This is a genomic window from Bacillus mycoides (assembly GCF_001757995.1).
Taxonomy (GTDB): Bacteria; Bacillota; Bacilli; order Bacillales; family Bacillaceae_G; genus Bacillus_A; species Bacillus_A mycoides_B.
In genome coordinates this window covers 57,672-115,342 of sequence record NZ_LXLV01000045.1, presented here as the reverse complement: position 1 = coordinate 115,342, position 57,671 = coordinate 57,672, and the positions used below count along the sequence as shown (strand labels likewise).

Genomic DNA, 57,671 nt, shown 5'->3' with positions numbered 1-57,671 from the left:
TTATTAAAATTCAAAGAAGGAATGCCTGGCTTCAATCCAAATTTGGGTAAAAATGTGGTACAATCGCTTAAGGAAAATAATCTATTAAAAAACTTAAAAATACAAGGCTGGAAAACCGTAGATAAGATTAATGATGCGGACTACTTCATTAAAGGTCTAGTAGCAAAAGGTGCGGACTCCGTATCCCCAATCTTTAAAGGTGTAGAAATAATGCCAGATGGAAGTGTCGCTAGAACTGGAACGAACTATAGCGGGAAATTCCAAGAAGCCCATGATGCCTCAAAGGCGAGTATTCAGAGTAGGATCTCGAATTTGGAGAGTGGTGGGGTTAAGGGTACGGGTGAAACGGTTAAGAAGATAGGTGATATTAATGATCCTATTAGAACATATCGTGGTGCTGATTTAGGTAAGCTAGAGGCTAAATATACTGCGGATCCTCGGTTAACTGTTGAGATGCCCTATGTTGGTAAAGGGCAAAAAAACACCAATGCAGAGGGTTGGTTACGCGATAAAGATTTTTATTGGAAAGAGATGTTAGAGAATTACCCAGAAGCGTTTAATAGGTCAAATAGACAAAAAATAGAATTAGGATTCGCACCTATAAACAATCCAACGTTTAGAAAACATTTTCCCCAATATGATTTAAAAGAATTATATAATGACACTTTAATACATCATCACATTGGTGGTGGAGGTCAAGCTGTGGCTGTACCCTCAAAGCTACATCCAGGTTTAGGAGGGATTCATAATGCTGAGAAAAGCGCAGGAGTTTGGGGAAATGACCAAAAATATGCTGAACTATTAGAAAAATTCTTAGAAAAGTAAGGGTGATTATTTTGGTAATGAAGGATGCTATGAGCAAATATTTTAATTTAAGAAAAGAATATTTTGATAAAGGGTTAGATTTTTTATTTAAAACGCCATATAACGAAGAAGTTGATTCATTTATATATCAGGGTGAAATGGATGATGAAGAAGAAATTTCATGGAAACCTATTGAAAAAAATAATAAGAATGATTTAACGAAGATTGAGGAAAGATTTGAAATTAAACTGCACACTTCAATTGATGATTATTTTAATTCTTATTGGTTTGCTGATTTAGATGGATTTATTGGTAATCATTATATTAGGCTAGAACCTGTATTACCAAATATTGAATTGGATTCCTTCGAAAGTAATTTAGAAGGGTATAAAAACAATCATAATAAGGTTGATAAGACTCCAATAGGTGTAGAGGGGAACGGTTTGATAGTTGTTTTAGATAATGTAAGTGGTAAGGTTGAATTGGAGGATTTTGAACGAGGTTCGTTTGAAGAGATTTCGGATAGTTTAGATGAGTTAATTGCTAGTTTAAAGTTACAAAAATAATATACTAAGAACATTTATATGAAAAAATGTCTGATATGAAGTGTAGCCCGAGTGTTAGATACAATTGGACTGCAGTTTTTTATAGAAAGATGTAATATAAAATCAAGCTAAGACCTACAAAATTTATGCTACTAAAAAAACATATGAACTTAAAGCACTTGATTGTTTACTAAAGGCAACGAGTGCTTTTTTAATCGTATGGGGAGGCCGTAATTAGATGAGAAAAGATTTAACATGGCCAGTACCAGATGAGCCGGTTTCAGCAGAATATATATATGAAGTGGGTAAGCAGATGGATTTTATATTTCCAAGTGATTATGTAGAGTGTGCTACTACTAATAATGGTTCAGCGGTATTACCATATAAGTTTGAGGTGGATGGAGTAACAAGAGTGTTTGGGACATTGCTCTCTTATGATACGGATAGTAGCGAATATATTGTTAAAGTATATCGTACTTATGCCCTTACTATACCTAAAGAGTTAGTTCCTTTTGCTTTTGACCCAGCAGGAAATTTAATATGTTTTGACTATAAAAATGACAAAAATAACCCTGTTATGGTATTTTGGGAACATGAGAATGATGGCGAAAAAGAAATGTTAATGCGTCAAGAAGGTTTAACAGAAGCACAAGTAGAAGAACTGGCAAGAGAAAATGTATTTTACATTGCAGATACATTTACTGATTTTTTAAGTAAATTACACGATTAAAAAATATAATGATGAATGAAAAATAAAGTTTATGTGAAGTGGATAGAAAAAATAATAGGGTGTTTGAAAATAGATACTCCATGATGGTTGTACCATCATGGAGTACTGTGTGCAATGATAGAATAGAAAACGAAGTACGAGCTTAGGCGAGATGACATTTTACATGGCGATGAATATAAACACATGGAATGGACATAAAACTAACGAACTCGTAAGTTTTAACGTATTGTTTGTCACGATATATAAAAGGTGTCAAACTGTTACTACAAAACTTACAAATTTATGCTACTTAAAAACATATGAACTTAAAGCACTTGATTGTCTATGAAAGGCAACAAGTGCGTTTTTGCGTTTTAGCGTAGAAATTTAACAGAGCACTATAATTTTATTATGTAAACTTTTTTTGTTTTTTCACATAGTGTATACAACTAACAAGGAGGGAAATGTTCACTATTATTTTCATTTCTATTATAACGAATTCTACAATAGAAGACAGAACGTATATTTGGTATAATTGAAACATACTATATGGAATTACGGACATGAGTTTGAAATTCATGTAATAAGGTAAGTACTACATAACAATAAATAATATTTAAAGTTCCAGTACATATAGGATTCAGTTCATGTTATATAAATCAATTGTGAGAAAGGAAAAGATGTAATGAATCAAATTTCATTTGAAGATTTATTTGAAGAAGAAAAAGAAAAGGTGGAGGTAGCTGAGGTATCTAAGATACCAGCTCCTTTATCGCCATTACAAAAAGATATTTTGGAATTAATTGATTCTGAAGAAATAAGTGCACTTGAGCTATGCGAACGATTGATACGATCTGGTAAAATACCCGATGAAAGATTCACTACGAATAAGCCGAAAGCATATGGGCAAGTATGCTTAATATTAGAAGGTTTTGTTAAAGAAGGAAAGCTTATTTTTATCAAAAATGATGAGAAAAGAGATAGAGTATATAAATTGAAAGAAGAAGTTTTAGATGTATAGAGGGAAATGAATGATTGGTTCCCTTTAACTTTGAGTCTCATTAATCTAGTGATGTTCATAAAAAAAGGTGTCAATCTCACTTAGATTGACACCTTCATACTTTTAACACCTTACATATTTACGTTTGAAACCAAGTCTTCCTCTATCAACTTCTTTCTGAATGCTTTCGGAAGCATTTAACAAGCTGCTTTTTTTATTATCACGTTTTACTTCAACTATACCAACTTCTTTTGCAGTCTCGACTGCTTTTTCATGTAGTGGTTCATATGAAATTGCCACGGTGTTTAGGAAATTATTCATAGCGGATTTTGTTCGTTCTGGCGAATCATGAATTGTATTTTTCACCATTTCAAGCATATCGGAAATTTTGCTTTCGGAAAATTCATTGTCTTTGCGATTTCCTAAAAGCCAACAGTAGCAACTCCAGCCTGCAGACATTTTAAGCTCGTCTCCACTTGCAATTCATTTATCAGCAACGTCTTGTGCAATATCTGACTCCGATAAAGTTAATGCTACTACATAATCAGATAGCATATAAAAATACGCCCCGTCCATCCAGCGATCAAAATCAGACTCGCTCATAGCTTTTGGATCGGCAATAATCCCTGCAAAGTACATAGCATCGTAGTTACCTGTGGAATAAAGTTCCTCAGCTAACTCTTGATTTGATTTAATTTTATTTTCTTAGCGATTGGTTTCAGAGCGCCCGTAGCTACGCCGAAAACTGGCTCGTGCGCACCATTAGATATGTATATTTTTTTCGTTCGTTCTTTACCGAGGGCTTCAAGCTCTTACATAACTGTTTTAAAATCCATAGCTGTGCACTTCCTTCCTTAATATAAAGACAATTTTAATTGTAATCATCTAGTTTGTATTTTGTATTAAGTCTTCCATACTTCTCAAATTTAATAATAATTGTATTCAAGAGGCATGTTTACTTTCTATAGTTTCTCGACATTCGGTCTGATTTTTGAATGAAATGAAGCCAGAGCTAATCGGGAGAATGGTATAATATAGAAAAACTGGACGGGAAAAATTACATAGGGGGAATTTAATTGGAAAAAGAGCTGAATAGGTTATATAGAGAGGTAGCGGAAACGGTTAATGAAATGATTCCAGAAGAGTGGGAGAAATTTTATTTTTATGCTCAAATATCAGAAACTGGAGGGGGAACATACTTTTTCTATAACAACCTCAGAAGTAAAGAAAAATATAAATATAGTGTGGGAATTCCTTTTAAATACGAAGTTGATGAAGAGGAATTTGAAAGGAAAGAAGACTCTTTATATAAATTGAGTAAGGAATTAAGAAATGTTTTCAAAGATAATCAGCAAAAAACTTTGGTACTCCTTTACGATGTCTCTTGAACATAGTGGGAAATTTAACATGCATTTTGATTATACAAATTGGTTCGATACAGAATATAGTTTTAGTAATCAAATGATTATTTGGAAACATAAATACTTAGGCGAAGTACCAATTGATGAAAATGCTAAAGCGCTAATTAATAAGTATGATAATGAATTTCCGAATAATCCTATTTAACTGAATAGAAAGAAGAAATGGTTTTTATAAAAATCACGAGTTTTAAAGTAGTTGATAAGTTATAGAGTTAATTCTACAAGATAAGAATTAAAGGAGAAATACAATGGATAAGATTCAAATTGCGAAAAGAATTAGAGAGTCTATAAAGAGTGGTCAATTAAACACGTTAAGAGATTTACTTGAGAGAGAGCCGAAGATGTTGGAATATGTGATGCCATTTGGTACGTGGTTACATGTAGCGACAGCGCATGGACAGTTAGAAATGATAGAGTACTTAATCAATTTAGGGATCAATATTCATGCAAAGGGTGGGACTTTTTCTACAAATGCCCTTGAAAGAGCGGCTACAAAAGGATATTTACATATTGCAGAGTACCTCATTAAACATCAAGTTGAAATGGATACTAGTGAGCCGGATCGAAATCCTCTGTTTGCTGCAATATATAGTGGTCATTTTGAAATTGTTAAATTGCTAGTTATGAATGGTATAGATATAACGATAAAATACTCCGGTAATAATATGAAAGATATGGATGCTTATACATTTGCTGTTGAAAGAGGAGAAATGAAAATTGCCGATTATTTAAAGCGTAAGTTGAATGAGAAAGTATAATATTTTAATAATGGAGGACACCATTGATGGAAGTACATGGAATGGTTTCAATTTGGTTAGGTAATATGAAAACGCAAGATCAGTTAGATACATATATGGATGTTACGTATGATGAAGAAGGAGACTCTATAGCAGCAAGGTTTTTTATTGATTTTAATATTGATATGATTGATGTAGATGAGGACTTTATTGAAAAGGAAGTGTTAGAAGAAGCGAGTGATGATATCTCTGTGTTATTAGCGGGATGTTCATATGATGATAAAATAATTTCTAGAATTAAGGAAGAAGTTAAATTAAAGAAATCCTATAATTCTATCGTTTTAATTTATAATTTTCAGTATGATAATTCGGTTAGTTATTTTGAAGGCTTTGATTTTGTAACTGCTACAAGCTATCTATAGTTGTGAGAAGGTCACAAATAAGGTAAGGAAGCTGTCGGAATTTATTTACACCTTAATAAACGTTTAGAAAATATAATCCCAAACAATCAGTTAGCATATAAAGTTCAAGATTAGGATGGAAAGAACTTGTATTTATTTAATGAGTTATCATTTAATACAAATAAGTATGTGAGGTTGGTTACAAATGATAAAGAAATTTACTAGAGTAGTATTAACGGCGGTTATGCCAATCGGTCTTATTGCGGGGTGTGTAACTGCTGAAAAAACTGAAGCAAAAGAGCCGAAAGCGGTACAAGCGGAGAAAAAGGATTATACGGATTACTCATATGGTAGCAAAGGTATATTAGTAAGCGGCAAAGAGAAAGAACGTCTACAATACGAGGTTGGGTATATGGATGATAACAAGTTAATTGGGATTGATGAAAATATTGAGGACTGTATTATTTTAGATAATAAAGATGAAGCAGGTTACATTTGGAAACAAATAGAGCGCGGATCTATTATTGAAGTGCAATATGGTAAGGACCGCAAAGACATCGTAGGGGTACAATTAGTAGGAGATCGTAAGCCATACGAAATTAGTGATAAGTTTGATCGAAATACGATAAATGAGATTGTTGGACAAGTTAAAGGTAATTTGTAATAGATGTATTTCGCTAGTATATGATCTATTATCATGAAATGGCGAATCGCATACATAAAAGTTTGGAATCAACGGCATTTTTAATATGAAAATGCCGTTGATTTATTTTGAAAAGTAAATGCTATTCTATAGTCTTGTAGAAAAACACGTATTAAAAAATACACAAATGAATTATTCTTCTTTTAGTTGTGATGATCGCCGTAAGGTTATTACCCAAAATAAAAGAGCGCAAGCACTAACGGATGCACCTAATATACAAACTCCATTCCATCCGTAGCTTGCATAAATGTTTGTGGAAAGAATTGCACCTGTAGCACTGCCGATAGAATAGAAAACCATATAACTAGCAGTGAGCCGACTTCTCGCTTCAGGACGCACTGTGAAAAGTATACTTTGGTTCGTGACATGTACAGCTTGCACAGCTAAATCTAAAAGGATAACACCGGTAACTAGTAGGAATAGAGAATGGTTCATTAATTTAATGAGGAGCCATGAAAGTAATAATAAGGATAAGGCTATGCCAGTAGTTCTTTCTCCCAATCCGCGATCAGCGAGTTGTCCGGCCTTAGTGGCAGCTAATGCACCAGCAACTCCAGCAAGACCAAATGCTCCGATAGCTGTATGTGATAGATTATATGGTGCGGCACTTAGAGGTAAAACTAATGAAGTCCATAAAATACTGAAGGAAGTAAAAATAAGCAATGCTAATATTCCGCGAATACGTAAGATCTTTTCTTCTACAAATAATAAGAGAACAGAACGTAATAATTTACGATAGGTCATAGCTGTTTTTTTATGTTCAAGATTAGGTAAATTACGATATAACAAACCGATTACGAAGAGCATAAGTACAGCAGAGGTAAGATAAACGGAACGCCATCCCGCTAGATCTGTTAATGTTCCGGCAAATGTACGTGCAAGTAGAATTCCTATTACGACACCACTTGTAACGAAACCTACTATTCGCCCACGGTCTTTTGGGTTAGCTAAAATGGATGCGTATGCGACGAGTGTCTGCGTAACAGTCGCAAGAATTCCGACTAAGGCCATACCTATAAAAAGTACGGTACTTGAAGGAGCGACTCCGACCACAATTAAAGCGAAAACGGATAAAAGCATTTGAACAATAATAAGTCTTTTTTGGTTTAATAAGTCACCAAGTGGAACTAATAAAAGTAATCCGAGTGCATAACAAACTTGAGTAATCGTAATAACGACACCAATAGTTGAATGGTTGATCTTAAACTCGTTTGATAAAGAATCAAGTAGAGGATGAGCGAAGTATATATTCGCCACAGTCATACCACAAGCTATTGAAAATAATAGAGTTATATAGCGGGGCATGATTGTATTGATAGGTAATTGGAACGGATCATTATTCTGAGTAAGAGTAGTTGTTGTTTCTTTAACATCCATAATATCATCTCCTTTTATTTTTAAAATAATGTACCGAACGGTATGTTATTTCTTAAGTAAAATATAATCAGGGATAAGTTAATATGTCAAGTGAATTGTAAGGTGATTTCAGTTTATTTTGACATATCATTCATAATTTAATACGATATATAACATACTGATTAGTACATAAAATCGTGATTTATAATTTAGAAAACAGTTGAAGAAAGAGGAGAGGTTAAATGGCTCGACTACGCGAATTTGATGAAGAAAAAGCTTTGGATGCTGCTATGCAACTTTTTTGGGAGAAAGGATACGCTACTACTTCATTAAGTGATCTAACTGCTAAAATGGAAATACAAAGACCGAGTTTATATGCGGCATTTGGTGATAAAGAAGGGCTGTTTGAAGCTGCATTACGGAGATACACGAATATACACGCAGCTAGCATTCGAACAAAACTTCAAAAAGAACAATCTGTAAAAGAGGCCATTCGTACATTTTTTGAAAATATGGTGGAAGAGGAATATAAAAAAGAATCAAATAAAGGCTGTTTTTGTATTAACACAATGGTGGAACTTGCTCCTCATAATGAAAAATTTGAAGTGTTGACTAGAGAACATCAAATGTATCTTTCAGTTATATTTCAAGAATTAATCGCCAAAGGTATTCAGTCTGGAGAACTGCAAAGTGATGTGAATGCTAAAGCATTGGCACAAACGCTAGTCACTTCATTAATTGGATTAACAGTGTTAATGAAATCTAGTCCAGAACGTTCAGTTATAGATAATTCGGTATCTATCATATTATCGTTACTAAAATAAATGTAACAGAATTGTATTTCAATCAACTATGTCGATTATAGACACTTTTATTTATAAACTTTCAACCCTAAAGCACTGAATTGTCTACGAAGGCAACAAGTGCTTTTTGTTTCCGGGTAAATATAAGCAGGTGAATCATAATGGTTGTCTGCTATGTATGAAGATTGTTGGAGACATTTGTAATTAGATATTAGATAAGAGGGGAATGAAAACACTATATAAGCCCCTTCCAAGCCCCTCATAAGCACCTACCAAGTAATAAATCACTAAGAAAAAACAAAACAAAAACAACTACAAGAACAAAAAAAGCGCGAAAAAATAAAATCGTAGTAGTAGTAAAAAAAATTGAATTTCAAATGCCAAAACCATTCCCGCATTCCTATATTTATATTGAAGGAGTGAATTTTTTCCTTGTACTAGTAAGTAGCGGGAGGGAAACATATGGCGGTATACCGTAATGTACAGGTGAACTTTTGGCAAGATGAATTCATATTAGATTTAACGCCAGAGGAGCGTTATTTTTACATATATTTGTTAACTGGTACGAAAACGAAGCAATGTGGTATTTACATATTGCCAAAGCGTTTAGCAGAGCTTGAAACTGGTTACAGTATGGAGACTGTTGAGAAGTTATTGAACCGGTTTGTGGAATACGGGAAGATTTTATATGATGCAGAAACGAAAGAGTTATTCATTATAAATTGGTTACACTATAATCCTATTTTAAATACGAATGTAGAAAAGTGCGTGTTACGTGAGTTAAAGACTGTGAAGAACAAAGAGTTTATACATATGTTTTTACGTAAATGTCTGGAAGAAGAACATAAGATCCCATTATTGTTGCAGCATTTTGGTATGCCACCAGAAGAGAGTAGTAGTTCAGAAGCAGTTATTGAAGAAGATGTGGAAGTGGTAGAAACGGTAGAAGAGACTACTTTGCATAGTGAAGTTTATAAGTTTTACGAACAAAATATTAGCAGTCTATCTCCATATATTGTGAAGGAATTGAAAGATTGGATACAAAGGGTTCCAGGAGAGACAGTATTAGATGCACTTAAAATTGCGTGTGAAAATAATAAGCGAACCTTTGCTTATGTGAAGGGGATTTTGAGGAATTGGTGTAGCGAAAAGTTAGAGAATTTTAGTGGAGAGAAGTGTGTAATGGGAAGTTTAGCGCGAAGGAGAAGTATTTTGAGTAGTGTATTTTAATTTACATTAACTTAATATAGAATGTATGTTCGTTTTGGTGAGTTTTATGCTATACTACCATTAAATAAGGGTATTTTTATAATAAAAAGATGCGGGGGAACAAGGCTTGACTACTGGTACATCTCAGTTGTTTCAATATATTAATATAACAAAAGAGCAGGAGCAATTATCACTGCGATATTTACAGACAAAAGAAGAAGAGATTTTAAGAGGTATTCAAATAACGACAATTCGTGATCAAAAAAGAAGTGATTTTGCGGAGCGATTTATAAACGATTTTAGGAAATTACATAAACAAGATCCGGATTTCTTTCGGTTATTTTATCATATACTCGAGGAGCAATTATTAAATGTTCTTGTAGTACGTTTTGCACATGTAAGTTTTCCTAAAATGAAGGTTTATTTAGAAAAAAGTGCACTTCCTTTGGACAAACTTGTAGCAATTGCATGTAAATATTTATCCAGTATTTCAAGTTATGTGAATGAAGCAGATGTTTTTCTTAGAGAGTTAACAAAAGAGAACCCGAACTATATAGAGGAACAATTACATACTTTACCAACTCAGCAGCAATTTACATTACTTCTCGTAATGTTTGATGTAGATTATGAAAAGTTTCATACATATAGTTCTTTATTGAATGAGAGATTAGAAGAACATGCAGAATTTATATTGAGACTACCAGGAGAAAAGGAAAAGGTTGAAGCGGTTAAACGATATATGAAAGGTAAAGATGATAGTGAAGTATTTATAGGTGGGAATTTATCAGAACATATTTGGCGATTATTATTTAGTGTTCATAAGTATTCAAATGTTGCGAGGCGATATGTTGAGATATTAGCGAAGAAAAATGTGTGGAGTTTTATAAACTATGCAACACGTTATATGTGTCACACTCTCGGCCAGCCTCAAAACTACAAAAGAACAGGTAGTGTAAATAAGAAAACATATGAAGAGATTCAAATGTTTTGTAAACAGTTTTGGGTTTCTGAGGAGAGATTTTTTGCACACCGTCTGAGGCAACATGATTTGAATAGTGAAGATTTTTGTAAGACGTATGAATATGAATTGCTATGCTTTATGTTGGAAGAAAATCCTGAATTTATTCAGCGTACTTTGCAATATGTAAGTAAAATGAATTATCTCATCATCGCACGAACGTTAGCTGAAAAAGGACATGAGCTAAATAGAGGGAAAATACGAGAAGAATTTTTTGTCGCTGCGTTGCAAATTAAATTGTCTACAGTGAGAGATACATATCGTGATTATTTACTAGGGAAATTGTCACTTGAGGATATGAAGCAAATACTTAAAAATCCGAAATATAGAAGTATGTATTGGGGTATGCCGGTGTTAGAGGTTGTACTCCTTTGGGATGTAGATGAAGTAGCGAAGAGGGAAGCTGTACTTACACTACAATTCGGAGAGGATGATAGTGTTAATTTATATGAACTTCTTTACGAATGTTCTGTCAGAGGGATAGAACCGAAACAAGTATTAGAAGATTTGCTTTCGTATGGGTTAAGTAAGGACAAGCTTATCACTTATGCAGTTGAACAAGCTGCATGCTACAGTGAAGAGAGAAATAAGGCGAAGGAAGCGCTTGTTCATGTCATTGTAAAAGAACAAGCATACATAATTGAACGGTTTGATGAGTATTCTGCTTTGGCAAAAGTATATATTTTAGAAGAGTTAGCAAGGGGAAATATGGTTAAAATGCGTCCTATTTTAATCAAAAGCTTAGGAGATTCGTCTAAAAAGATGCGTGAGTCTGTAGTTAAACTTCTTTCAAAAGATGTAGAAGCTGCAAAGGATGTAGCGCTGGAACTTCATAATAAAAAGAAAATTGTTCGTGAAAATGTGATGAAACTACTTATAGAATATAAGATTGAAAAATATATGCAACTTGTACAGGAAGCTTTGCAAGAAAAAAAGAATGCTTCTTTTGTTGAGAAATTTGTTCCATTACTTGAACTGGGAAAAGTAGGAGGAGATGCAGAAAATATAGAAGAACTTTGCAGTCGTATAGTAACAGAACAAACAAGACATTCACTTCTGCAATTGTTTGTGAATGAACCACAAATCCGTCTTCGTGAATCAAATGAAATTGCTGATGTTACAATTCCATTAGCCTATGTCCAACAGTATATTTCAGATCCTGTCATTGAGAAGAAAGAAGTTGCTGAAGGAATTGGTAGTACGTTACATGCACAAGACTTGAAGGAATATGTACAAGCAATCTATCAAATATGGATTTCTGAAGATGCAGATGTGAAGAAACGTGGCATTCTTTCGTTATACGGAATATATAGTGATAACAACATGGTCGGCATACTGAAAAAGCAAATTGATGAATGGGTGCTTCATATGAGAGGAAAGATAGCTGCGGATGCCGTTCGTGCTTTAGGTTTGTCTTCATCTAAGCTTGCACTCATGTCTATTCATGAAATGGCATTTAAATATAAACATAAGTTAGTGCGTAATGCAGCAAAAGAAGCACTCAGTCTTGCTGCGCAAACACGCGGCATAACGGAAGAAGAGCTGGAAGATCAACTGGTACCGGATCTTGGTTTTACTATACGTGGTGAAAAGCCGATTGATTTTGGGAATCGAAGTTTTACTGCTATTTTAACTTCAGATTCGAAAATTGAATTAGAGACAGAAGAAGGAAAACGTATGAAGTCACTTCCAAAGCCGAATGCAAAAGATGATGTAGTAAAAGCTGAGGAGGCTAAAAAAGAGTTATCCTCTTTAAAGAAGGAACTCCGAAGTGCTCTTTCTATGCAGAAACAACGCTTGGAAGCGGCACTATCACGAAAGCGCTATTGGTCATACGATACGTGGAAGTCTGTATTTATGGATAATCCAATTATGAAGCGATTTTCTACTTCGCTTATTTGGGGTGAGTATAAGGAAGGCAAGTTGCTGAAGGCATTCCGTTATACGGAAGGTGGCGTGCTCTATGCAATTGACGGGAAGACTCATGAACTTTCGTCTGGAACTGCTATCGGTTTTATTCATCCGTTCGAGTTGTCTAGGGAGGAAAAAGCGTTATGGAAGGAGCAACTGACAATTGCGGGAATTGTTCAGCCGTTTGTACAAATTGAACGTCCAGTGTTTGTAGTAGAAGAGAATGATGAGATTGCTATTGAGAGATTTGGCGGTATTTTATTAAATGGTCGCTCGTTATTCGGTAAGATGACGAAGCTTGGATGGACTCGCGGATCAGTTCAAGATGGCGGTGTGTATTATACGTTTTACAAAGAAGATACTCGCACTGGATTAGGAGTGCAGCTGTCATTTAGTGGAGCGCCGATTGGTTATGAAGATGAAGAAGATGTATGTGTATTTGACATTCAATTTTACAAAGCAGGTACAGTGAACCGTGGTTCATATGAATATGACGAAATTGATGATGAAAGACGCATTGTACCAAAAGAAGTAGATAAACGCTTCTTTAGTGAAATGTTATATGATGTGCAAGTAGCGACCGAGTCAAATCTTGGTCATAATGAAAGCTGGCGTAACAAACGATAAAAATTCCCCCTTCATTTGTAGGAAAATGAAGGGGTTTTTCAAGTTTTTTAAAAGGTTCTTCCTTAAATAGAAGCGAATAGTTTCAGAAAGGAGGGGGTTATATGGAAGTCGTCATAAAAAAGAAACGAACTAGTGGAAAAAGAATTTTTATTTGGTCTAGTAGTATCGTTCTTTTGTTAGTTATTTCTGCTGCGATTTTTTTGAATGTATATACGCTGAGATCTATGCCGAAGATAGATGGAACGATAAAGCTAGAAGATATACAACGTGCTGTTACGGTAAAGCGAGATAGTAAAGGGGTACCGTATATTAAAGCGGAAAATGCACATGATTTATATTTTTCGCAAGGGTATGTACAAGCGCAAGATCGTTTGTTTCAAATGGATTTAAGTAGAAGGCAAGCTTCTGGAATGTTAAGTGAAGTTGTTGGAGAAGCAGCTGTTGAGAGAGATAAGTTGTTTCGGACTCTCGGTTTGCGGCGAGCAGCAGAAGCGTCTGTTAGTCAATACGATGGGGAAGCGAAATTTGCTCTACAGTCATTTGCTGATGGGGTGAACGCTTTTATACGCGAGGCGAAAGAGGAAAAGAGATTGCCGGTTGAGTTTACGTTATTAGGTTATGAACCTGCTGAATGGTCAATTGTGGACTCTTTAACGATCGGAAAGTATATGGCGTTTGACTTAGGCGGACATTGGCACGGACAGGCGTTTCGATATTGGGCGCTGAAAAATTTACCGAAAGAGCAAGCAAATGAGCTATTTCCTACATATCCGAAAGATGCACCTAGATTGCTAGCTGAATTAAAAAATACAAATGTGAATGTAGCGCAAAGTTTTTCAAAGACGATCATTCCACCAGAATTTAATGGGAGTAATAACTGGGTTGTGAGCGGTGAGAAGAGTGCGTCTGGTAAGCCGATTTTAGCGGACGACCCTCATTTATCTCTTGCGACACCTTCTATATGGTATCAAACAAAGTTAGAAACGAAAGATGTAAATGTGAGTGGAGTTATTTTTGCGGGTGTTCCTGGTGTTATGCTAGGGCATAATAAAGAGATTGCATGGGGTGTTACGAATACAGGTCCTGATGTACAAGATTTATATATTGAAAAGAGAAATCCTAATAATGAAAATGAATTTTTGTATAACGATAAATGGGAGAAAGCTACTGTTGTGGATGAATCTATTAAAGTAAAAAATGGGAAAACAATTCCTTATAACGTTACAATTACAAGGCATGGTCCAGTTATTTCAGAATTTGCGGATAAGGGGAAGGAGAAAACGAAAACAGTATTTGCTTTAAAGTGGACTGCTTTGGAGCCTTCCGCTGAATTAAAGGCTGTATTAAATATGAATAAAGCAAAAGACTGGAATGAGTTTGAAACTGCTCTTCAAGATTTTCATACACCAACTCAAAACTTTGTGTTTGCATCAAACGATGGCACTATTGCTTATAAAGCGAATGGAAATATACCAGTGCGTAAAAAAGGTGATGGTAGTTTGCCCGTTCCAGGGTGGACGGATGAATATGAATGGGAAGGGTATATTCCGTTTGATAAGCTTCCGAAAGTAATAAATCCAAAACAAGGGTTTATTTCAACTGCGAATAATAAAATTGTTGATGACGCTTATCCATACCATATTAGTAATACGTGGGCGCAACCGTACAGGCAAATGCGTATTCAAGAGTTTTTGCAAGAGAAGGATAAGTATACGGTGAAAGATTTAGAAGAGTTACAGATGGATCAAAAAAATTTATATGGGAAAGAGTTCACCCCTGTATTTTTAAAGGAGTTAAATAAGACATCTTTATCAGATGTAGAGAAAGAGGGAGTAAAAGAATTATCGAAGTGGAATTTTTACGATAGTAAGGATGAAGCAGCACCATTAATTTTTCACTTAGTAATGAAAGAGATTTCTAATACAGTATTTTCAAAAGAAATTCCAAAAGATGTGATGGAGTTATTTGAAGGTAAGCAACAAGTTGTGGATGAATTGATTCGTAAACAAGTAAATGGTGAAAATAGCAATTGGTTTTCAAAGTATGGTGGCTTCACGGAAGTTGTACATACGTCGTATACAAATGTAATGAAGAAATTGCAGAAGGAGTATGGATCCGATGTTGGAGAATGGAAGTGGGGCGATTACCATCAACTTGCTTTTACACATCCAATTTCGAGATCATCTAGTATATTAGCACTACTCGCATTTAATCGTGAGAAACCAGTTCCAATTGGAGGAAGTCAAGTTACCGTTCAAGCAGCGAATTACGGAGATAACGGTATTGTGAATCATGGAGCTTCTTGGAGATTTGTCATTGATACGAAAGATATGTCAAACGGTTATCATATAGTAGGGCCGGGACAGTCAGGACATTTTAGAAGCGATTGGTATCATGATCAAATAGATGATTGGGTGAATGGAGAGTATCATACGACTACTTTGAATACAGACGGAATTGAAGGGAAAGTATTAACTTTACAGCCGCGATAATGTTAGAAGAGATTCTTACTATATGTAAGGGTCTCTTATTTATAATGGTGACAAAATTTGACCCAACTAAGTTACCAGAAAGAAGACAATGATTTCAGTCGTGAGAAGATAAGAAAAAAGAGCGGAAAGCCGCTCTTTTTTTATTTATCTTACTATTTTCAGGAGAATTATAGGAATAACACTTTTATTAATGAAAATTTCATTTAATTTTTTTCTGGAATATATGTGAAACGTTGTATAAAATAATCAGGAAAGCCAAAAATTATAGGAGGGAAGTTTTGAAAAAAAATAAGAGTTTAGTAAGTTTTTTAGGAGTGTGTATCATGTTGTTTTCTTTTTGTTTTCAAGGAAATGTACAGGCAGATGTAAATACTGTTCAATCTGGAAAAATAAAATCAGGAAACGTAACGGTATGGGAAGTAGGAAATGTAGCGAAAGTGTTAGCTGATGTAGAACGTTTGAATTTAAATACGGTGAATGTACCGATTCAAGTTGATATTCCGAATGTGAATTCTGCTAATATGGTAATTAATCAGGCGCAAAAGAAACAAGCTATTATTTTAATTCAAGAATTATTAAAGCGTAATATACAAGTTATAGTGGAGCCATTCCCGTTTATTCAGCAAGGAAATATTGGAGAAACAGAGTGGAACCCGAGTAATATTAACGATTTCTTCTGGAATTGGAAAACGGTTGTTTTACAAGATATTTTTAATTCCATTACAAGTAAGTACAATATTTATGGGCTGAAGATCGCTTCTAATTTCGTGAATATGGAATATGCAGAAGGATATTGGAATGATACGATTAATTTTGTTCGCCAGCAGTATAAAGGAAATGTTTTGTATCAAATGAACTGGTGGTTAACTGCAAGTTGGGATCCTTCTTTTGAGGCGAATTTTAAAGAGAAAATAAATCGCCCGTATTTAAAAAAGGTGGACATCGTAAGTATTGATAGTTGGTTTGAAGTTTCAGGAAAAAGAAATCCATCATACGAAGAAGTAAAGCAAAGTTTATTTGCGACGACAGTATACAATCGTGGCCAAAATGTCGTTCAGCAACTTGAACAATTACATAAAGCAACAGGAAAGCCAGTTTATTTTGGTGGATTTAACGTACCAGCGCGTGAACTTGGGTTACAAAATCCGTGGAATCCAGATGTTTCAAATGAATTTTCAAAAGACGTACAATTAAATGGATGGCGTGCTTACCGAGATGTATTAGAACCGAAGCCGTATTTTAAAGGTTTTTCAATTTGGTTTATCGGCTCAAATGATAGTAATCATTCATATCAAATACATAGTAAAGAAGCAGAGGCAGTTATTAATGGCTGGTACCGAAAATAAATTTTATAAAATAGGTAAGTTTTAGAATCCATTACATATATTTTAGTGAAAGGCCTTTCACCATCTTATCACCTAGGGGGCAATCATAATGAAATTTTTGTCATACCTTACAGTAATTTTGGTGATTCTTGGCGGTTTGAATTGGTTGTTTGTAGCGTTAGATTATAATGTAGTTGAGGAATGGTTTGGTTCTATGCCGGCGCTTGTGGATACCATTTATTGGCTCTTTGGTCTTTCAGCTATTTATCAAATTTTTGATCGGTTCTTTACGAGTAAGTAGCTATTATACTTTATTACTAGAGTGTTAAGTACGATTATGTACTTAACACTTTTTTGTATGCTTATAAAGTAAGCGTCAAATATTCCCCACCTATAATTTGCAAATAACTCATGAGATAATCTCCGTACATACTACATGTGGAGTTTTTTTAGGGATTTACAGTTATAACATCTTATATTTTGTTTATAATTGTAAATAGTTATTGAAATGTATAAGTGTTATTTCTTTTTTAATAAATAAAAAATATAAAAAGGAAAAATAATGCAACTTTTTAACGCGCTTATTCGTGTTATATATGAAAGGAGGAGGGGGATGGAAATTGAAGAAATATATAAGGTTTATATAAACGATGTGTACCGGTATTTATTTTCCCTTTCTCGTAGCCATCACGTAGCGGAGGACTTGATGCAGGAGACTTTTTATCGGGCGTATCTTTATCTAGAAGACTATGAAAACCAAAAGGTAAAATCATGGCTTTTTAAAGTGGCATATCATACGTTTATTGATTTTGTTAGGAAAGAGAAAAAAGTAGCTTTTGTAGGAACGGAGGAATTAGAGACAATACAAGCAGGTGAATCTACAGAAGAGTATGTAGTCGCAAAAAATAGTTACGAAAAATTAATTCAGATTATTCACACTTTACCCGTGGTAGAGGCACAAGCTATTTTATTATATGACGTACATCAATTAACGTACGAAGAGGGTGCTTCTGTATTAGATTTAAAGTTAAACACGTTTAAAAGTCACATATTTCGCGGGAGAAAGAGATTAAAAGAATTGTTAAAGGAGGAAAAGAGTCAAAATGACCAATGATAAACCTCGTTCTGAACAAGAAGGTTATAAAGAATTGTTACAAGAAGCTCTTCATCAAAGGCCGGATTCACTTCCTAATGGAAAACAGGAGCAAGTGTTGAAAATAGGAAAAAAAAGAGCGCGTATTACGAATGTATTGATTGTATTTACTTTTTTATTACTTATTCAACCTATTTTATATATATCTACACTCGCATACTATATATTTGCACCTACAAACGCAATGGAGATACGGAATGTAGTAAACCAAACGTTAAGTGTAACGGAACCAAATGTATTTATGAAAGAAAGAGACATGGAGCAAACAGTGTTGCCGCTTAGTTTACAATTGCATTTCGATTTGTATAAAAGGGTAGGAAAGAAAGATATTCGAATAGGCGAAGAGAAAACATATTATTTATTAAGTAAAGCAGCGAAAGTAAGCCGTGAATATACAACAGATGAAAAAATTCCAGAAATCCCATATATAGATAACGAGGTATTGTCTCATCCTAATAATTATAATACGTCCTATAATAGTAGCGAAGAAGCACAGGTATTAAAGGGTCTTCCGCAAGAATCTGTTGTAGAAGCATTTGTATCTTTTAGAGAATTATTAAGTGTACAAGAGGTAGAGAACATGTTTCCAACTATTGATATTGTTTGGTACGCCGTGAATACAGGATTAGAGGAGAAGCAAAAGAATGATGAGGGTATGTATGTTGCTCCGATTGGTTTTCCGGCAGATATGATTTCAAGTCTAAGTGGTCCTTTTGTAAGTGATTCACCTCATGAGGAACAATTTATTGGTGTGTTAAAGTCATTACAGAAGCATGAAAATTTAGCGGTGAAGCTATCTAGATCGAAAACATTAGAGTTGTCAAAGCGTATTTCTTTTCTTGAAAAAAATGGGGTAAAAACATACGGGGCAGTTGTAACTGGACCTAAAGGAGAAGTTGAAAAATTGATGGGCCATGAAAAGGTTAGAAAATTGAAAGTAGGTGAAGCGAGGTTATGGAATTGGCATTCTTAAAAAAAAGAAAGAGTCATATTTATAAACAGGAATCGTGGATGGGGATTATTTCATTAATTATTGCCTTTCTAGCGTTATTGTATTTGAACATTACATTGCTTATTCAAGAAACATTTATAGGCGAAGGTTTTCGGCAAATAGTTGGAGTTGGATTATTGTGTTCAGTCGTAGGCATGATCACAAAAAGAAAAAGTCGAAAATATGCATTGTGGGCATGTAGTTTATTTGTTTTTATGCTACTGTTTACTGTATTTGGATTTATGTTAGGTTGGATGATAAGCTTTGCGCCGTAAATATGTGGGAAAGAGCGAATGTATATTCGCTCTTTTTCTAATGTATAAAAAGTAAAATAGATAAGAGAAGAACCTATCAAATTTGAAAGGAGAGCATGATGCATCTAAGCTGTGGTTTTGTTGATATGTTTTCTGCTCACTTTATAAAAAAAATTGCACTTGCAAGCGATTCCATCGCGTCTTGCGCCGTAATAATAGAAAAGAAATTGACCGTGTATTGGATTTCGGGGTATAATTCAGAAAGTTTAAAAAATAACGAGAATGAGAAATAGGGAGGTTACTTGGATGATGGAGAGAGTATACAATTTTTCAGCAGGACCATCAATACTCCCTTTGCCAGTTTTAGAGAAAGTGCAAAAGGAGCTTGTAAATTATAACGGGACAGGCATGTCTATTATGGAAATGAGTCATCGATCTTCTTATTTTCAAAATATTATTGATGAAGCGAGCAGCTTACTTCGTGAATTAATGAACATTCCTGATGAGTATGACGTATTATTTTTACAAGGCGGTGCGTCATTACAATTCTCTATGATACCGTTAAATTTAATGAGTACTTATAAAAGAGCTGGGTACGTACTGACTGGCTCATGGTCTAAAAAGGCATTGCAAGAAGCCGAAAAAGTAGGGGAAGTGCAAGTGATTGCTTCTTCTGAAAAAGAGAAGTTTACTTCGATTCCTAAAATGGATGATTTACCAAATGATGATGAACTAGATTATGTACATATTACAACGAATAATACAATTGAGGGGACAAAATATGTGGATATTCCACATTTAGAAAGAGTGCCGCTTGTTGCGGATATGTCCTCAAATATTTTATCAGAACAATATGATGTTACGAAGTTTGGTCTCATATATGCGGGTGCGCAAAAGAATTTAGGGCCAGCGGGTTTAACGATTGTAATTATAAAAAGAGATTTAATTGGCAGTGCAAATAGTGCTTGTCCTACGATGTTAAACTATGAAACTTACAGTAAAAATAACTCCTTATATAATACACCGCCAACCTTTAGTATTTACGTAACGAAACTTGTACTAGAGTGGTTGAAAGAACAAGGCGGGGTATCTGCGATTGAAGAACAAAATAGAATGAAATCTTCACTTCTTTACAATTTTTTAGATGAATCTAAATTGTTTACTTCACCAGTTGATCCTACGTATCGATCACTTATGAACATTCCGTTTACAACACCGTCAGAAGAGCTTAATAATCAGTTTTTACAAAAAGCGAAAGAACGCGATTTCGTTACGCTAAAGGGACATCGTTCAGTCGGCGGTATGCGTGCAAGTATTTACAATGCGATGCCGGTGGAAGGTGTTGGGCAATTAGTAGCTTATATGAAGGAATTTGAGCTTGAAAATAGATAGGGAGATGGGGATATGTTTCGTGTTCAGACGTTAAATCAAATTGCCGAAAAGGGTTTGCAAATTTTTGATGGGAATCGCTATGAAATTGGAGACAAAGTAGGTCATCCAGATGGTATTTTACTTCGCAGCTATTCTTTACATCAAGAAGAGTTTTCAGAAGATTTAAAGGCAATTGCAAGAGCTGGTGCCGGTGTAAATAATATTCCTGTTGAGCGTTGTACGGAAAAAGGGATTGTAGTGTTTAACACGCCAGGGGCTAATGCGAATGCAGTGAAGGAACTTATTATCGCAAGCCTTATTATGTCTTCCCGTAATATTATAAACGGAGTGAGCTGGACGAAAGAGTTGGATGGAGAAGAAGTACCACAGCTTGTTGAAGCTGGGAAGAAGCAATTCGTTGGATCAGAAATTGCGGGGAAGCGTTTAGGTGTTATCGGTCTTGGCGCAATTGGTGCTTTAGTTGCGAACGATGCGTTATCTTTAGGGATGGACGTTGTCGGATACGATCCATATATATCTGTTGAAACAGCATGGCGTCTTTCTACGCAAGTACAAAGAGCGTTTAGCCTAGATGAAATCTTTGCAACATGTGATTATATTACACTGCATATTCCTCTTACGAATCAAACGAAGGGGATTGTTGGTGAACACGCTATAGAGACGATGAAAAAAGGGATGCGTCTATTCAATTTCTCAAGAGGGGAACTTGTAGATGAAACAGCTCTTCAAAAAGCGTTAGAAGAAGATATTATTACACATTACGTAACGGATTTTCCGAATGAAAATGTTATAAAGATGAAAAATGTAACAGCAACTCCTCACCTTGGTGCATCTACGTCTGAATCTGAAGAAAATTGTGCAGTAATGGCAGCTCGTCAATTACGTGAATATTTAGAGACAGGTAATATTCGTAATTCAGTAAACTATCCAAACGTAGAGCTTCCGTACATTGGAAAGAAACGTATTACAATTATGCATCAAAACGTTCCGAACATGGTAGGACAAATTACAGGATGTTTAGCAGAACATCATATTAATATTGCGGATATGATTAATCGTAGTAAACATTCTTGGGCGTACACAATGATTGATATTGATAATGGTATTGATGATATAATTAAAGAGAATATTGTGGAAAATATAAGCAAAATTACAGGTGTTGTAGCCGTTCGAATGATTGTGTAAAGGGGAGAGGGAAAATTGGCAAATATCCGACCGTTTCGGGCCATCCGTCCAGTAGAAGAAAAAGCTGTGCAAGTTGCAGCTTTACCGTATGACGTATTAAATAGTGAAGAGGCAAGAGAAGTTGTAAAAGGGAATCCATATTCTTTCTTACACGTTGATAAAGCAGAAATTGATTTAGACCCGGCACTTTCACCGTACGATGATCGCGTATATGAAAAAGCGGGTGAAAATTTAAAGCAATTTATACAAGAAGAAGTGTTCGTTCAAGATGAAGAGCCAGCGCTTTACATTTATGAACTGACGATGCAAGGAAGAACGCAGTCAGGCCTTGTCGTTTGTACATCGATTGACGAGTATGAAGATGATACAATTAAAAAACATGAAAGAACGCGTCACGAAAAAGAACTAGATCGCATTCGTCACGTAGATGTGTGTGACGCAAATACGGGTCCTATCTTTTTAACGTACCGTACAAAAGAAGAAGTGAAACGTTTAATTGCAAGCTGGAAAGAAGAACATGCGCCCATTTATAAATTTACGGCAGAAGACGGTGTCGAGCATGTTGCGTGGAAGATTGCAGATGAAGAAGTAATTACGACTTTAGTAAATGCATTTGAAGATATCCCTAACTTGTACATTGCAGATGGACATCACCGCTCTGCATCAGCTGCAAAAGTAGGAGTTATGCGAAGAGAGCAATATCCGAATTACACAGGAGAAGAGGAATTCAATTTCTTCCTATCTGTTTTATTCCCTCATGATGAACTATCTATTTGGGACTATAACCGAGTTGTGAAAGATTTAAATGGTTTATCAGTAGAGCAATTTTTAAAGCAAGTTGCGCAATATTTTTATGTGGAAGAAGCAGGGGTTTCACCGTATAAACCAAATGAGCCAAAATCATTTGGAATGTATGTAAACGAGAAGTGGTATAAGCTCACTGTGAAAGAGGAAACATTTGATGCGAATGATCTTGTCAGGCGTTTAGATGTATCTATTTTACAAGATCATTTATTAAGTCAGGTGCTTGAAATACATGATCCGCGCTCAGATTCACGCATTGATTTCGTCGGCGGAATCCGCGGGTTAGAAGAACTAGAACGTCTTGTGAATAGCGGTGAATATAAAGCAGCATTCGCGTTATATCCGACATCAATGGAAGATTTATTAACAATCGCAGACGCTGGAGAAGTAATGCCGCCGAAATCTACGTGGTTTGAACCGAAACTTCGCAGTGGATTGTTTGTTCATTCACTAAAGTAAATATAGACTTTTGTAGTTTGGAAAAACCGGAATGATTGTTAATTTCGGTTTTTCTTATGTAACAAATGGAACATCAGTTTAGTTAAGTGTGGACTGTTTTTGAGGAGGGGTATCGATGAAATTACAAGTAGGCGAAAAAATCACCTTTGAGCGAACTTTTACAAAAGAAGATGTTGTTTTATTTACAGAAGTATCTAGGGATGAGGGAATTCATAATGTTACACCAGATGAGCAGGGGAGATTTGTTGTACAAGGGCTGTTAACATCAACGTTGCCTACAAAAATTGGCGGTGATTATAACGTGTTAGCTCGCAAGATGGATTTTGAATTTTTACGTCCTGTATTTAGCGGTGATACAATTCGTTGTGACGTAACCATTGAACAATTTGAGCCCGATGAAAAAAATCGAACAAAAATTATTGCGATGTTTACATGTAGGAATCAACTTGAAAAAGAAGTATTGAAGGGGAGTTTTTCGGGGATTATTCTTTAATTAGTAGGAAAAGTAATGAATAAGTGGGGCCCCCATGCCTCTCAGGCTTAGATTTTTAATTCCCCCCATAACGAAAATTTTATGCATCGTTGAATACTGATAATAAGACGTTATATAATATACTCTGTTCTTTTCTTTTCTTAACTATTAGAAGAATAGTTGAATAAGCTCGTCAACAAAAAGGACATTCCTAGTATTACAAGAAATGTCCTTTCCACTAAATTATAGGATATTTTGCTAAAATTCAAACGCTAAAATCAGTTTACTGGTTTGACCTGTAAACTGATAATTATAGGACCCTCTCAGATTTTCTAAGTTACCGGTAGCTTTGATAATTGTTCCTGGGGAATTTAGATTTCTTTTATCAAATATTCCTTGCTCTATAGCTGTAAATGTCCCTTGTTGTCCCTTATAAATTCCTTCAAAGTGTAAAAATCCAGAAATTTTAGCAGTAGCCAAGTGACCATCATTTATATTTGAGTCTAAATAATATAATAAGTATTCAACAAAAGCTTTTCCTTTTAATTCACCATCAATATCATATTCAACATGGGCAATATTAATAGGGAAATCTTTTCTAGTATCATCGATTAGTTTTTCATCCCATTTACTTACTGTAAATGTTACTTCCATATACGTAAATCCCCCTTTATCATTAGATAAGTAATCTCCCTCTAATTATATACTTTTAAAAAGCATCAATTCACAGTCATATCGCATAGGAGTGTTTTTATTTATTGGGGTCCTGCCATATCGCTATCAAGCTAACAAAATAAAATACTTCCTAAAATGAAAAATACGCTATTATTTCTGTAGGATCGGAAAATATAATTATAAAACTTATGGCTATACTTATTTAAAGTTTCACTTTACTCCACACCACTCTCTAAAATAGAAAAAGATCCATTTTCACAATCAATTTCTGCCATCGCACCGTAAGGTAAAATAAACTTCGGTTCAGTATGGCCAAAATTTAAATTATAAAGAATCGGCAAATCTTCTAAATTATGTTCCTTCATAACTTGCAGTATTTCATGTTTATATTCTTCATAATATTGTTCATCTTTCGGTTTACCGAAGATGATACCTTTTGCTTTTTGCAGAATGCCTTGTGCCGCATAATTTCGTAACCAATACTTTATATAACTTGGTTCTGGATGATCTTCAGAAGTTTCAAAGAATAGAATACTATCCTCCCAATGTTTTTTCTCAGGCCAAAGCTCCGTTCCTTTTGCAAATTCCAGTACTTCAATGCAACCACCAATTAAGCGCCCTTGTACAGTGGTAGAGCCTTGAAGTAGCTCATATCCATTGTTTCGTTGCATTGTACGCCTTTTATCCTTATTAATCTCTATCCATTCTAAACGCTCACTCGTCCATTCATGAGCTGGTTGAATTTCGCCAATCATTTCATTTGAAAAGAGAGTTCGATTTACCATTTCAATTGTATATGGATCCATCTCTACATTTTCGGCAAAGTCGGTCAAAATTGCTGGACCGTAAAAAGAGGAAATGCCTGCTTTATGGCAAAGTAAATGTGAAATAGTAACGTCAGAGTATCCCATAAAAATTTTCGGGTTTTCACGTATTACATTAAAATCTATATAGGGAAGTAAGCGAATGCTATCTTCACCGCCAATATTCGCAATAATTGCTTTCACACGCGTATCTTTAAAAGCTGTCATTAAATCTTCTGCACGAGCCTGTGGATTGTTATAAATGAATTCGCTACCTTTTAAACTATTTGGCATTGGGACAACCGTAAGACCGAAAACTTCTTCTAATCTCTTTACTCCTTGTTCATATCGCCATCTTATCTCAGAATCACCTGCTCCTCCCCATGAAGGACTTACTGTTGCCACAATATCGCCTGCCTGTAATCTGTTTGGTTTTATTAACATGTTAAATCCGCTCCTACATAATGTAATGGACTACGATTATACAAACTTTATTATTGAAAAAATATGATGCATGACATTAGTTTCTTCATCATCAATCCGTTTACCTGCTATTATTCTTGGATTTGGCATTAGTGTTGAATATAGGAATAATCGATTTAAATTTGAAAATTACAGTATGCAACATTGCATGAGAAAGATGGTTGCTATTTCTCACAACCTGTAACTATAAAAGTTACAGGTTGGTCGTATCCAATCAAAAAAATAAAATCATCATGAATGGAGATGTTTCATAATGGGTATGAAAAAATTAATTTTAGCTGGTGCTTTAGGTATTGCAGCGTTATCAGGAACGAATTTACCAGGATTAGAACTGTCAAAAGCGAGTGCCGCTTCTATTGAATCGAATTTCTCGACGTTAGAAGGACGAGTAATAGAAGTAGATAAAGGTGTAATTGTCGTGAAATCTAAGCAATATGAAGAACCTGTTAGTGTGTATATGGATTCATTTTCAAATGTGAAAGTAGGGGATGAGGTTAAAGCTACTGGATCTATGATGCGTAATTTTACGGAATATATGATTGCAAATACAGTTGAAAATACGTCAAATAAATTAGGTATGCACATGAAAGAAGACGGTTCTCCTGATTATGTGATTGGGGAAGTATCAAAAGTAGGAACGATGGAAGATGAGGGAGACGGTTCTACTAAATATGTAGTAGTTGAGTATCCATCGATAAATGGGAAGAAAGTTATTATTGATGTTTTCTTAACAAAGGGACAAGTATTTAATACGGGTGAGAAAGTAAAAATTGATATGAAGTATGTGGGCTGGGGTGGAAGTTCTATTAACTGGAACACAGTTGATCATATCGAAAAAGTGCATGAAGTAAAGAACAACGTTGAAAATAATGATGATGTTTGGATTTGGTCTTAATTAGACTACTGTAAATAACAAATGTATCATGCAGTACCCAGCAAATGATCATGTGTATGATAATTTGATGGGTACTTTTTGTTTTGTGTTTTTTTGAGAATAACGGATTTCCGATTAGAATATGATGTTAATACTGGAGCGAAGGTGAAAAAATACAATATTGAAAGAGGTGTTTAAGGGTGGAGCGAGATGAGGTTTATTTACGAGCTAAAAAAAGGGTGGAGAATTTACAAGCGTTTTACATTCATTTAACGGTTTATATACTAGTTAACTTAATGCTTTTTTTTATAAATGTAAGCTCTGATTCAAGTAAATTATGGTTTTTATATCCACTTGGAGGTTGGGGGATCGGTATCGTTATACATGGTTTGACAACTTTTCCATTTGGGATATTCGGAAAAGAGTGGGAAGAACGAAAGATTAAAGAATATATGGAGAAAGATAAGTAAATCCATTTTGATCATTCTATTTTCAAAATAATACTGAGGATGGGGTATTGTTCTACGTCCGTTTAGAAAAATGGGATAAAAAGCAGTAAGGTGTGACGGTTGTGGTAAAGACTTTGCTGGGGATTTACATTCATATAAATCGCTTTAAATAAACAAAGATGCGAAGTCTCTTCTATGGCTTCGCGTCTTTGTTTTTTCTTTTTAGAAGGATATATTCGCCATTCACGTATTCACATAAGCGGCGAATATAACATGTCCAATGATAATAATAGGAGAAATAATTTTGTAAACGAGGTAATGGCGATGGAGAAGCGAAGAGATCTATCGCTACACTTCAAAGATTTATTCATGTACATTCTATAAATCGTTGAGCTCTTTTAGAAAGCTTCCGATCTTTCAGCCATATAATCGATGATTCGGAATGATAAGGGAAATCTATTAAATCAACTATTTTTATAAATTCTTGCGGGATATGAGATACAGCGCTTTTCGGCAAGATAGAGGCGCCGATGCCAGTCATGATAAGCATAAGAATAAATGCTGAGTCAGGACATTCACATGCTATATTTAATTGAATACCAAGGTGCTTGCATTCATCAATGACGAGCTGATGATAGCTGTTTTCTGTATCTTTATGTAAAAGTAAGAGGGGAATATGACTTAATTCAGTTAGAGGGATTGGAAGCTGTGAGTGATATAGTTCCCATGTAGCAGGCATGACTAATACGAATGGTTCCTTTGATAAACTAATACTAGAGAAAACATCTTTATTAAAGGGCGCGCGCAAGATAGCAAGTTCGATATACCGATTTTCTAATTGCTCTATTAAGTATAAAGGGCCACCTTCCCATATTTTTAAGTTCACATTTGGATAGTTATCTTGAAAATAGCGGATTTTTTCAGCGAGAAAAGGAATGCAAGAATGAAATGCTCCAATAGATAGATTGCCCCTTAGCCCTTCACCGGTATCTTTAATCTCCGTAATGGTTTCTTCTAATTGATGAATAATGTTTTTAGCTTTCGTATATAAAATTTTTCCTTCTTCAGTCAAATGCATATTTCGACCGTTTCTTTCAAATAAGTTTACTGATAATTCTTGTTCTAGTAGCGATAGTTGTCTACTTAGAGGTGGCTGTGCCATATGAAGTCGATGGGCAGCACGGGTAAGCTGTTTTTCCTCAGCGATTACAATAAAGTAACGAAGTTTTCTTATATCCATGTCAAAGTCCCTTTCTATACCATTTTTGTATGCAAAAACAACCTTATAGATAGTTTTCATATAATATCCCACATGATATCATAAACAAAAAGTTTTAAAAATAGAAAATTCTAAAAATTTAAAATTTAATTTAGCAAAGTAATAACTTTAAAATAGATCGTATCGCTTTGAGGGGGGATTTTTTATGAAAGTTTCGTTATTTATTACTTGTTTATCAGATGTGTTTTTTCCTCAAGTGGGTAAGAGTGTCGTAGAAATTATGCAGCAATGTGGAGTGGAACTAGATTTCCCAGAAGGACAGACTTGTTGCGGGCAACCAGCTTACAATAGCGGATATCAAGAAGAAGCAAAACTAGCAGCAAAGCAAATGATTAAAGCATTTGAACATAGTGAATATATTGTGACTCCTTCAGGCTCTTGTGCTAGCATGGTTCATCTTTATTATAAAGAAATGTTTAAAGATGATAGTGAATGGTATGAAAAAGCAGTTCATTTAGCGGATAAAACGTATGAGTTGACGGATTTTTTAGTGAATGTACTTGGAAAAAGTGATTTGAAATCTAAGTTGGTTGAGAAAGCCGTTTTTCATCAATCTTGTCATATGAGTCGTGCACTCGGGATAAAAGACGAACCACTGAAGCTATTATCGCAAGTAGAAGGTCTAGACGTAAAAGAATTACCATATTGCCAAGATTGCTGCGGGTTTGGTGGTACTTTTGCAGTAAAAATGAGCTCGATTTCTGAAACGATGGTTGATGAAAAAATAAAACATATTGAGGCGACAGAAGCAAATCTCTTAATTGGAGCAGATATGGGATGTCTTATGAATATTGGAGGAAGATTGCGCAGGAAAAATAAAAATATTCAAGTGTTACATGTGGCAGAAGTACTAGCGAAGGGGCTGAATAAATGAGTGTGGCGGGGGAACTAGGTTTTTTGAAAAGAGTAGATAACGCGTTGCACAATCCGCAGATGAGAAGTGCGGTACCATTGACACAAGATAGACTTCGGATGGGACGGGAACAAGCTACACATGAATTAGGGAATATTGAAGAATGGCGTGAGGCAGCATCTGAAATTCGGATGCATACAATTGAAAATTTAGATAGTTATTTGGAACAATTAGCTACTAATGTACGAAAAAATGGGGGGCATGTTCATTTTGCTTTCAAAGCAGAAGATGCCGTATCGTATGTTTCTGAAATCGCAAGAAAAAAAGGAGCGAGATCAGTAATTAAGTCAAAGTCCATGGTTTCAGAAGAAATACATCTTAATAAAAACTTAGAAGAGATAGGGGTAAAAGTAGTAGAGTCTGATCTTGGGGAGTATATTATTCAATTAGCTGGAGAAACTCCATCGCATTTAATTGCCCCGGCCATTCATAAGACGAAGGAACAAGTAGCAGAGCTTTTTTCGAAGGAAGCTGGAAAAAAGATACCAGTTGATACGAATCAATTATTACAATTTGCTAGAGAGCAATTGCGTAAAGAGTTTTTAGAAGCTGATATTGGTATTTCTGGTTGTAACTTTGCGGTAGCGGAATCTGGATCAGTTGTTCTTGTAAGTAATGAAGGAAATGCTCGTCTTACTACGACATTGCCAAAAGTTCATATTGCTATTATGGGGATGGAACGTCTTGTTCCGACGTGGAAAGATCTTGATGTGGTCGTTTCAATGTTAACAAGAAGTGCTACAGGCCAAAAGATTACATCTTATGTGACTGGAATTAATGGCGAGCGTTTACCCGGAGATATGGATGGACCTGAAGAATTTCATTTAATTATTTTAGATAATGGCCGTTCTGATATTTTAGGAACTGCTTATGAAGAAGTATTAAAGTGCATAAGGTGCGGAGCTTGTGTAAATGTTTGTCCTGTGTATCGCAATATTGGGGGGCATGCTTATGGAAGTGTTTATAGCGGGCCAATTGGGGCAGTACTAGCACCTTTATTAGAAGGATATGAAGAGTTAAAAGAATTACCTTTTGCATCAAGTTTGTGCGGAGCGTGTACAGATGTTTGCCCTGTGAAAATTCCATTACATGACCTTCTCATTGAACATCGTAAAGATGTGGTGGAACAAGGGTTTATAACGAAATTTGAGCAACTGGCCTTTAAAGGTTTCACGTTTATGGCGAGTCATCCATTCGTTTATGAAAAAGCGATTAAAATGGCACATACAGGTTTATCGATATTTGCAAAAGAGGGCTATATTGCGAATGGTCCAGGCCCATTGAAAGGGTGGACAGAAAGTAGAGATTTTCCAAAACCTGCGAAACAATCATTCCGTGATTGGTGGAAAAAAGAAAAGAGGGATTCATAATATGAATACGGATGTTCAACAATCTTTTTTAAATAATATCGCACGTAAACTAAACCGAGAACGTCGCTCGGGGGTCACTCCTCCCAGGTGGAAGAACGATCCACTTAGACACTTTCCTAAAGAGATAGATCACGACAGTTTAATAGAGCAGTTTATTGCAAACTTGCATACGTTACATACAGAAGTAAGTCATATATACCGTTCAGAAATAGAAGGTGCACTTCAGTACGTTGTACATAAATTTAATGTTCAATCTGCGTTGTATTGGGATGATGATAGATTACATCAACTTGAAATAGGAAAGCATTTAAAAGGAAATTTCGTTTCTCATCGAATTTGGCAAAGTAAAGAAGGTGAAAGAGAACTACGGGATTATGCAGCTCAAGTGGATATGGGAATTACATATGCCGAAATGGGACTCGCTGAGACGGGAACCGTTGTTTTATGGAATGGTGGTGGGCGCGGACGTTTAGTTAGCGTTTTGCCAGCAGTTTATGTAGCGATTCTCTCAGAACATACAATTTATAGACGCTTAACAGAAGGCGTAACTAGAATTCACGAACAAGTTTCGAATGGATTACCTGCCTGTATCAATTTTATCACTGGGCCTAGCCGGACGGGTGATATTGAGATGGAATTAGCTTTTGGAGTTCATGGCCCTGGAAAGGTCCATGTCATTCTATTAAAGGATTAGAGAGAAAAACAAAAGAATACGAGGGGGAGTGGGGATTTTGATGAAGAATAAATTTCGTTATTATGTCTTTACAATGCTCACGTTTATTACGATGGTGAATTATATTGATCGAGGGGCCATCGCTTATGCGCAGTCCTTCATTATAAAAGAATATGGCTTTGACCCGAAGGAGTGGGGCGCTATATTAGGGTATTTTGGTTACGGTTACATGATCGGTTCTTTATTAGGAGGTATTTTTTCAGATAAAAAAGGACCGAAATTTGTATGGATCGTAGCAGCAACTGCTTGGTCTATTTTTGAAATTGCGACCGCTTTTGCTGGAGAAATAGGGATTGCTGTTTTTGGAGGGTCTGCTTTAATAGGATTTGCTATCTTTCGCGTTTTATTTGGATTAACAGAAGGGCCATCTTTCGCGGTTTCGAATAAGACAGCAGCAAACTGGGCAGCTCCAAAAGAAAGAGCTTTTCTAACATCCCTTGGTTTTGTTGGCGTTCCATTAGGTGCAGTATTAACTGCACCTGTAGCGGTCTTCTTACTATCTTTTACAAGTTGGAAAATCATGTTTTTTATCCTTGGTACAATTGGGATTGTATGGGCGATTATTTGGTATTTTACTTTTACGAATATGCCTGAGGATCATCCGCGAGTGACAAAAGAAGAACTAGCTGAAATACGAAGTACGGAAGGTGTGCTTCAATCAGTAAAAGCTGAGAAAGAAACTCGCAAAGAGCCATGGTACTCCTTTTTTAAAGTTCCGACATTCGTTATGGTTACGATAGCATATTTTTGCTTCCAATATATAAATTTTTTAATATTAACTTGGACACCGAAATATTTGCAAGATGTATTCCATTTTCAATTATCTTCCCTTTGGTATCTTGGAATGATTCCTTGGCTTGGAGCTTGTATTACATTGCCGCTAGGTGCGAAGCTATCTGATCGTATTTTACGTAAAACAGGGAATCTTCGTTTAGCTAGAACAGGGTTACCAATTATTGCTTTATTACTTACTGCAATTTGTTTTAGCTTCATTCCAGCGATGGACAATTATGTAGCTGTATTAGCGCTTATGTCGCTTGGAAATGCGTTTGCTTTTTTACCGAGTTCATTATTTTGGGCAATTATTGTCGATACAGCTCCTACTTACGCAGGAACATATAGTGGAATTATGCATTTCATCGCTAATATCGCGACAATCTTAGCCCCGACTTTAACGGGATACTTAGTTGTAAGTTATGGCTACCCTTCTATGTTTATCGTAGCTGCCGTTTTGGCCGCTATCGCAATGGGGGCAATGTTGTTTGTGAAACCAGGACAGCAAACGAAGACTGAAAGCTTATTTAATTGGAGAGGTAAGAAGAGGTTAGAGGAACCTCGTGCTAATTTTGAATGAGTCAAGTAAGGTGAAAAAATGAGTTGTATGCATTTGAATTGAATCCGAATAGTGGTATATGAAAAAACTCCTGAATTTGCATACTAAGTATGCAAATTTAATGGAGTTTTTTTTCATTCCCCCGGGAGAAATAAAGTGAAATGATCAACAACATGCGGAAGTATAAAATTGTATATAAATCTCTGTAATCAAATGCTTGATGTAAAGTCTATTCTACGGCTTCACATATTTGTTTTTTATTTGAATTTTGCCCGAGTAGCATGTGAAATCAAAACTTTACTTGTAGTACATAGTCAACTACCCCCACTGAGATGAAGCGTTTCAGTGGGGGCTTGAGTTAGAACACTAGGTCTTTTCGTCTATCGCTAGACAGTTGACGCTCTAACATTCATGCCACCTTACGGTAACACCCCAAGTAAGTTTTTGGTTGGTACTGGCAACGAACGATTGTTTTCCCACTTGCACCACCCTTTCGAAAAAGAGCAGTTCTTCCTTTTGGAAGAAGCCACCACTCAGATGAATCCGGCGTGTGCTACAAGCCCCGACAAGTCGAGTACACATGGATGGTTGACGCACCCACTAAGCTATGCACGAAGCAACAGCCTTACGTTTTTGCACTTCTAATAGAATCGGCGTTTTCACTTTAAGATTGTCATCCAATTCTACAACTTTTGATTTTTTCAATGTATTCAACGCACCATTAATATCAGCGTGGATACATGTTCCTGCTTTACTTTGGTACAGACCACGATTGATTCGTTTGCCACTAAATCGATAATGCGTCCTATCATCCTTAGACCAAACTGGAACCCTATCTTTATCAAGAAAACTAGCTTTTGAAGTATAGCTTTCTTCTTGTTTTAAAAATCGGATGCCTTCTTTTACACATTTATTCTCAATCGCTGCAATCAGTTTATGAAATGGGATTTGAACAAATGCTTGATTATTCTTTTTTCCCATATCAGATTTTTGTTTCCAACCAGCGTTATACCCTATGACAACAGTATCTATGTTGCATGCTTTCACTTTTTTAAACAACAGGCCTACAGTTTGTGAAATGTAACCATTTATTTGTCGTTCTCGCTTATTCCAAAGTGCAGCCATTTTATTCGTTACAACGCGTTTTGAAAGTCCATTTTCCACATTTTTCAGTTGCAGATTACGTATCGTTTTGTTGAAGTATTGGTTAATGGATTTTAATTTTTTCCCATCAATTAAGAATGTATCACCTGTATTTGTCACGCAACTTACTAATCTGTCTACACCTAAATCGCAACTCAAAGCTTTACTAGTAGTCGTGGATTGTTTCTTCATTTGAGAAACGTGCATCTCATATGTGTAATGCACCTCAAAGAACCGACCTTTTTGCTTCGGTACAATCTCAATGTAGGAGATTTTTTTATTTCTTAAGTTTTTTGGCATACGTATTTTAATGGAACTGAATTTTTTTCTGAATGCAACATTCATCGGAATCATCCAATACCCGTTATCATCCACTTTTGGAACTTGATAGATTTCAATAATTCGTTTATCCGTTGAACGAGAATAATTCGGAAACTTAGGACGCCCTGTGAATGTTTCATGTGTTTTCTTCCACTGTTCCCATGCTTTAAAAAAGCTCTTCACTTCTGTAAATAAGGCTCTACGAATCGCTTGAACAGAGTTTGATTGCATGCCCGAGTAGTTCATATCGGCTTGCATGGCAGTGTCCACTTCTTTTACAGTAGCCATTTTATTATGGTTCAAATAACTTTGTTTAATAGTATACAATCCAACATTTCGCAATGCTTTTGAACTATGTGACATGCGCTGCAATAAACGAAATTCTTTAGCTGTGAGGCAAGCCCGTCCGATATTCTGTTTCTGAGTGAATCGTTGTATGTTTTCTCTTTTCTTTTGTTTACGTAATACTTTCACTGCTTTCTTTTTAACCATCGTTTTCACCACCTTTCTTAGAGAGTTCATTAAAATTATTTTTGACAAATCAATATTTGGAACGAAACGGAACAAAATATGAACATGTTCTTCATCGTAATTCCATTCTTCTACAGTAATTCCTTTTGGCTCAAGTGACCGAATGATTATTATTATCCAATTTCGTTGTCTTACGATATATTCCCTCCTTATCTACGACAGATTATATCGTAAAACAAAAACAAATGTTCGAAACCCAAAATTGTTATGAACGAAACAAAAGAGTTCAGTCTACCTTCTGACGGCAATTCATCACCACCTGAATTGTTGGGTTTCACCCCTAACCCAATTCAGATGGAGTCTTCTTGCCGAAAAGGATAAATAAAGTTGTTACCCTTTTTAAATTACATGTGGATATAGGATAAAGTTGTTTTATCATCCTATATTAAAATAAAAACAAACCACTGTTCGATTTGAATATTCCACGATATAATGGTGAGAGTTTATGGCAGAATAAATATTTACATAAGAAGTGAGGTACTGTATGAAAAAAAGAACGACAGACATTATTTTTATTATTATTGGTGCATTTCTTTTTGCGTTAGGTGTGAATTTGTTTGTTATCCCGAACGAGTTTGGTGAGGGTGGAGTAACAGGTATCACGATTATTACGTACTATTTATTTGAGTGGTCACCAGGCTTAGTTAACTTAATTTTAAATGCGATTTTGTTAATAGCTGGTTATAAATTTTTGAATAAGATCACAACAATTTATACGATCATTGCTGTAGTTACTAACTCGCTATTTCTTCATTTGACAGAAGGCTGGACGATTGCTTCGGATGAAATGCTCGTAAATGCCATTTTCGGTGGAATATTTATCGGGTGCGGGATTGGTCTCATCATTCGCGTTGGTGGAACGACAGCAGGTACTACCATCTTAGCAAGGATGACCCATAAGTACTTAGGCTGGAGTATCAGCTACGGTCTACTGTTCTTCGATTTAATCGTTGCGTTTTCATCTTATTTCATCATTGGTGCAGAAAAACTGATGCTGACAATTATTATGCTATATGTAGGAACGAAAGTAATGGAATTTGTAATTGAAGGTTTAAATCCGAAGAAGGCCATTACGATTATTTCTGATAACCCGAATGAAATTGCCGGGAAGGTGACTACCTTAATGGGCAGAGGGGTTACTGTGTACTCAGGTCATGGCTATTACACGAAAACTCCGAAGGAAATTCTTTATATTGTTATTAATAAGCAAGAAGTAGTGAAGCTAAAACGGATTGTTCAAACTACGGATCCGGCTGCGTTCATCGCTATACATGATGTTCGTGATGTGTTCGGAGAAGGGTTTGTTGATATTTCTAAGGCTTAATAAGGATTAGAAATTACTTTTAATTAAAATAATCTTAATACTAAAATGTGAGAATCTATTTTGAATAATCTTTTTTCAAAATAGATTCTTTTTATTTATCAACTTTTATAAGAAACAACCGTTTTATAGCATTTTGTTTTTCTTGCAAAAAATCCAATTGTTTCTTAATGTAAGGATGTAGAAGGATGAACGAGAGAGGGTTTAATGAAGATGATACATATTTTATTAGCTGATGATGATAAGCATATTAGAGAGTTATTACATTACCATTTACAAAAAGAGGGGTTTAAAGTTTTTGAGGCGGAAGATGGAAAGGTAGCGCAAGACGTTTTAGAGAAGGAAAACATTCATCTTGCGATAGTAGACATTATGATGCCGTTCGTTGATGGCTATACGTTATGCGAAGAAATCCGGAAGTATCATGATATACCTGTTATTTTATTAACTGCAAAAGATCAGTTAGTCGATAAAGAAAAAGGATTCATTTCTGGTACGGATGATTATATTGTGAAACCATTTGAACCAGCTGAAGTCATTTTCCGTATGAAAGCATTATTGCGCCGTTATCAAATGCTGAGTGCCGACATTATTACACTCCACGGAACGACAATTGATCGTAAAGGTGTTGAAGTAAAGTGTAACGGGCAGACGATTTTGCTTCCTTTAAAGGAATTTGAGTTATTATCACAACTTGCTAGTTATCCTGGTAGAACATTTTCGAGAGAAGAATTAATTGAATTAGTATGGGGAATGGATTTTGAAGGAGATGAACGAACAGTTGACGTTCATGTGAAGAGACTACGAGATCGTTTCTCAAAACGAACGGATGATTTTCAAATTACGACAGTGCGCGGACTCGGTTATAAGTTGGAGCTGAAATAAAATGAAATCACTATATTCGAGATTTGTATTTATGACAGTCGGTATTATGCTTCTTAGTAGTATTATCGGCTTTTTATTAACGAACGTATATTATCAAGTGAAGTTAAAACCGTATAACAGTGAAAAGATTTTAAAGTATGCTGAAGAAGTTAAGTCATTATATGAAAAGCAAAGTGAAGAAAATAAAGAAGCGTACTTACATTCTATTGCGAAATTAGGGTATGAAATTTATATTGTCGATGACCAAAAGAAAGGAAAACGTATCGGAAATGCGTTTCGTAAGACGTCTATTAGCGACGATACAGTTCATAAAGTATTGCAAGGAGAAACGTTTAATGGCGTTTCCACATATCCGACTCGCCTATTTATTACTGGTTTTTTCGATAATGAATTAATCAATAGTGTCGGTGTACCAGTACAACATGGGGATAAACAGTACGCTTTGTTTATTCGTCCTGACATTCAGAACCAATTTGGCGAGATGCGAATTTTCTTAGCGGTATTACTTGGGTTTATCGTGCTATTAAGTATCATTTTTATAGCGATTGCAGCAGGATATATCGTACGTCCTATTCGTAAATTTACGAAGGCTACGCAAAAAATTGCGAGTGGTGAATATGAAATTGAATTAGACGTAAAACGAAAAGATGAAATTGGTACGTTATCTACAAGCTTCCAGAAGATGACGAAAAGTATAAAAGAATTAGATGAAATGAGACAAGAATTTGTTTCGAACGTTTCACATGAATTCCAATCGCCGCTTTCTTCCATACAAGGTTTTTCGAAAACATTGCAAACAGAAAATATGAGTGAAGAAGAAAGAAATCATTACTTACAAATTATTGAGGGCGAAAGTAAGCGAATGTCTAGTTTATGTAAACAGTTACTTACGCTCGCTTCTTTAGATAAAGAAGAAAAAGTATTACAAATAAAAGAATTCAATCTGCAGAAGCAAATTAAAGACGTTATTTTTATGCTTGAATGGAAATGGCGTGAAAAAGATATCGCTGTTGAATTTGATGTGCCAGATATCGTTATAAACGGTGATGAAAACTTACTTCATCAAGTATGGAGTAATATTTTTACGAATAGTATTAAGTTTTCAAACGATGGCGGAACGATTGAATTTGTTGTAGAAGAATTAGAGTCTAGTGTGATGATCTCTATATCAGACAACGGAATTGGTATGGAAAAAGAAGAAATGGATCGTATTTTTGATCGTTTTTACAAAGTAGATACGGCAAGGGCAAGAAACGTAGAAGGTAGTGGCTTAGGATTATCTATCGTACAGAAAATCGTTGAACTTCATAATGGAAAAGTTTCGGTGTATAGTACGAAGGGGGAAGGGACGACTGTTCGGGTGGAGCTTCCTAAATAAATGTAAGGGGAGAGGCTGTTTGGGAACAGCCTCTTCTCTTTTGTCGTTTTTCGTCGGCAAGTTGATATAATCGAAAAATCGCTGATATATTATCACTTACGTGTAAAGTGATAAAAAGTTGTTTAAAAAAATGCGAGTCATTCTATTCCACAATTGGGCCATATTCTTGAATAACGATTAGTGATTAATTTGGATATTTATGTGAATAAATAGAGGTTGTGAAGGAATGTACTTAAGGTAACAGGTCAGATTAGTTTAGGAAGGAATATTATAAATAATATGGAATAATAAATAAATTGAACAACAGAATTTATAGAAAAATTATTTATCTTTTAGGCATCAATTGTTTCAATACGAAAAAACTATTGGAAATGAGGGATTTTAAGATGACACACCCCGCATTAATAATGTACAAATACCACGTATGGGCAAATGGAGTGATAATTGATCGTTTAAAAGAACTACCACAGGACATTTATCATAAGGAAATTCAGAGTGGTTTTTCTTCGGTATCAAAGGTGTTGTCGCACATTTATCTTACAGATTACGCATGGTTTGACATTATATTAGGTAAAAGTATGAATGAAGCAATGGTGTCTACGAACCAATTGAGAGAACAGGTGGAAACGAAAAATATTGAGGAAATGAAAAAATTATTTCAAGACTTATCCGAACGAAACAAATCCCTTTTAAACAGTCAAGAAGATATTGATAAGTTGATAGTGGTGAACAACCCATATGCTGGGTTGCTTGAAACTTCTATTTCTGAATCAGTACTTCACATTGTCACCCATGGTTCTTATCACCGTGGCAATATAGCTACCATGTTGCGGCAAATGGGGCAAACCTCCGTTATGCAAGATTTTGGACTTTACCTATATTCAAAATAAAACAGAGTTACTCAAGCGCAAATCTCCTTTAAATGGTTCCGTTTTTAAACCGGTGCGTTAGTCAAAAGGAAACAGGAAGCAATCAAAATCATCATCTTGATTTTCCACAATGGGGCGCTATTGTTGAATAAAACTTAAATTTTCAAACAACTTTATTGTTATATTTTTTAGTGTAGTAAAGTATCTTACATACAAAATGAAACAACTATATTTTTAACCCCGTCCTAAATTTAGAACGGGGTTATGTTTGTTTGAGCTTTTTAAATTAAATAATTTTATCATAACTACACATTACGGATTAGATAATGTTTTCTTTCTGCTATAAAGCCGCACCTTTCCCACGTTCTTCCTTAAACCGAATACCAAAAGTATCCGCTGTAATCTCATCAGCTTTCGGCAATGAACGTAATTTCGGATGAAGTAGCCATACGAGAGAAATGAATAAAATCCCGATGCTAGCGAGCGCGAAAATGAGTTGGCTACTATATACATTTGCAGTGTATCCTCCAATTAAAGAGCCAAATGGCATAGCAATTGTACCCATGCTTCGCATGACTGAGTTGATACGTCCAATATATTGATTTGGAATTAAAATTTGACTAATTGTCGCAAATAATATGTTGGTGGCTCCAATTGGTATCCAAGCTAGGCCGAATAAGAAAATAGATAGCCATTGAAACGGTACAATTGTAGAGAGAAACCAAAATAAAGCGCCAGCCGCAAAGCTAATAATGGAGACACGGCCAACATTACGTTTGCCAACCCATGAACTGAATAGTGCTCCAATTAAACTACCGGCTGATATAGCGGCTAAAAAGAAGCCGTATAATTTCACGCCACCTAAAGAATCAGCGAAAGAAGGTAGTATTGCCATCGTCATACCGATAGAAAAATTAGCGACAACTGAACCGATTAAGAAAACGCCCATTAAAGAACGAAAGACGATTGAAAAGCCTTCTTTTAACTCAGAGAAATATTGTTTAACCGAAAACGATGTATTATCTTCAGAAGGGAGACCTGTATTGGTGTCTGCTTGTTTTGGCATTTTTAATGAAAAGAACAACAGGGCAGTAATCGCAAATGTAAAGGAGTCGATCACATATAAAGTAATTGCGCCAAATAGTGCTACTAATATTCCAGAAAGAGTCGTACAAATTAAATCAATGCCTTGATACGCAAATGAAAAGAGTGAATTTCCTTTTAACAATTGTGTTTTATTCAGTAGAAGTGGTAAAGCTTTTGATTGTGCGGGATAGGCGAATTGTTCGATAAAGGCTACGATTGGCATAATGATGAGTAGTAGTTGGACTGTTAATAGGTCGAAGTAGTGTGTAATGGGAATGATTAAAATAAGAATGCATTGCAGGACTTGTGTGATGACGAGGGTGTTTTTAATCGACCATCTATCAACAAATGGACCAGTAAGAAATTGAAGTGCAGAAGGTAATAATGTAAGGGAACCAGCTAATCCAGAATAAAAAGGATTACCACTAAGTTCATATACGAGCCACATCGCGGCTACATAATACAAGCTATCTCCGATGTTTGTAAAAATTCTCCCTAAAAATAATAAGAGGAAATTCTGGTTTTTTAATACGTCCATTTAATCTACTCCTTTATAATAAAGTGAAACTTTAATCAGTGGGGTTTTGTTCATCCCCACTGATTATTAGTTGAACCAATCGGGCGTTTACGGGCAGCCCGACTCCCACCTAACTTCTGTGCTCTAGCTGAATTTTGAGGTGGGAGTCTTACTGCCCGTTAATGTGGGATAAATTTATTCGGTAAAAAAAAATTGACCGTTGGTGTAAAAAAATCGCATTACGATTTTTCTTCTTTTTTAACAAAGCGCTGCATTGCTCGCTCATCAATTTGTAGTGCAGTAGTAGAAATGTAATATGATTTACTATTTGGATCTTTATCCGCGTCTTTTGCGATCTCATTTAATTCAGCCATCAATTCATAAAACTTTTTAACCCACACTTGAAATTGTTCTGGCGTGGCATCAAACTCCCAGCAGGATGAAACGTAATTCCACTCAGCAGGGTCTTCACTTACTTTTCGTAATGTAAAAGCTTCTTCTGGTGCAGCGAGAATATGAAGTTTCGTTCTTTCTGTCATTTGTAAAAAGATTTGGCGACCTGATTCGCTTAATATTTCTAAATGAGGTAATAGTTCTGCTGCAGGGGTGAAGCCTTTAGCGACAGATTGATAAAATTTTTGAACGATGCCATTTTTTTCTTCTGTATATACGATTTCTATAAAACCATTCTTCTCTAATTCTTTTAAATGATAATGAATTTTCGCCCTTGAAATGCCGAATTTTTCAGATAGCAGTTGTCCTGTATAAGGACGTTCGCATAGACGCATCATCATTTCGACTCGTAGTGGATCGCTCATTGCTTTTAGTTGGCTATAAGTAGTTAGTGTGAACATGGGCTTCAACATAATCAACTCCTCAAATTAAATTACTCGGTCAATATTATTTGACTGAATTGTATCAAGGATTTTAATTATTTTCAATACTTTCTGAAAATTTAATTTTTCTTCTGTAATCTTCTGTTCATATTCCGTTCATATTTCTTTTTTATGATAAGTGCATAGAAAGTAAGAGGAAGGAGCGAGCGAAATGTTTTTAGCTCTGCGTGAATTAAAACAATCAAAATTAAGATATGGATTAATCGGACTTATTATGGTGTTATTATCATTTTTAGTCCTTGTCATTTCAGGATTAGCAAATGGGTTATCGTATGATAATGCCTCATCAATTCAAAATATGGAGGCAAATAAATTCGTATTAGCGGACGATGCGGAAAATAAATTACTTCGTTCACAAATTAAGAAAGAAGATGTAGATAACGTAGTAAATCAAGCAGGCGAGAAAGAGGCAGTTCCGTTTCGTGTGAAAGTTTCAACTTATGAAAAGAAAGATAGTTCGAAAAAAGTTGATGTTGCTATTTTCTCAAGTGAACGTGATTCATTTTTAGAACCGAAAATTGTAGAAGGTGAGAAATTAGGTACAGCAAACAACGAAATGGTTGCTGATGAATCAATTAAAGAAAAAGGAATCGATATTGGGGATACAATTATTGATCCTGTTTCAAAGAGAGAATTTAAAATCGTTGGATTTACGAAAGATCAAATGTTTAGCCATACACCAGTCGTTTATGTAAATGAAGACGTATGGGGCGCTATCTCACAACCAAACCAAAAAGATTATAGTGCAATTGCGCTTAATACAGATAAAGAAATTAAAAATGCACATGTTATCGACAAAAAAGAAGTATTACAAAGTATTCCAGGATTTAAAGAAGAGCAAGGAACATTAACGATGATCATTGCGTTCTTACTTGTTATCGCTGCGTTACTAATCGGTGTATTCTTCTACGTAATTACGTTGCAAAAAACACAGCAATTAGGTGTACTAAAAGCAATCGGTACAAAGAATTCTTATTTAGCAAATAGCTTAGTCGTGCAGGCGTTATTCTTATCAGTCGTGGCGATGATAATCAGCATTGTTCTTGTACAAGGATTAGAACAGGTTTTACCAGCGGGTATGCCGTTCTTATTAACAACACCGATGATTGCACAATATGCAGCAATCTTTATCGTAATTAGTATTTTAGGAACACTTATTTCGTTATATCAAGTATTAAAAGTTGATGCATTAGAAGCAATTGGAGGCGGGATGTAATGACTTCATTATTAAAATTAGACAAAGTAAGTAAAGTGTACGGAGAAGGGAATACGGAAGTAACAGCCCTTCATCCGATGTCGCTTGATGTGAAAGCTGGAGAGTTTATCGGAATCGTCGGTCCTTCTGGATCAGGGAAAAGTACGTTATTATCAATCGCGGGTGCTTTACTATCACCGTCAAAAGGGGATATTTACATTCGTGAGAAAAATATTACGAAGTTATCAGAAAAGGAAATGACAGACATTCGTTTGAAAAAAATTGGCTTTATTTTTCAGTTCGCAAATCTTGTTCCATATTTAAATGTAAAAGAACAATTGCTTTACATTGCAAAACTAAAAAAAGACAACAAACAAGAATCTGAAAAGCGTGCGGATCATTTATTAGCAGCATTTGGATTAGGAGAAAGAAAAAATCATTATCCAAATCAACTATCTGGCGGAGAAAAGCAAAGGGTAGCAATCGCTCGTGCTTTCATGAACAACCCAGATTTAATATTAGCAGATGAACCAACGGCAAGCTTAGACTCAAAACGCGCACGTGAAGTCGTTGAAATGATGAAACGTGAAGTGAAAGAAAGTCAAAAAGCAGCGATTATGATTACACATGATGAAAGAATGCTTGATGTATGTGATCGTATATTGACGCTTAGAGATGGGCAGTTAATATAAAGAAAAAAGACAACCGTACATATATGTGCGGTTGTCCTTTTTATAGAATATATTAAGATAGTTATAATAGCATTATTTTGAGAAAAGCATTTTAATTTTTTTGCGCGTTAATAATAAAAGTCCACCTATAATTGATAACATTCCAAGTGGCACGTTACTTGATTGCTCACTACCAGCGTTAGGAAGTTCTCTAGCATTGTTTTTCGCTGGAACAGTAGTATTGTTATTATTTGCTGTCGTTTGTTTAGGTTGTGATACTTCACTGATTTTGTTATCTACATTTTGCTTCGTTGTATGCAACTCAGCTAATTTGTCGTCAATTTTTTTCTCAGTATGTTTAAAATCGTTTATTTTAATATCTAAGTCTTGTTTTTTCTTTGTTAAATCGTCTGAAACAGTTTGTTTCGCTTGTTTCATTTCGTTTATTTTATTTAGTAAGTCTTGTCTAGCCTCTTGTAATTCAGCTAGTTTGTTTTTCACATCTTGTTTAGCTAGTTCTAAGTTAGATGAAAGACTATCTAAATTTTGTTTGATTTTCTTAAGTTCCTCTAACGTGTTACCGGTATTCGGCTTATTTTCTTTAATTTCAGCCAGTTTGTCCTCAGCAGTTTGTTTCGCTTTCTTTAACTCAGCTAATGTTTCATCTACATGTTTTTTAACTTCCTTAAGTTCATTAACCTTAGCATCGATATTCTCTTTATGCTGCTTAATTTCATTCACTTTTTCATCGACAGTTTGTTTATGTTCTTTAATCTCATTAACCTTTTCATCAACAGTTTGCTTATGCTCTTTAATTTCAGCAACTTTTTCATCTACATGCTTTTTATGCTCTTTAATTTCAGCAATTTTATCCTCAGCGATCTGTTTATCTTGTTGAAGTTTTGCATCTAACTCTTGTTTATGTTGTTTAATCTCGCTGATTTTTTCATCTGCAACTTGTTTCCGTTGATGTAGTTCATTAACCTTTGTATCAACATTTTCCTTAACTTGGTTAAGTTCATTTAATGTTTGATCCACATTTTCTTTGTGCTGCTGCAATTTCGCATCTAACTCTTGTCTATGTTGCTTAATTTCAGCTAATCGATCTCCAGTACTTTGCTGGGGAGTAGCATCATTTACTTCTGCATGAGTAGGAGTAGATCCCGCAATCATTGCTAAAGCTAGTGTAGACGCAGCGATTGTTTGTTTTGTTTTCATATTTTTGTACCTCTTTCCTATGAATGAACTCTATTGTGTAAAATTGAGCATATAAAAGCAGATTATTATATCATTATATACCATCTGGGTGCTTGGAGGAAATAATTTCATAATAATCTATGATTATGAAATTATTAAACTTTCTTTTTTAGCTATGGAGTAGGGGACTAAAAGGCCACTCTTTACAATTATCAATGTACGAAGAGTAGGCTTTCAACAAATACATCCTTCCATTTCGGCTTCTGTTGAAAAAACAGTCCTATATTCAGTTGCGGAGCTAAAGCTCTAGTGATAAAAATGGAGAATATAAAATATAGCGAAACGAAACATCTACGTCTTTATACATATTTTTTAATTATTTGCACCAAAGCCCATAAAACCCCTTAAATAAAGTCAATTAAGTTGACTTTATTTAAGGGGTTACTGTACTATGCATAATATAGTCAATCAAGTTGAGACGCGATTGCAGTATAAAGGGGGTTTTTAAATGAAAGTAGAAGTGTGGTCAGACATTGCTTGTCCATTCTGTTATATTGGGAAACGTCGCATTGAAGCAGGACTTGAGCAATTTGTCCATAAAGATCAAGTGCAAATTGTTTATAAAAGCTTTCAACTGAATGAAAATGCGAAAAAAGATACGGAGTATGATGCGTACGATGCGCTTTCCACTAGGTCTGGAATGAGCCGTGAAGCAGCAAAGGAGATACACGAGAGGCTTGCCAAACAGGCTGAAGTAGATGGTTTGGATCTTAGATTTGATACGCTTCAGCTGACAAATACGTTAGACGCTCACCGTCTGCTTCACTTTGCGGCGCAGCATGGCAAAAATAATGAGGTAGCTGAGCTGTTGTTCAAAGTTTATTTTACCGAATGTAAGCATGTCGGCCGTCATGAAACGTTGATTGCGATTGCCGCCGAAGTAGGACTTGATCCGAAAGCTGCAGAGGAGATGCTGACAAGCGAGCAGTTCACCGATGAAGTGCGAGCGGATCATCTCGAGGGCATTCGTTTGGGTGTAAGTGGCGTACCGTTTTATGTCATCGATCGCAAATATGTTGTTTCCGGTGCGCAGCCGGCGAATGTGTTTCTCGAAGCGCTTGAGAAAACATGGGCTGAATCACAGTCACTGGCCGTGCTGAATCCTACTTCAGCCGAAGCGGGTCCAGTTTGCGAGAATGGCGTTTGCAAGAACGAGTAGCGTGTAGGGCAATGGCTCTTTTTTCAACGAGAGGGAAAATCATTGTTCTGACCGAACGTGGTTGTTGTGGCTGGATGAAGCATGGTTCGAGTAAGTAGATGTTCATGCAGCCTTTCATGCAAAGTACCATGACAGCACGGATAAACCTGTTCCTCATTAGGTAAATGATATTCAATCGTTTCAACAGGAGGTTTTTGGACAGACTCATCCCTATGACCGCTGAAAATGCGTTGCACTATGGATTAATCGATAAAATACTGGTGTGTCAGTCATAAGGAGTATGAAATGAAGAGTGTTTATTCTGTAGAGTACGAAATGGCTGAAGTTGTATTTTATAAAAAAGTTGTAGCCGCGAGTTTTGATGATGCGAAGAATCAAATTCGCCAGCAATACCTGATGTGCATATTCGAGCGGTTTCGATTTTAGACGATTTGGAAGATGTATAACTTGACAAAAAAACTTATTTATGCTATAATTTACTAATTAAAAAATAAGGTGCATAATAGGGTTCTCCTGGACAGGGGAACCCTATTTTTGTTGTGGAAATGAAGGAGAGTGTATGTGTGTGAAAAAAGGTGAAGCAAGTGTAACGTCGTTAGTATCAGCTTTCGGAAGGGCGTATCATAGTGAATTTGATAGGCCTAAAATTTTTGATGATTATGTAGCTAAAGATTTAATTTCACAAAAAGAACGTCATGATATCGAAACGAATATGGTTCAAGGGATACATTTTTTCAATAAAGATATTGCACAGCAGTTTCAAGATGATCCAAAAGAAATATTAAAATGGATCACACAAGTTCAATTATCACCAACACCTTTAGCACGTGCAGCATATTGTGAAAGAGTATTACTACATGAAATTACACTAGGCGCAAAACAATACGGCATACTCGGTGCAGGCTTAGACACGTTTAGTTTTAGACACCGAGAATTAGAAAATAGAATAGAAATATTTGAAATAGATCATCCTTCTACGCAACAGTTAAAGAAGGAAAGAATTAAAGAAGCAGAACTTGAAATTCCAAATAATCTTCATTTTGTTTCAATGGATTTTACAAAAAGATTTTCCTATGAACAGTTACGTAATGAAGGATTTGAAAATAAAAAGACTTTCTTTAGCCTTTTAGGTGTTACGTATTATTTAACGACAGAGGAACTTTCCAGTTTAATAGAATGTTTATTTGAGATGGTTCCAGAAGGGAGTTCTATCGTTTTCGATTACCCAGATGAAAACTTATTTACGGAAAAAGGATTATCCAATCGAGTTGAAAATATGGTGAAAATGGCTGCAGTAGGCGGAGAACCGATGAAATCATGTTTTTCTTACGAAGAAATGGAAGCACTGTTAGAGAAGTCGTGCTTACTCATTTATGAGCATTTATCACCAGAGGACATAAATAAATTATATTTTGAGGGACGAAACGATTATTTAGAAGCTTTTGAGGCAGTGCATTATGTTCATGCGGTGAAGAAGTAGGGAATTATTAGTGTGGATTTAGAATTAAGTTGCGACTTTTCTAAAAAAGATGAACCGAAATATCTTAATAAAGAAGAGGCTTTGTTTTTTTATTGTCCACATGGATCAGTTTACTTTAATAGTTAGATTAAAATAAACTGTGATATGATTAGTATTGGATTTATTAATAAGGGGGTTTTTAAATGACGCCAGAACAAATTGTTAGAAAATTTTTTGAAGAAGTACGTTCAGGGAAGAATCCTGACTATTCAAATCAATTGATGGCAGAAAAAGTATTGGCACATCAAATTGTATCTGAAGAAGAACAAACAGTTTGCAGAACACCTGAAGATTATGCTGAACATGTAAGAGAGATGATTGAAGTATATGGTAATTTTTCTTTAGAAATTCAAGAATTTTTAGTACAAGGAAGTAAAGTATATGTACGTTGGAAACAAGTAGGTATGCATCTAGGAGAGATCGATGGATATCAACCTACAGGACTCCCAATAATTCAAATGGCAAGTGCTGTGTATAGAATAGAAGATGGGAAAATAGCAGAGTATTGGATTCAAATTGATAGGTCAGGAATTCAAAATCAATTAGAGTGCAATAAAAATATTCAGTAGTTAATTTTTAAGAGTAGTAGAAAAATAAAAGCAAGAAACAACATCTTGTTAAGCGAAATGCTTCTGTTGCATAAGGTGTACAAAATGATTAAACTTTTTTTGGAAGAATTATTCGAATTATCACAAAAATATCGTATTTTGATTGACCTTTTTTAAAAATAGGCTCTGTTCTTTTATTTATTAAAGTTAATGGTATTATTTCAATTAAATTTTATTTTAAAGCTACAATTAGGCATGGGGAGAAATCTCTGTGTCTCTTTTTTATGGAAAAAGGAAATGAGATGTAATGATGGAAAGTATAATGATATGTATATTGCTATATGGTTTAAATCTATATTTCATCTAAATGTATTAGTTATTTGTATCACCACTTAAAGCTCCAATAATTCAATTATATTAATCACTGTTTTGTGGAAACTAAAGGAAAGGGGAAATAAAAGATGTTGAAATTACAAGGAAAATACAATGAAGCGAAAGTATTTACTACTAACGTAGAAGAAACAGCAGCAGGTCAAATTATTGATCTTTGTAACCAAGAGTTCGCAAAGGATAGTAAGATTCGTATTATGCCAGATACACATGCGGGCGCAGGTTGTACTATTGGGACAACAATGACAATTCAAGATAAAATTGTTCCTAATTTAGTCGGGGTTAACTAATCGGCTCAGACTTTAAACTACTCACTCAATTGACTGGGAACCCTAACGATAAAAGGCGAGGGCAATCAGCAGCCAGTGGTTATGGTGACATAATCGAATGGTTCAGAGACTTGTATCAGGTTAGCAGACTAAGATACAGAATTATTCCTCATCCATTTTGAGGTGAAGAGGAATAATTAATACGGTGAGCCTACGGTAGAGACTGCGTATCTCGATGACTGTAGAGAAGGTATAGTCCACTCTTTCAGGAAACTGGGAGGTAAGTACGATATTGGTTGTGGCATGGAAGTTGTTATGATTAATAAGCAGAAAGAGGAAATCAACTTCGACCACTTAGACGAAACGATTCGTCAATTTGTCCCAAGTGGTTTTCGTATTCGAGATAAGGAACATCGATTTTCAAAAATGATTGATTTTGCTAGTGTAATAGCTCCATTTACATTACAACGTGCTCAAAAGAGTATTGGTACGCTTGGTGGTGGAAATCATTTTGTCGAACTGAATGAGGATGATAAGGGGAATGTATTCATTGTCATTCATAGTGGTTCTCGTAATTTAGGTAAACAAATAGCAGAGTATTATCAAAACCTTGCTTATGAGCAACTTATCAACGTTAAATCTATTAAAGAGGAAATCATTGAACGTTTAACAAAAGAAGGCAGACAAAAAGAAATACATGAAGCTATACGCGGGATTAAGAGACCGACGATTCGCAAAGAGTTAGCGTATTTAGAAGGACAAGGATTTAAAGATTACATGAATGATATGAAGATTGCTCAAAAATATGCGGAGTTAAATCGTAAAGCAATGATGGATGAAATCGTCACTAGAATGGATTGGAAAGTAATAGATCAATTCACTACAATTCATAACTACATCGATATGGAAAATATGATTTTACGAAAAGGTGCTATTTCAGCTCAGAAAGATGAACGAGTAATCATTCCAATTAACATGAGAGACGGTTCAATCATTGCATTGGGTAAAGGAAATGCAGATTGGAACTTTTCTGGACCGCATGGAGCGGGGCGCATTATGAGTCGTAAGAAAGCTAAAGAAGTACTTAACTTAGAGGATTTTCAAAATACAATGACAGCAGTTTGGACTACATCTGTTGCAGAAAGCACTTTAGATGAAGCTCCAATGGTATATAAGCCAATGAATGAAATTGTTGAGAATACAAAAGAAACAATCGATATCAAACATATTATTAAGCCGATTTACAATTTTAAGGCTAATTAAAAGATGAGTAACGTGTATTGTAATGAAATATAGTATTGGAAAGTGGTCAGTATATTACTATTGGGAGTAGAGTAGGAGGATTGTGGATAATAATGTAAATGTTTATATAGGGGTAGCAGCGGCTATAAACATTTTTATCCTTTCTATAGTTTTCCTTTATTTTAATCCTTACAGTAATCAAATGCTTGATAAGGAAGTATATATTACTGTATTTTTCATGTTTTTGCTTCCGTCTTTTCTAGCAGTAATTGCAGTGCTTGTTAGGAAAAAGATTTTGATGATCCTTTGTGGAGGTTGGTTATTACCTGGGACACTTTACTTTAGTGTAGTTGCAATGCCGACGTTATGGAATTTATATATTATATTTTTAATGATTTATTTTATATCTATCGTTTGGATGAAAAAGAGAAATGCTTGAAGAGAGTAGTTCTCTTTTTATTTGGCTCTTTTCGTATAGATTGTTGCTATTTTGACCATCCTTCTGAGAGGTAATAAAATTCTCTTTCAGGAGGGATTTTAGTATGTGGAAAGACGTTTATGCCAATTTTTCAGATTTGCCAAAACATGAGCAAATCAAGCTGTTTAATCTATTAAAAGAAGATTTTTTTTCTAACGATGAAGAGAATATGAAGGATGCTTTTACCACCATTAGGGAAATGCGTTTTAAAGAAGGGTTAGGTTGTGTCCATTGCGGTAGTGTAAAGGTAAAGCGGAACAGCAAGTATAGAGATAGACAGCGTTATATCTGTCGTGACTGTGGAAAGTCTTTCAATGACTTATCTAATACCCCTATTTCAGGGACACGTTATCTTGGAAAATGGTCGAAATATTTTCAAATGATGGTCGAAGGTTATTCCCTCCGTTCGATGGGGTTTCAAATGTTGAACGGGATTATCGAGAGCGATGAGACCTTTTTTAAAGAGTCTTTAAAAGGGCGTAGGGGTTTAGATAGAAAGCCCAAGAAACGCGGAGGAAGAGACAAAAAGAGAGGGATTGGCAATCTTAAAATTGCCGTTGTGGTGGCTCAGGACCGTAATGGACAAGTTATCGCCCAAAAAGCTGGAACTGGTCGTGTGAGAGCTGAAGAAATTGATGCGGTTATCGGATGCTACATTGACCCTTCTTCGTTGCTATGCACAGACACAGCAACGAACTACAAGAAATTTGCTCTAATTAAAGCTCTGAAACACGAACCTATTAATCTAAGCAAAGAAGGATATGTAAAAAAGGGCATCTACCATCTCCAAAACGTCAACAACTATCACAAGCGATTAAAAGGGTGGATGAATAGGTTTCAAGGAGTAGCAACCAAATACTTGGACAATTACCTTTATTGGTTCAACTTTCTTCAACAAAGCAAAAAATTGGCGGAAAAAGAACAGATAAATCAAATGCTACTTAGTGCCTGTCAAAATTCTAATCAAATCACTGTGAATTTTCTGCGTGAAGTATAAAAAACAGCCATTCCTTAGTGAAACGGCTGTTTTCGTAATTCAATAAAAGCTCCCAGATTGCGGTAGATATTTTTAAATATTATTTTGTTTTTTTTGACTTGATTATAATAAAAGATGGACTTCGCGATTCGTTTATTAAATCTGGCATTTTCTCTATCCCTGCCAAAGTTGATTGTGGTTCGATTATTTTATCCAGCGAAAGCCCGTGTTCAATCAAAGTATTTATTAATGTGGCAACAGTTCTATGATAAATAACCACACTATCGTCAACAAACCAGTTGTGTACTCTGATTCCTTCTTCTTGATAATTATCTAATGCCCAGTGTGATGTATTACCATCCTCAGTTTTTATCCAATGGTTGCTTCCTTTGCGAGCTGTTGCTATTGGATGTTCGGTTGAAAAGATAAATTCACCACTGCTTTTTAATAGTTCATTAATCTTTTGAATCATTGCCGAGTAATCTTCAATGTAATGTATAGAGAGGGAACTTATAATCAGGTCGAACTTTTGATTGGTTAGTCCCATATCCTCCATAGGAAGACACATAAATTCTATGTTATCATCCTGATTTAACTTTTTAGCACGTTCAATCATATTTTTGGATATGTCTACACCTATTACGTTCTTTGCACCATTTTCTATACAATACTTTGAAAAATGACCATCACCGCAACCCAAGTCTAATACCGATTTTCCTTTCAAACACAGAATTAATGATTTGATTGCTGGCTGTTCTATGAAGTCATTAGCATTTATTCCACTTTCACGCAATGCTGTGTAGTTTTTGAAGAAATTCGGATTATCGTAAATATTTTGTTTCACTTACATCACTCCTCTGATAAGGTTTTCATAGATTAAGCTGACTTCTGTTTCCAAATTATCATACTAACCATAAAAATTTTGTCATCCTTTTATTATAGTAATGGTTTTTAGGAAGATATCTCGAACTCAATACTTTCACAATCCTGCCCGTTTGCTGAATAATCTGCTGTAAATACTATACCGTATTAAGAAAATTAACCTTTATTTTAATTATAAGCAACAATTTTTACGAAAAGAGCCTTTTATTTTTTATTAAGCTATTGAAACGATAGTGAAGGGACGAGAGCGTAATGAAGCGAGAACTATCGAAATTAGCGGATGTACTAGTCAATCATTCGACTAAAGTGCAGCCTGGTGATCATGTGTTAATTCAAAGTGTTACTGAAATAGATCCCGCAGTAGTTCGTGAAATTATTAAGTCTGTGGAAAAAGCAGGGGGATATGCGCATGTATCAATGCGCGATGTTTCTGTTACAAGGCAATTAATTCTATCAGGATCTGAAGAACAATTTAAGTTATTTGCAGATTGGGAGAGTTATCGATTAAGTAAAATGCAAGTTTATATTAATCTCCGTAGTCCTAGAAATGCATATGAATTAGCAGATGTACCGGCAGAAAAAATGAAGTTATATCAAAAGATATTTGGAAAAGCACATAGTGAAGCAGTGTATAAAACGAGATGGGTGACAACTCGCATTCCGAATGCGGCTTCTGCGCAAGAAGCAAATATGAGCACTGAGGCTTATGAAAAATTTTATTATGATGTATGTACGTTAGATTACAATAAAATGTCGAAAGCAATGGATCCGTTAAAAGAATTAATGGAAAAGACAAAGCAAGTTAGGATTATTGGAGAAGGTACGGATTTGAATTTTTCAATTGAAGGAATTGGTGTTTTAAAAGGAGATGGCACAGATAATATCCCTGATGGCGAAATATATACAGCACCTGTCAAAGATTCAGTAAATGGAGTAATAACATTTAACACAGCATCTGTTCAACAAGGTTATGCGTTTCAAAATATTAAGTTACATATTAAGAATGGGAAAATAATAGAGGCATATGCAAACGATACAGAGCGAATGAATCAAATTCTTGATACAGATGAGGGAGCAAGATATATTGGAGAATTTGCACTAGCGTTTAATCCCTACATATTACACCCGATGAATAATACGTTATTTGATGAAAAAATAAATGGTAGTTTTCATCTAGCGATTGGAGATTCGTTACAAGGTGCAGACAACGGGAATAAATCAGCAATACATTGGGATTTAGTAAATATTCAAAGACCAGAGTATAGCGGTGGTGAAATTTGGTTTGATGACGTACTGATAAGAAAAGATGGACGTTTTATTTTGTCAGAGTTGTTCGGATTAAATGAAGATAATTTGAAAAAGTAAATCATTTTATTGAGATTATGTAAAATAGATTAAAACACAACATATCAAACTACGAGATTAATCGTGTGATTTTACACTCATTTAATATTAATAGGTAAATAGAACAATTGGTGCCAATTGTTGAATGGGTAGTGTAAAAAAGACAAAATCTCTTAAAAAACACTTAAATTTTTACTCCATCAATCTTTACAAACCCTCTTTATAATATGAATTGGACAAGCAACTAAGAGAACGCAGAACATGTCAGTTTATACATTCTATTATTAGGGGGAGAAATTGTATGAAAAAGGCAGTTGCTTCGTTAGCCGTGATGGCAGTGTTATTACCAACGTTTTCGATGAATGCTGAGGGAAAAGAACAGGCACAAGCACGAAAAACAGCGACGATGTTTAATGTTATTAGTGACATTCAAGGGGATTTAGGGGATTTTGATCACGTATTAAAAGATATGAACAAAGTGACACCACTTTCTAGAGCGCTTATTATGAATGGGGATATAACGCCAACTGGACAGCAGTCACAATATGATGATGTGAAGCGTGTGTTAAACAAGAATAAGCATCCGGAAAATGTATGGTCAACTGTTGGGAATCATGAATTTTACGCTGGTAAATGGACAGCTGATGGGAAACTCTCTCAAAATACATGGCCAAATGGTGTAACGGAAGAAACATTGTTTAATAGATATTTAAAATTTAGCGGACAAGATAAGGTATATCATAAAAAAGAATTAGACGGTTATCCGCTTTTATTTTTAGGAACTGAAAAATATATGAAATACCACGATTCAAAAATGTGGGATGAAGTATATATGAGTGATGAGCAATTAGGATGGTTAAAACAAAATTTAGAAGAGTATAGTCAAAAAGATAAAAATAAACCAATTTTCATTTTCTCTCATCACGTTTTACCTGATACGGTATCTGGATCAAGACAAAATCCGTATTTAGAAGATTATTTAAATGTTGATAAATTGTACGATATATTAAAAGACTATCCGCAAGTTGTTTTCTTTACGAGTCATACACATTGGGATTTAAACTTACCAGATTGGGCTGGTAAAAAGAAAATTGAAGGCGGAGACGAAAAAGGATTTACGGTTGTAAATACGGGCGGAATTGAAACTGGTTGGATGTCGGCTGGACCAAATGGTGGCGAGAAGACTGCGCCGGATGGATATTCTTTCAAACAAGGATTACAAATAAAAGCATATGGTAACGATGTAGTCGTAACGGCTTACGATTATAAACGTGATAAGGATATTAAGAAGTTATTAATTAGTGATGCGAAAATCGCACAAATGGCACCAAATGTAACCGCTGATGATAGTAAAAATATAATCGTTGGTGCCACGGAGTATATGGAGTACTCTGTAGAAGGAACGAACGAGTGGAATACATATAATCCAGGAAACCAACCAAAATTTGATGGGGATAAAATTGTATACGTACGCCATAAAGGAGAAATGAATTTAGAGGCAGGATTAACACAACTTCTTCGTTTTTCGGCAAATAAGTGATTGGAGAGAGCCCGCATTTAAATGTGTGGGCTCTTTTTTGAATGATGAGAAATGGATTTTGTAAGTCGTTGTTTGTCGGTAAGTCGATATTCTATGTTGAATCGCCGGTAAAAGTAAAATATCGCCGATATAATTTCATTTACTTAATTTCGATACATTTTTAATCCAGAAAGGTGACTTCATCATTTTTCCATGTAATAATAGTATGGTTACATTTACTGTGAAAGAGTATAAAAGGAGCGTTATTGATGAATTTAGCTAAATTCCCGAGAAAAAAATATACAGAATCATATACACCAATTGAAAAGTTAAACAATTTTTCTGAAGCACTTGGTGGACCGACTATTTATTTTAAACGAGATGATTTACTTGGTTTAACAGCTGGTGGTAATAAGACGAGAAAGTTAGAGTTTCTAGTTGCAGATGCACAGGCAAAAGGTGCAGATACATTAATTACAGCTGGTGGTATTCAGTCAAACCATTGTCGTCTAACACTTGCAGCTGCGGTAAAAGAAAAAATGAAATGTATTCTTGTGTTAGAAGAAGGGCTTGAGCCAGAAGAGAAGCCAGACTTTAACGGTAACTATTTCTTATATCATTTATTAGGCGCTGAAAATGTAATTGTTGTGCCAAACGGAACAGACCTTATGGAAGAGATGCATAAAGTAGCGAAAGAAGTAAGTGAAAAAGGAAATACACCATATGTCATTCCAGTTGGTGGATCGAACCCTACTGGCGCAATGGGATATATTGCTTGTGCGCAAGAAATTATGGCTCAGTCATTTGAGCAAGGAATTGATTTCAGTTCAGTTGTTTGTGTAAGTGGTAGCGCCGGTATGCATGCTGGTTTAATTACTGGTTTTTCCGGAACACAAAGCAAAATTCCTGTAATCGGAATAAATGTAAGTAGAGGAAAAGCGGAGCAAGAAGAAAAAGTTGCAAAACTTGTAGCGGAAACTTCAGCTCACGTTGGTATCCCAAACTCTATTTCACGCGAAGCAGTTACATGCTTTGATGAATATGTAGGACCAGGATACGCTTTACCAACACCAGAAATGGTTGAAGCAGTACAGTTACTTGCGAAAACTGAAGGTATTTTACTTGATCCAGTTTATACAGGTAAAGCAGTAGCGGGACTAATCGATTTAATTAGAAAAGGTAAATTTAATAAAGAGGACAACATTTTATTCGTACATTCAGGTGGCTCACCAGCTTTATATGCGAATACGTCTTTATTTGCGTAAGTGTGAAAAAGCATTGGATATCCAATGCTTTTTGTTTTGAATTAATGTTGAAATTTGATACAATTTCGTGAATATGCGATGATTTTTCAACATTCAATGGTAAAAAACGATATATATATATAAAGGAGATTGATGTATGACAGAATTTTGGGAAGCAAGTTTTATAGAAAATCAAATGATGTGGGGATTTGAAGCTTCAGATTCCGCAATTTTAGCGAAGGACTTTTTCCTTGAAAAGAAAGTGAAGGATATATTGATTCCTGGTATTGGATATGGTAGAAATGCAAAGGTTTTTATTGATAACGGAATAGATGTAACAGGTATTGAAATTTCAAAAACGGCGATTGAATTGGCAAGACAAAATGAACTTAATGCTGATTTCTTCCATGGTTCAGTAACGGATATGCCTTTTGATAATAAGCTTTATGATGGTATATTTTGTTATGCACTTATTCACTTATTGAATAAGGATGAGAGAGAGAAGTTTATTAAAGATTGTTATAGTCAGCTAAAACCAAACGGATATATGATTTTTACTACTATTTCTAAAGATGCCCCAATGTTTGGGAAGGGCAAACAACTGGGGAAAGACTACTTCGAGATAATGGAAGGGGTAAAAATGTATTTCTATGATGTTGACTCGGTAAAACAAGACTTTGGAAAATATGGACTGATGGAAACTACGGAAATTGTGGAGCCACATAAAAATATGGAGAGTAAACCTCCATTTAAATTTATAATGATCAAATGTCAAAAAATACTATAATTATAATTTTGTAAAAAATAGTGAAAGGTTACTTAATAAGCTAGATGAGTAAGTTATTCACGCTTACTCATTATTCTTTAAAGGCGAAGTAAGGGGAGTCAAATGGCGTCCCTTACTTCGCTTAATTTATTTTAAAGCACGTTCTAAACTTTCAATGAATCATTTGTTATATAATGGAATTACTGGAACGTGAGAGGGATGATTATATGAGTACAACATTAAGATGGGTCATATACACGATACTTAGCATTTCAATAATATTAATACTCTTTGTAGGGTACGGAGTATATTCGTATTTTACATCGTAAAATTAAGTGAAATGGTAACCGAACCAAAGGAATAATAAAATAATTGCTGTATTAAATAACGTAAAGGTTAAACCGATAATAGATAAAATTTTCTTTTCGGTACGACTACAAAAAGAGATAACTGCTAATATAATTGCTATAACAGCGGAAGCTAATATGAAGTACGCGAAAGGAACCACGTATTCTACTCCAACTCTGTCTAAAATAGGTGAGAAGAGAAAGAGATTAATAGTGACGAATATACTTACAATGA

At 35.2% G+C, this 57,671-nt stretch carries 51 protein-coding genes and 5 pseudogenes (2 of these 56 cut by a window edge); 45 read left to right on the top strand and 11 right to left on the bottom strand.

The genetic code is table 11. From position 1 onward, the window contains the following. The 4 genes and pseudogenes from BWGOE10_RS30190 to BWGOE10_RS16075 all read left to right on the top strand — a co-directional run. A pseudogene (locus BWGOE10_RS30190) lies at window positions 1–825 on the top strand (hypothetical protein); it begins 884 nt to the left of the window's first position. Between the two features lie 29 nt (window positions 826–854). Next, window positions 855–1,370 carry a SecY-interacting protein Syd gene (locus BWGOE10_RS16085; protein ID WP_002101116.1) on the top strand — a complete coding sequence of 172 codons (516 nt, stop codon included), beginning with the start codon at window positions 855–857 and terminating at the stop codon, window positions 1,368–1,370. Between the two features lie 217 nt (window positions 1,371–1,587). Further along, on the top strand, window positions 1,588–2,079 hold the full coding sequence (locus BWGOE10_RS16080; protein WP_070144013.1) for an SMI1/KNR4 family protein: 492 nt from the start codon (window positions 1,588–1,590) through the stop codon (window positions 2,077–2,079). Window positions 2,080–2,743: 664 nt separating this feature from the next. Beyond that, window positions 2,744–3,079 (top strand): DUF3895 domain-containing protein, encoded by a 336-nt coding sequence (locus BWGOE10_RS16075; protein ID WP_070144012.1) that lies wholly within the window; start codon window positions 2,744–2,746, stop codon window positions 3,077–3,079. 102 nt (window positions 3,080–3,181) lie between these two features. Here the strand turns inward: BWGOE10_RS16075 and BWGOE10_RS16070 are convergent. Beyond that, window positions 3,182–3,834: pseudogene (locus BWGOE10_RS16070) on the bottom strand (DNA alkylation repair protein). Between the two features lie 300 nt (window positions 3,835–4,134). Between BWGOE10_RS16070 and BWGOE10_RS16065 the strand changes: the two are divergent. From BWGOE10_RS16065 to BWGOE10_RS16050, 5 genes and pseudogenes are all read left to right on the top strand, one after another. Then, a pseudogene (locus tag BWGOE10_RS16065) lies at window positions 4,135–4,624 on the top strand (antitoxin YezG family protein). Window positions 4,625–4,727: 103 nt separating this feature from the next. Then, a complete protein-coding gene (locus BWGOE10_RS16060; RefSeq protein WP_070144011.1) occupies window positions 4,728–5,237 on the top strand; it encodes an ankyrin repeat domain-containing protein in 510 nt (169 codons plus the stop codon). Window positions 5,238–5,263: 26 nt separating this feature from the next. Further along, window positions 5,264–5,638, top strand: coding sequence for an immunity 22 family protein (locus BWGOE10_RS16055; RefSeq protein ID WP_070144010.1), 375 nt, complete (start codon window positions 5,264–5,266; stop codon window positions 5,636–5,638). 24 nt (window positions 5,639–5,662) lie between these two features. Then, a pseudogene (locus BWGOE10_RS34045) lies at window positions 5,663–5,842 on the top strand (hypothetical protein); the annotation flags it as partial. After that, a complete protein-coding gene (locus BWGOE10_RS16050) occupies window positions 5,823–6,281 on the top strand; it encodes a hypothetical protein (RefSeq protein ID WP_070144009.1) in 459 nt (152 codons plus the stop codon). The pseudogene BWGOE10_RS34045 and the gene BWGOE10_RS16050, both read left to right, overlap by 20 nt. 171 nt (window positions 6,282–6,452) lie before the next feature. Here the strand turns inward: BWGOE10_RS16050 and BWGOE10_RS16045 are convergent, their stop codons facing one another. After that, window positions 6,453–7,697: an MFS transporter gene (locus tag BWGOE10_RS16045; RefSeq protein WP_070144008.1), complete on the bottom strand. Its 1,245-nt coding sequence runs from the start codon at window positions 7,695–7,697 to the stop codon at window positions 6,453–6,455. A 221-nt stretch (window positions 7,698–7,918) separates the two neighbouring features. Here BWGOE10_RS16045 and BWGOE10_RS16040 point away from each other — a divergent pair, with 221 nt between their 5' ends. From BWGOE10_RS16040 to BWGOE10_RS15980, 13 genes and pseudogenes are all read left to right on the top strand, one after another. Then, a complete protein-coding gene (locus tag BWGOE10_RS16040; protein WP_070144007.1) occupies window positions 7,919–8,500 on the top strand; it encodes a TetR/AcrR family transcriptional regulator in 582 nt (193 codons plus the stop codon). Between the two features lie 356 nt (window positions 8,501–8,856). After that, window positions 8,857–9,709, top strand: a pseudogene (locus BWGOE10_RS16035) (DnaD domain-containing protein). 106 nt (window positions 9,710–9,815) lie between these two features. Then, a complete protein-coding gene (locus tag BWGOE10_RS16030; protein WP_070144005.1) occupies window positions 9,816–13,244 on the top strand; it encodes a DUF4132 domain-containing protein in 3,429 nt (1,142 codons plus the stop codon). A 101-nt stretch (window positions 13,245–13,345) separates the two neighbouring features. After that, entirely contained in the window at window positions 13,346–15,736 is a 2,391-nt protein-coding gene (locus tag BWGOE10_RS16025; protein WP_070144004.1) for a penicillin acylase family protein, read from the top strand. A 278-nt stretch (window positions 15,737–16,014) separates the two neighbouring features. Beyond that, entirely contained in the window at window positions 16,015–17,082 is a 1,068-nt protein-coding gene (locus BWGOE10_RS16020; RefSeq protein WP_070144003.1) for a glycoside hydrolase family 113, read from the top strand. An 88-nt stretch (window positions 17,083–17,170) separates the two neighbouring features. Beyond that, a complete protein-coding gene (locus BWGOE10_RS16015; RefSeq protein ID WP_000670797.1) occupies window positions 17,171–17,362 on the top strand; it encodes a DUF378 domain-containing protein in 192 nt (63 codons plus the stop codon). 312 nt (window positions 17,363–17,674) lie between these two features. Beyond that, complete coding sequence (locus tag BWGOE10_RS16010) at window positions 17,675–18,175, top strand: sigma-70 family RNA polymerase sigma factor (protein ID WP_070144002.1); 501 nt, start codon at window positions 17,675–17,677, stop codon at window positions 18,173–18,175. Further along, window positions 18,165–19,187: an anti-sigma factor gene (locus BWGOE10_RS16005; RefSeq protein ID WP_070144001.1), complete on the top strand. Its 1,023-nt coding sequence runs from the start codon at window positions 18,165–18,167 to the stop codon at window positions 19,185–19,187. The genes BWGOE10_RS16010 and BWGOE10_RS16005 overlap by 11 nt, the downstream gene beginning before the upstream one ends. Beyond that, on the top strand, window positions 19,169–19,480 hold the full coding sequence (locus BWGOE10_RS16000) for a hypothetical protein (RefSeq protein ID WP_070144000.1): 312 nt from the start codon (window positions 19,169–19,171) through the stop codon (window positions 19,478–19,480). The genes BWGOE10_RS16005 and BWGOE10_RS16000 overlap by 19 nt, the downstream gene beginning before the upstream one ends. A gap of 288 nt (window positions 19,481–19,768) precedes the next feature. Beyond that, a complete protein-coding gene (gene serC, locus BWGOE10_RS15995; protein WP_070144032.1) occupies window positions 19,769–20,851 on the top strand; it encodes a 3-phosphoserine/phosphohydroxythreonine transaminase in 1,083 nt (360 codons plus the stop codon). Between the two features lie 12 nt (window positions 20,852–20,863). Further along, complete coding sequence (locus BWGOE10_RS15990; protein WP_070143999.1) at window positions 20,864–22,036, top strand: 3-phosphoglycerate dehydrogenase family protein; 1,173 nt, start codon at window positions 20,864–20,866, stop codon at window positions 22,034–22,036. 15 nt (window positions 22,037–22,051) lie between these two features. Continuing rightward, entirely contained in the window at window positions 22,052–23,299 is a 1,248-nt protein-coding gene (locus tag BWGOE10_RS15985) for a DUF1015 domain-containing protein (RefSeq protein ID WP_070143998.1), read from the top strand. A 115-nt stretch (window positions 23,300–23,414) separates the two neighbouring features. Beyond that, complete coding sequence (locus BWGOE10_RS15980; RefSeq protein ID WP_070143997.1) at window positions 23,415–23,792, top strand: enoyl-CoA hydratase; 378 nt, start codon at window positions 23,415–23,417, stop codon at window positions 23,790–23,792. A 237-nt stretch (window positions 23,793–24,029) separates the two neighbouring features. Here BWGOE10_RS15980 and BWGOE10_RS15975 read toward each other — a convergent pair whose 3' ends face one another. Next, window positions 24,030–24,425, bottom strand: a complete 396-nt coding sequence (locus tag BWGOE10_RS15975) for a DUF3224 domain-containing protein (protein WP_070143996.1) — start codon at window positions 24,423–24,425, stop codon at window positions 24,030–24,032. Window positions 24,426–24,661: 236 nt separating this feature from the next. Then, on the bottom strand, window positions 24,662–25,693 hold the full coding sequence (locus BWGOE10_RS15970) for a S66 peptidase family protein (RefSeq protein WP_070143995.1): 1,032 nt from the start codon (window positions 25,691–25,693) through the stop codon (window positions 24,662–24,664). Between the two features lie 292 nt (window positions 25,694–25,985). Between BWGOE10_RS15970 and BWGOE10_RS15965 the strand changes: the two genes are divergently transcribed. Both BWGOE10_RS15965 and BWGOE10_RS15960 read left to right on the top strand, forming a co-directional pair. Then, window positions 25,986–26,627: an ATP F0F1 synthase subunit alpha gene (locus tag BWGOE10_RS15965; protein ID WP_070143994.1), complete on the top strand. Its 642-nt coding sequence runs from the start codon at window positions 25,986–25,988 to the stop codon at window positions 26,625–26,627. Between the two features lie 179 nt (window positions 26,628–26,806). Continuing rightward, window positions 26,807–27,076: a 2TM domain-containing protein gene (locus BWGOE10_RS15960; RefSeq protein WP_070143993.1), complete on the top strand. Its 270-nt coding sequence runs from the start codon at window positions 26,807–26,809 to the stop codon at window positions 27,074–27,076. A 346-nt stretch (window positions 27,077–27,422) separates the two neighbouring features. Here BWGOE10_RS15960 and BWGOE10_RS15955 read toward each other — a convergent pair whose 3' ends face one another. Then, the gene (locus BWGOE10_RS15955; protein WP_070144031.1) at window positions 27,423–28,295 is read right to left on the bottom strand and encodes a LysR family transcriptional regulator; all 873 of its coding nucleotides are present in this window, start codon (window positions 28,293–28,295) and stop codon (window positions 27,423–27,425) included. 184 nt (window positions 28,296–28,479) lie between these two features. Between BWGOE10_RS15955 and BWGOE10_RS15950 the strand changes: the two genes are divergently transcribed. Genes BWGOE10_RS15950 through BWGOE10_RS15935 form a run of 4 tightly spaced genes read left to right on the top strand, consistent with a single transcriptional unit; the run spans window position 28,480 to window position 32,704 of the window. Next, a complete protein-coding gene (locus BWGOE10_RS15950; RefSeq protein WP_070143992.1) occupies window positions 28,480–29,208 on the top strand; it encodes a (Fe-S)-binding protein in 729 nt (242 codons plus the stop codon). After that, window positions 29,205–30,617 carry a LutB/LldF family L-lactate oxidation iron-sulfur protein gene (locus tag BWGOE10_RS15945; RefSeq protein ID WP_070143991.1) on the top strand — a complete coding sequence of 471 codons (1,413 nt, stop codon included), beginning with the start codon at window positions 29,205–29,207 and terminating at the stop codon, window positions 30,615–30,617. Before BWGOE10_RS15950 ends, BWGOE10_RS15945 begins: the two co-directional genes overlap by 4 nt. Window position 30,618: 1 nt before the next feature. Continuing rightward, window positions 30,619–31,311 (top strand): LutC/YkgG family protein, encoded by a 693-nt coding sequence (locus tag BWGOE10_RS15940; RefSeq protein WP_070143990.1) that lies wholly within the window; start codon window positions 30,619–30,621, stop codon window positions 31,309–31,311. A 40-nt stretch (window positions 31,312–31,351) separates the two neighbouring features. Further along, window positions 31,352–32,704 carry an MFS transporter gene (locus BWGOE10_RS15935; protein ID WP_098786301.1) on the top strand — a complete coding sequence of 451 codons (1,353 nt, stop codon included), beginning with the start codon at window positions 31,352–31,354 and terminating at the stop codon, window positions 32,702–32,704. A 579-nt stretch (window positions 32,705–33,283) separates the two neighbouring features. Here the strand turns inward: BWGOE10_RS15935 and BWGOE10_RS15930 are convergent. After that, window positions 33,284–34,759, bottom strand: a complete 1,476-nt coding sequence (locus BWGOE10_RS15930) for an RNA-guided endonuclease TnpB family protein (RefSeq protein ID WP_236735980.1) — start codon at window positions 34,757–34,759, stop codon at window positions 33,284–33,286. 403 nt (window positions 34,760–35,162) lie between these two features. On the opposite strand from BWGOE10_RS15930, the gene BWGOE10_RS15925 reads away from it, so the two are divergent. The 4 genes from BWGOE10_RS15925 (at window position 35,163) to BWGOE10_RS15910 (ending at window position 39,152) form a co-directional block, all read left to right on the top strand. Continuing rightward, complete coding sequence (locus BWGOE10_RS15925) at window positions 35,163–36,002, top strand: YitT family protein (RefSeq protein ID WP_070143987.1); 840 nt, start codon at window positions 35,163–35,165, stop codon at window positions 36,000–36,002. 204 nt (window positions 36,003–36,206) lie between these two features. Further along, window positions 36,207–36,884, top strand: coding sequence for a response regulator transcription factor (locus BWGOE10_RS15920; protein ID WP_000781961.1), 678 nt, complete (start codon window positions 36,207–36,209; stop codon window positions 36,882–36,884). A 1-nt stretch (window position 36,885) separates the two neighbouring features. After that, the gene (locus BWGOE10_RS15915) at window positions 36,886–38,262 is read left to right on the top strand and encodes a sensor histidine kinase (RefSeq protein WP_070143986.1); all 1,377 of its coding nucleotides are present in this window, start codon (window positions 36,886–36,888) and stop codon (window positions 38,260–38,262) included. Window positions 38,263–38,648: 386 nt separating this feature from the next. Then, window positions 38,649–39,152: a DinB family protein gene (locus tag BWGOE10_RS15910; RefSeq protein ID WP_070143985.1), complete on the top strand. Its 504-nt coding sequence runs from the start codon at window positions 38,649–38,651 to the stop codon at window positions 39,150–39,152. A gap of 319 nt (window positions 39,153–39,471) precedes the next feature. Here BWGOE10_RS15910 and BWGOE10_RS15905 read toward each other — a convergent pair whose 3' ends face one another. Both BWGOE10_RS15905 and BWGOE10_RS15900 read right to left on the bottom strand, forming a co-directional pair. Beyond that, complete coding sequence (locus BWGOE10_RS15905; RefSeq protein WP_070143984.1) at window positions 39,472–40,755, bottom strand: MFS transporter; 1,284 nt, start codon at window positions 40,753–40,755, stop codon at window positions 39,472–39,474. Between the two features lie 218 nt (window positions 40,756–40,973). Continuing rightward, a complete protein-coding gene (locus BWGOE10_RS15900; protein ID WP_070143983.1) occupies window positions 40,974–41,600 on the bottom strand; it encodes an ArsR/SmtB family transcription factor in 627 nt (208 codons plus the stop codon). Between the two features lie 181 nt (window positions 41,601–41,781). Here BWGOE10_RS15900 and BWGOE10_RS15895 point away from each other — a divergent pair, with 181 nt between their 5' ends. Both BWGOE10_RS15895 and BWGOE10_RS15890 read left to right on the top strand, forming a co-directional pair. Beyond that, window positions 41,782–42,846, top strand: a complete 1,065-nt coding sequence (locus BWGOE10_RS15895; RefSeq protein ID WP_070143982.1) for an ABC transporter permease — start codon at window positions 41,782–41,784, stop codon at window positions 42,844–42,846. Next, window positions 42,846–43,517 (top strand): ABC transporter ATP-binding protein, encoded by a 672-nt coding sequence (locus BWGOE10_RS15890; RefSeq protein WP_070143981.1) that lies wholly within the window; start codon window positions 42,846–42,848, stop codon window positions 43,515–43,517. The genes BWGOE10_RS15895 and BWGOE10_RS15890 overlap by 1 nt, the downstream gene beginning before the upstream one ends. Window positions 43,518–43,589: 72 nt before the next feature. On the opposite strand, the gene BWGOE10_RS15885 is transcribed toward BWGOE10_RS15890, so the two are convergent. Continuing rightward, on the bottom strand, window positions 43,590–44,714 hold the full coding sequence (locus BWGOE10_RS15885; protein WP_070143980.1) for an LPXTG cell wall anchor domain-containing protein: 1,125 nt from the start codon (window positions 44,712–44,714) through the stop codon (window positions 43,590–43,592). Between the two features lie 487 nt (window positions 44,715–45,201). Between BWGOE10_RS15885 and BWGOE10_RS15880 the strand changes: the two genes are divergently transcribed. The 7 genes from BWGOE10_RS15880 to BWGOE10_RS15850 all read left to right on the top strand — a co-directional run bounded on the left by BWGOE10_RS15880 (window position 45,202) and on the right by BWGOE10_RS15850 (window position 51,355). Further along, a complete protein-coding gene (locus BWGOE10_RS15880) occupies window positions 45,202–45,912 on the top strand; it encodes a DsbA family protein (RefSeq protein ID WP_070143979.1) in 711 nt (236 codons plus the stop codon). 559 nt (window positions 45,913–46,471) lie between these two features. Then, on the top strand, window positions 46,472–47,392 hold the full coding sequence (locus BWGOE10_RS15875) for a class I SAM-dependent methyltransferase (RefSeq protein ID WP_070143978.1): 921 nt from the start codon (window positions 46,472–46,474) through the stop codon (window positions 47,390–47,392). Between the two features lie 182 nt (window positions 47,393–47,574). Then, window positions 47,575–48,000: an ester cyclase gene (locus BWGOE10_RS15870; RefSeq protein WP_070143977.1), complete on the top strand. Its 426-nt coding sequence runs from the start codon at window positions 47,575–47,577 to the stop codon at window positions 47,998–48,000. Between the two features lie 440 nt (window positions 48,001–48,440). After that, a complete protein-coding gene (locus BWGOE10_RS15865) occupies window positions 48,441–48,659 on the top strand; it encodes an RtcB family protein (protein WP_070143976.1) in 219 nt (72 codons plus the stop codon). A 282-nt stretch (window positions 48,660–48,941) separates the two neighbouring features. Continuing rightward, window positions 48,942–49,901, top strand: a complete 960-nt coding sequence (locus BWGOE10_RS15860) for an RtcB family protein (protein WP_070143975.1) — start codon at window positions 48,942–48,944, stop codon at window positions 49,899–49,901. A gap of 82 nt (window positions 49,902–49,983) precedes the next feature. After that, window positions 49,984–50,319 carry a hypothetical protein gene (locus tag BWGOE10_RS15855; RefSeq protein WP_070143974.1) on the top strand — a complete coding sequence of 112 codons (336 nt, stop codon included), beginning with the start codon at window positions 49,984–49,986 and terminating at the stop codon, window positions 50,317–50,319. A gap of 103 nt (window positions 50,320–50,422) precedes the next feature. Next, the gene (locus BWGOE10_RS15850) at window positions 50,423–51,355 is read left to right on the top strand and encodes an IS1595 family transposase (RefSeq protein ID WP_070143973.1); all 933 of its coding nucleotides are present in this window, start codon (window positions 50,423–50,425) and stop codon (window positions 51,353–51,355) included. Window positions 51,356–51,434: 79 nt separating this feature from the next. On the opposite strand, the gene BWGOE10_RS15845 is transcribed toward BWGOE10_RS15850, so the two are convergent. Beyond that, complete coding sequence (locus tag BWGOE10_RS15845) at window positions 51,435–52,178, bottom strand: class I SAM-dependent methyltransferase (protein WP_002066207.1); 744 nt, start codon at window positions 52,176–52,178, stop codon at window positions 51,435–51,437. Between the two features lie 290 nt (window positions 52,179–52,468). Here BWGOE10_RS15845 and BWGOE10_RS15840 point away from each other — a divergent pair, with 290 nt between their 5' ends. From BWGOE10_RS15840 to BWGOE10_RS15825, 4 genes are all read left to right on the top strand, one after another. Then, a complete protein-coding gene (locus BWGOE10_RS15840; protein ID WP_070143972.1) occupies window positions 52,469–53,581 on the top strand; it encodes an aminopeptidase in 1,113 nt (370 codons plus the stop codon). A gap of 280 nt (window positions 53,582–53,861) precedes the next feature. Beyond that, window positions 53,862–55,100, top strand: coding sequence for a DUF4073 domain-containing protein (locus BWGOE10_RS15835; protein WP_070143971.1), 1,239 nt, complete (start codon window positions 53,862–53,864; stop codon window positions 55,098–55,100). Between the two features lie 248 nt (window positions 55,101–55,348). Further along, entirely contained in the window at window positions 55,349–56,344 is a 996-nt protein-coding gene (locus BWGOE10_RS15830) for a D-cysteine desulfhydrase (RefSeq protein WP_070143970.1), read from the top strand. Window positions 56,345–56,480: 136 nt separating this feature from the next. Further along, window positions 56,481–57,110, top strand: coding sequence for a class I SAM-dependent methyltransferase (locus tag BWGOE10_RS15825; RefSeq protein WP_070143969.1), 630 nt, complete (start codon window positions 56,481–56,483; stop codon window positions 57,108–57,110). Between the two features lie 310 nt (window positions 57,111–57,420). On the opposite strand, the gene BWGOE10_RS15820 is transcribed toward BWGOE10_RS15825, so the two are convergent. Further along, a protein-coding gene (locus tag BWGOE10_RS15820; protein ID WP_070143968.1) for a hypothetical protein crosses the window boundary here: on the bottom strand, window positions 57,421–57,671 show its 3' portion. Its footprint extends 40 nt past the window's final position; 251 of the gene's 291 nt are visible here — the last part of the coding sequence; its start codon lies beyond the right edge, outside the window — the gene reads right to left on this strand; the stop codon is at window positions 57,421–57,423.

Bases quoted from the DNA above. Each gene is read 5' to 3' on its own strand.
- BWGOE10_RS15900 (WP_070143983.1), bottom strand. From the start codon at position 41,600: ATGTTGAAGCCCATGTTCACACTAACTACTTATAGCCAACTAAAAGCA.
- BWGOE10_RS16085 (WP_002101116.1), top strand. From the start codon at position 855: ATGAGCAAATATTTTAATTTAAGAAAAGAATATTTTGATAAAGGGTTA.
- BWGOE10_RS15940 (WP_070143990.1), top strand. From the start codon at position 30,619: ATGAATACGGATGTTCAACAATCTTTTTTAAATAATATCGCACGTAAA.
- BWGOE10_RS15890 (WP_070143981.1), top strand. From the start codon at position 42,846: ATGACTTCATTATTAAAATTAGACAAAGTAAGTAAAGTGTACGGAGAA.
- BWGOE10_RS15895 (WP_070143982.1), top strand. From the start codon at position 41,782: ATGTTTTTAGCTCTGCGTGAATTAAAACAATCAAAATTAAGATATGGA.
- BWGOE10_RS15920 (WP_000781961.1), top strand. From the start codon at position 36,207: ATGAAGATGATACATATTTTATTAGCTGATGATGATAAGCATATTAGA.
- BWGOE10_RS15860 (WP_070143975.1), top strand. From the start codon at position 48,942: ATGGAAGTTGTTATGATTAATAAGCAGAAAGAGGAAATCAACTTCGAC.
- BWGOE10_RS15935 (WP_098786301.1), top strand. From the start codon at position 31,352: ATGAAGAATAAATTTCGTTATTATGTCTTTACAATGCTCACGTTTATT.
- BWGOE10_RS16060 (WP_070144011.1), top strand. From the start codon at position 4,728: ATGGATAAGATTCAAATTGCGAAAAGAATTAGAGAGTCTATAAAGAGT.
- BWGOE10_RS15840 (WP_070143972.1), top strand. From the start codon at position 52,469: ATGAAGCGAGAACTATCGAAATTAGCGGATGTACTAGTCAATCATTCG.
- BWGOE10_RS15835 (WP_070143971.1), top strand. From the start codon at position 53,862: ATGAAAAAGGCAGTTGCTTCGTTAGCCGTGATGGCAGTGTTATTACCA.
- BWGOE10_RS16045 (WP_070144008.1), bottom strand. From the start codon at position 7,697: ATGGATGTTAAAGAAACAACAACTACTCTTACTCAGAATAATGATCCG.
- BWGOE10_RS16005 (WP_070144001.1), top strand. From the start codon at position 18,165: ATGACCAATGATAAACCTCGTTCTGAACAAGAAGGTTATAAAGAATTG.
- BWGOE10_RS15950 (WP_070143992.1), top strand. From the start codon at position 28,480: ATGAAAGTTTCGTTATTTATTACTTGTTTATCAGATGTGTTTTTTCCT.
- BWGOE10_RS15945 (WP_070143991.1), top strand. From the start codon at position 29,205: ATGAGTGTGGCGGGGGAACTAGGTTTTTTGAAAAGAGTAGATAACGCG.
- BWGOE10_RS16080 (WP_070144013.1), top strand. From the start codon at position 1,588: ATGAGAAAAGATTTAACATGGCCAGTACCAGATGAGCCGGTTTCAGCA.
- BWGOE10_RS15990 (WP_070143999.1), top strand. From the start codon at position 20,864: ATGTTTCGTGTTCAGACGTTAAATCAAATTGCCGAAAAGGGTTTGCAA.
- BWGOE10_RS15925 (WP_070143987.1), top strand. From the start codon at position 35,163: ATGAAAAAAAGAACGACAGACATTATTTTTATTATTATTGGTGCATTT.
- serC (WP_070144032.1), top strand. From the start codon at position 19,769: ATGGAGAGAGTATACAATTTTTCAGCAGGACCATCAATACTCCCTTTG.
- BWGOE10_RS15875 (WP_070143978.1), top strand. From the start codon at position 46,472: ATGTGTGTGAAAAAAGGTGAAGCAAGTGTAACGTCGTTAGTATCAGCT.
- BWGOE10_RS15905 (WP_070143984.1), bottom strand. From the start codon at position 40,755: ATGGACGTATTAAAAAACCAGAATTTCCTCTTATTATTTTTAGGGAGA.
- BWGOE10_RS15955 (WP_070144031.1), bottom strand. From the start codon at position 28,295: ATGGATATAAGAAAACTTCGTTACTTTATTGTAATCGCTGAGGAAAAA.
- BWGOE10_RS15825 (WP_070143969.1), top strand. From the start codon at position 56,481: ATGACAGAATTTTGGGAAGCAAGTTTTATAGAAAATCAAATGATGTGG.
- BWGOE10_RS16015 (WP_000670797.1), top strand. From the start codon at position 17,171: ATGAAATTTTTGTCATACCTTACAGTAATTTTGGTGATTCTTGGCGGT.
- BWGOE10_RS15870 (WP_070143977.1), top strand. From the start codon at position 47,575: ATGACGCCAGAACAAATTGTTAGAAAATTTTTTGAAGAAGTACGTTCA.
- BWGOE10_RS16010 (WP_070144002.1), top strand. From the start codon at position 17,675: ATGGAAATTGAAGAAATATATAAGGTTTATATAAACGATGTGTACCGG.
- BWGOE10_RS15980 (WP_070143997.1), top strand. From the start codon at position 23,415: ATGAAATTACAAGTAGGCGAAAAAATCACCTTTGAGCGAACTTTTACA.
- BWGOE10_RS15885 (WP_070143980.1), bottom strand. From the start codon at position 44,714: ATGAAAACAAAACAAACAATCGCTGCGTCTACACTAGCTTTAGCAATG.
- BWGOE10_RS16025 (WP_070144004.1), top strand. From the start codon at position 13,346: ATGGAAGTCGTCATAAAAAAGAAACGAACTAGTGGAAAAAGAATTTTT.
- BWGOE10_RS15850 (WP_070143973.1), top strand. From the start codon at position 50,423: ATGTGGAAAGACGTTTATGCCAATTTTTCAGATTTGCCAAAACATGAG.
- BWGOE10_RS16055 (WP_070144010.1), top strand. From the start codon at position 5,264: ATGGAAGTACATGGAATGGTTTCAATTTGGTTAGGTAATATGAAAACG.
- BWGOE10_RS15975 (WP_070143996.1), bottom strand. From the start codon at position 24,425: ATGGAAGTAACATTTACAGTAAGTAAATGGGATGAAAAACTAATCGAT.
- BWGOE10_RS15970 (WP_070143995.1), bottom strand. From the start codon at position 25,693: ATGTTAATAAAACCAAACAGATTACAGGCAGGCGATATTGTGGCAACA.
- BWGOE10_RS15965 (WP_070143994.1), top strand. From the start codon at position 25,986: ATGGGTATGAAAAAATTAATTTTAGCTGGTGCTTTAGGTATTGCAGCG.
- BWGOE10_RS15880 (WP_070143979.1), top strand. From the start codon at position 45,202: ATGAAAGTAGAAGTGTGGTCAGACATTGCTTGTCCATTCTGTTATATT.
- BWGOE10_RS15910 (WP_070143985.1), top strand. From the start codon at position 38,649: ATGACACACCCCGCATTAATAATGTACAAATACCACGTATGGGCAAAT.
- BWGOE10_RS15830 (WP_070143970.1), top strand. From the start codon at position 55,349: ATGAATTTAGCTAAATTCCCGAGAAAAAAATATACAGAATCATATACA.
- BWGOE10_RS16000 (WP_070144000.1), top strand. From the start codon at position 19,169: ATGGAATTGGCATTCTTAAAAAAAAGAAAGAGTCATATTTATAAACAG.
- BWGOE10_RS15865 (WP_070143976.1), top strand. From the start codon at position 48,441: ATGTTGAAATTACAAGGAAAATACAATGAAGCGAAAGTATTTACTACT.
- BWGOE10_RS16050 (WP_070144009.1), top strand. From the start codon at position 5,823: ATGATAAAGAAATTTACTAGAGTAGTATTAACGGCGGTTATGCCAATC.
- BWGOE10_RS16075 (WP_070144012.1), top strand. From the start codon at position 2,744: ATGAATCAAATTTCATTTGAAGATTTATTTGAAGAAGAAAAAGAAAAG.
- BWGOE10_RS15915 (WP_070143986.1), top strand. From the start codon at position 36,886: ATGAAATCACTATATTCGAGATTTGTATTTATGACAGTCGGTATTATG.
- BWGOE10_RS16040 (WP_070144007.1), top strand. From the start codon at position 7,919: ATGGCTCGACTACGCGAATTTGATGAAGAAAAAGCTTTGGATGCTGCT.